The organism is Peribacillus sp. YIM B13472 (genome assembly GCF_042788005.1).
GTDB classification, from domain to species: Bacteria; Bacillota; Bacilli; order Bacillales; family DSM-1321; genus Peribacillus; species Peribacillus simplex_E.
This window is the reverse complement of record NZ_JBHZPG010000005.1, coordinates 1-57671: the sequence shown is the minus strand read 5'-3', so window position 1 is coordinate 57671 and position 57671 is coordinate 1. Positions and strand designations below refer to the sequence as shown.

50 protein-coding genes, 4 tRNA genes and 1 rRNA gene (1 of these 55 running past the window's edge) are annotated in these 57671 nt (G+C 41.0%); 16 read left to right on the top strand and 39 right to left on the bottom strand.

Annotated features, from left to right (window positions below):
• Positions 1 to 1297 carry the 5' portion of an aspartate aminotransferase family protein gene (locus tag ACFX4I_RS05680; RefSeq protein ID WP_230300226.1) on the bottom strand. It extends 56 nt beyond the left edge of the window, so only the first 1297 of its 1353 coding nucleotides appear in the window; it begins with the start codon at positions 1295 to 1297; its stop codon lies off the left edge, out of view.
• A gap of 258 nt (positions 1298 to 1555) precedes the next feature.
• On the opposite strand from ACFX4I_RS05680, the gene ACFX4I_RS05675 reads away from it, so the two are divergent.
• The 5 genes from ACFX4I_RS05675 (at position 1556) to pepT (ending at position 8208) form a co-directional block, all read left to right on the top strand.
• On the top strand, positions 1556 to 2239 hold the full coding sequence (locus ACFX4I_RS05675) for a polyphosphate polymerase domain-containing protein (protein ID WP_377419584.1): 684 nt from the start codon (positions 1556 to 1558) through the stop codon (positions 2237 to 2239).
• A gap of 34 nt (positions 2240 to 2273) precedes the next feature.
• On the top strand, positions 2274 to 2969 hold the full coding sequence (locus tag ACFX4I_RS05670) for a DUF4956 domain-containing protein (protein WP_309519584.1): 696 nt from the start codon (positions 2274 to 2276) through the stop codon (positions 2967 to 2969).
• A gap of 69 nt (positions 2970 to 3038) precedes the next feature.
• The gene (locus ACFX4I_RS05665; protein ID WP_377419582.1) at positions 3039 to 4778 is read left to right on the top strand and encodes a CotH kinase family protein; all 1740 of its coding nucleotides are present in this window, start codon (positions 3039 to 3041) and stop codon (positions 4776 to 4778) included.
• Positions 4779 to 5348: 570 nt separating this feature from the next.
• Positions 5349 to 6812, top strand: a complete 1464-nt coding sequence (locus tag ACFX4I_RS05660; protein ID WP_230300222.1) for an alpha-amylase — start codon at positions 5349 to 5351, stop codon at positions 6810 to 6812.
• 160 nt (positions 6813 to 6972) lie between these two features.
• On the top strand, positions 6973 to 8208 hold the full coding sequence (gene pepT, locus ACFX4I_RS05655; RefSeq protein WP_377419709.1) for a peptidase T: 1236 nt from the start codon (positions 6973 to 6975) through the stop codon (positions 8206 to 8208).
• 65 nt (positions 8209 to 8273) lie between these two features.
• Here the strand turns inward: pepT and ACFX4I_RS05650 are convergent, their stop codons facing one another.
• Together ACFX4I_RS05650 and ACFX4I_RS05645 are read right to left on the bottom strand one after the other, a co-directional pair.
• Complete coding sequence (locus ACFX4I_RS05650; RefSeq protein ID WP_377419580.1) at positions 8274 to 10343, bottom strand: catalase; 2070 nt, start codon at positions 10341 to 10343, stop codon at positions 8274 to 8276.
• Positions 10344 to 10615: 272 nt separating this feature from the next.
• Entirely contained in the window at positions 10616 to 12064 is a 1449-nt protein-coding gene (locus tag ACFX4I_RS05645) for a DEAD/DEAH box helicase (RefSeq protein WP_377419578.1), read from the bottom strand.
• Positions 12065 to 12360: 296 nt separating this feature from the next.
• Between ACFX4I_RS05645 and ACFX4I_RS05640 the strand changes: the two genes are divergently transcribed.
• The gene (locus ACFX4I_RS05640; RefSeq protein ID WP_063234288.1) at positions 12361 to 12693 is read left to right on the top strand and encodes a heme oxygenase; all 333 of its coding nucleotides are present in this window, start codon (positions 12361 to 12363) and stop codon (positions 12691 to 12693) included.
• Between the two features lie 62 nt (positions 12694 to 12755).
• Here ACFX4I_RS05640 and rlmN read toward each other — a convergent pair whose 3' ends face one another.
• The 25 genes from rlmN to ACFX4I_RS05515 all read right to left on the bottom strand — a co-directional run bounded on the left by rlmN (position 12756) and on the right by ACFX4I_RS05515 (position 35135).
• Positions 12756 to 13823 (bottom strand): dual-specificity RNA methyltransferase RlmN, encoded by a 1068-nt coding sequence (gene rlmN, locus ACFX4I_RS05635; RefSeq protein ID WP_230300219.1) that lies wholly within the window; start codon positions 13821 to 13823, stop codon positions 12756 to 12758.
• Positions 13824 to 13904: 81 nt separating this feature from the next.
• Entirely contained in the window at positions 13905 to 14384 is a 480-nt protein-coding gene (gene rlmH / locus ACFX4I_RS05630; RefSeq protein ID WP_098370309.1) for a 23S rRNA (pseudouridine(1915)-N(3))-methyltransferase RlmH, read from the bottom strand.
• A 388-nt stretch (positions 14385 to 14772) separates the two neighbouring features.
• On the bottom strand, positions 14773 to 14934 hold the full coding sequence (locus ACFX4I_RS05625) for a CxxH/CxxC protein (RefSeq protein ID WP_065310847.1): 162 nt from the start codon (positions 14932 to 14934) through the stop codon (positions 14773 to 14775).
• Positions 14935 to 15111: 177 nt separating this feature from the next.
• Entirely contained in the window at positions 15112 to 16323 is a 1212-nt protein-coding gene (locus ACFX4I_RS05620; RefSeq protein ID WP_377419576.1) for a S1C family serine protease, read from the bottom strand.
• A gap of 273 nt (positions 16324 to 16596) precedes the next feature.
• The gene (locus ACFX4I_RS05615) at positions 16597 to 17391 is read right to left on the bottom strand and encodes an MBL fold metallo-hydrolase (RefSeq protein WP_230300217.1); all 795 of its coding nucleotides are present in this window, start codon (positions 17389 to 17391) and stop codon (positions 16597 to 16599) included.
• Between the two features lie 6 nt (positions 17392 to 17397).
• Positions 17398 to 18195, bottom strand: a complete 798-nt coding sequence (locus ACFX4I_RS05610; RefSeq protein WP_230300216.1) for a two-component system regulatory protein YycI — start codon at positions 18193 to 18195, stop codon at positions 17398 to 17400.
• Positions 18182 to 19513 (bottom strand): YycH family regulatory protein, encoded by a 1332-nt coding sequence (locus ACFX4I_RS05605; RefSeq protein WP_377419574.1) that lies wholly within the window; start codon positions 19511 to 19513, stop codon positions 18182 to 18184. The genes ACFX4I_RS05610 and ACFX4I_RS05605 overlap by 14 nt, the downstream gene beginning before the upstream one ends.
• Positions 19510 to 21342 carry a cell wall metabolism sensor histidine kinase WalK gene (gene walK, locus ACFX4I_RS05600; RefSeq protein WP_377419572.1) on the bottom strand — a complete coding sequence of 611 codons (1833 nt, stop codon included), beginning with the start codon at positions 21340 to 21342 and terminating at the stop codon, positions 19510 to 19512. Before walK ends, ACFX4I_RS05605 begins: the two co-directional genes overlap by 4 nt.
• 5 nt (positions 21343 to 21347) lie before the next feature.
• Complete coding sequence (gene yycF, locus ACFX4I_RS05595) at positions 21348 to 22055, bottom strand: response regulator YycF (protein ID WP_230300213.1); 708 nt, start codon at positions 22053 to 22055, stop codon at positions 21348 to 21350.
• Between the two features lie 280 nt (positions 22056 to 22335).
• Complete coding sequence (locus tag ACFX4I_RS05590; protein WP_377419570.1) at positions 22336 to 23754, bottom strand: peptidoglycan DD-metalloendopeptidase family protein; 1419 nt, start codon at positions 23752 to 23754, stop codon at positions 22336 to 22338.
• A 411-nt stretch (positions 23755 to 24165) separates the two neighbouring features.
• Positions 24166 to 24238: transfer RNA gene (locus ACFX4I_RS05585), tRNA-Phe, on the bottom strand.
• Positions 24239 to 24266: 28 nt separating this feature from the next.
• Positions 24267 to 24342 (bottom strand) — tRNA-Asp (locus ACFX4I_RS05580).
• 23 nt (positions 24343 to 24365) lie between these two features.
• Positions 24366 to 24437, bottom strand: a tRNA-Glu gene (locus tag ACFX4I_RS05575).
• A gap of 8 nt (positions 24438 to 24445) precedes the next feature.
• Positions 24446 to 24521 (bottom strand) — tRNA-Lys (locus tag ACFX4I_RS05570).
• 212 nt (positions 24522 to 24733) lie between these two features.
• Complete coding sequence (locus ACFX4I_RS05565; protein WP_076368493.1) at positions 24734 to 26026, bottom strand: adenylosuccinate synthase; 1293 nt, start codon at positions 26024 to 26026, stop codon at positions 24734 to 24736.
• A 279-nt stretch (positions 26027 to 26305) separates the two neighbouring features.
• Entirely contained in the window at positions 26306 to 27670 is a 1365-nt protein-coding gene (gene dnaB, locus ACFX4I_RS05560; RefSeq protein ID WP_063234298.1) for a replicative DNA helicase, read from the bottom strand.
• 140 nt (positions 27671 to 27810) lie between these two features.
• Positions 27811 to 28260 carry a 50S ribosomal protein L9 gene (rplI, locus tag ACFX4I_RS05555; protein ID WP_230300211.1) on the bottom strand — a complete coding sequence of 150 codons (450 nt, stop codon included), beginning with the start codon at positions 28258 to 28260 and terminating at the stop codon, positions 27811 to 27813.
• Positions 28257 to 30227, bottom strand: coding sequence for a DHH family phosphoesterase (locus tag ACFX4I_RS05550; protein WP_230300210.1), 1971 nt, complete (start codon positions 30225 to 30227; stop codon positions 28257 to 28259). Before ACFX4I_RS05550 ends, rplI begins: the two co-directional genes overlap by 4 nt.
• A 40-nt stretch (positions 30228 to 30267) precedes the next feature.
• Complete coding sequence (locus ACFX4I_RS05545; RefSeq protein ID WP_377419568.1) at positions 30268 to 31215, bottom strand: YybS family protein; 948 nt, start codon at positions 31213 to 31215, stop codon at positions 30268 to 30270.
• A 233-nt stretch (positions 31216 to 31448) separates the two neighbouring features.
• The gene (gene rpsR / locus ACFX4I_RS05540) at positions 31449 to 31688 is read right to left on the bottom strand and encodes a 30S ribosomal protein S18 (protein ID WP_034316147.1); all 240 of its coding nucleotides are present in this window, start codon (positions 31686 to 31688) and stop codon (positions 31449 to 31451) included.
• Positions 31689 to 31735: 47 nt separating this feature from the next.
• The gene (gene ssb, locus ACFX4I_RS05535) at positions 31736 to 32263 is read right to left on the bottom strand and encodes a single-stranded DNA-binding protein (protein WP_377419566.1); all 528 of its coding nucleotides are present in this window, start codon (positions 32261 to 32263) and stop codon (positions 31736 to 31738) included.
• A 68-nt stretch (positions 32264 to 32331) separates the two neighbouring features.
• Positions 32332 to 32616, bottom strand: a complete 285-nt coding sequence (gene rpsF, locus ACFX4I_RS05530) for a 30S ribosomal protein S6 (protein WP_034316153.1) — start codon at positions 32614 to 32616, stop codon at positions 32332 to 32334.
• A gap of 195 nt (positions 32617 to 32811) precedes the next feature.
• Positions 32812 to 33912 (bottom strand): redox-regulated ATPase YchF, encoded by a 1101-nt coding sequence (ychF, locus tag ACFX4I_RS05525; RefSeq protein WP_034316156.1) that lies wholly within the window; start codon positions 33910 to 33912, stop codon positions 32812 to 32814.
• A 168-nt stretch (positions 33913 to 34080) separates the two neighbouring features.
• Positions 34081 to 34278, bottom strand: a complete 198-nt coding sequence (locus tag ACFX4I_RS05520) for a DUF951 domain-containing protein (protein WP_034316158.1) — start codon at positions 34276 to 34278, stop codon at positions 34081 to 34083.
• Between the two features lie 20 nt (positions 34279 to 34298).
• On the bottom strand, positions 34299 to 35135 hold the full coding sequence (locus ACFX4I_RS05515; protein WP_230300208.1) for a mechanosensitive ion channel family protein: 837 nt from the start codon (positions 35133 to 35135) through the stop codon (positions 34299 to 34301).
• Between the two features lie 390 nt (positions 35136 to 35525).
• Between ACFX4I_RS05515 and yyaC the strand changes: the two genes are divergently transcribed.
• The gene (yyaC, locus tag ACFX4I_RS05510; RefSeq protein ID WP_230300207.1) at positions 35526 to 36161 is read left to right on the top strand and encodes a spore protease YyaC; all 636 of its coding nucleotides are present in this window, start codon (positions 35526 to 35528) and stop codon (positions 36159 to 36161) included.
• A gap of 56 nt (positions 36162 to 36217) precedes the next feature.
• Here the strand turns inward: yyaC and ACFX4I_RS05505 are convergent, their stop codons facing one another.
• The 11 genes from ACFX4I_RS05505 to rpmH form a co-directional block, all read right to left on the bottom strand.
• Positions 36218 to 36919: a DUF554 domain-containing protein gene (locus ACFX4I_RS05505; RefSeq protein WP_377419564.1), complete on the bottom strand. Its 702-nt coding sequence runs from the start codon at positions 36917 to 36919 to the stop codon at positions 36218 to 36220.
• Between the two features lie 53 nt (positions 36920 to 36972).
• Positions 36973 to 37833, bottom strand: a complete 861-nt coding sequence (locus ACFX4I_RS05500) for a ParB/RepB/Spo0J family partition protein (RefSeq protein ID WP_230300206.1) — start codon at positions 37831 to 37833, stop codon at positions 36973 to 36975.
• A complete protein-coding gene (locus ACFX4I_RS05495) occupies positions 37826 to 38587 on the bottom strand; it encodes a ParA family protein (protein ID WP_230300205.1) in 762 nt (253 codons plus the stop codon). Before ACFX4I_RS05495 ends, ACFX4I_RS05500 begins: the two co-directional genes overlap by 8 nt.
• Before the next feature lie 259 nt (positions 38588 to 38846).
• Positions 38847 to 39707, bottom strand: coding sequence for a nucleoid occlusion protein (gene noc / locus ACFX4I_RS05490; protein WP_076368506.1), 861 nt, complete (start codon positions 39705 to 39707; stop codon positions 38847 to 38849).
• Between the two features lie 381 nt (positions 39708 to 40088).
• Complete coding sequence (rsmG, locus tag ACFX4I_RS05485) at positions 40089 to 40805, bottom strand: 16S rRNA (guanine(527)-N(7))-methyltransferase RsmG (protein WP_309519577.1); 717 nt, start codon at positions 40803 to 40805, stop codon at positions 40089 to 40091.
• Between the two features lie 29 nt (positions 40806 to 40834).
• Complete coding sequence (gene mnmG / locus ACFX4I_RS05480; protein WP_377419561.1) at positions 40835 to 42721, bottom strand: tRNA uridine-5-carboxymethylaminomethyl(34) synthesis enzyme MnmG; 1887 nt, start codon at positions 42719 to 42721, stop codon at positions 40835 to 40837.
• Between the two features lie 21 nt (positions 42722 to 42742).
• Complete coding sequence (mnmE, locus tag ACFX4I_RS05475) at positions 42743 to 44128, bottom strand: tRNA uridine-5-carboxymethylaminomethyl(34) synthesis GTPase MnmE (protein ID WP_098370326.1); 1386 nt, start codon at positions 44126 to 44128, stop codon at positions 42743 to 42745.
• 345 nt (positions 44129 to 44473) lie between these two features.
• Positions 44474 to 45094 (bottom strand): RNA-binding cell elongation regulator Jag/EloR, encoded by a 621-nt coding sequence (jag, locus tag ACFX4I_RS05470; protein ID WP_230300202.1) that lies wholly within the window; start codon positions 45092 to 45094, stop codon positions 44474 to 44476.
• Complete coding sequence (gene spoIIIJ, locus ACFX4I_RS05465) at positions 45091 to 45879, bottom strand: YidC family membrane integrase SpoIIIJ (RefSeq protein ID WP_230300201.1); 789 nt, start codon at positions 45877 to 45879, stop codon at positions 45091 to 45093. Before spoIIIJ ends, jag begins: the two co-directional genes overlap by 4 nt.
• A 175-nt stretch (positions 45880 to 46054) precedes the next feature.
• Entirely contained in the window at positions 46055 to 46411 is a 357-nt protein-coding gene (rnpA, locus tag ACFX4I_RS05460; RefSeq protein ID WP_076368512.1) for a ribonuclease P protein component, read from the bottom strand.
• 80 nt (positions 46412 to 46491) lie between these two features.
• On the bottom strand, positions 46492 to 46626 hold the full coding sequence (gene rpmH, locus ACFX4I_RS05455) for a 50S ribosomal protein L34 (RefSeq protein WP_034316183.1): 135 nt from the start codon (positions 46624 to 46626) through the stop codon (positions 46492 to 46494).
• Between the two features lie 932 nt (positions 46627 to 47558).
• Here rpmH and dnaA point away from each other — a divergent pair.
• The 9 genes from dnaA to ACFX4I_RS05410 form a co-directional block, all read left to right on the top strand.
• Positions 47559 to 48908 carry a chromosomal replication initiator protein DnaA gene (gene dnaA, locus ACFX4I_RS05450; RefSeq protein ID WP_057914144.1) on the top strand — a complete coding sequence of 450 codons (1350 nt, stop codon included), beginning with the start codon at positions 47559 to 47561 and terminating at the stop codon, positions 48906 to 48908.
• A gap of 192 nt (positions 48909 to 49100) precedes the next feature.
• Positions 49101 to 50237, top strand: a complete 1137-nt coding sequence (gene dnaN / locus ACFX4I_RS05445) for a DNA polymerase III subunit beta (protein ID WP_101223982.1) — start codon at positions 49101 to 49103, stop codon at positions 50235 to 50237.
• Between the two features lie 220 nt (positions 50238 to 50457).
• Positions 50458 to 50670: a S4 domain-containing protein YaaA gene (gene yaaA, locus ACFX4I_RS05440; protein ID WP_034316192.1), complete on the top strand. Its 213-nt coding sequence runs from the start codon at positions 50458 to 50460 to the stop codon at positions 50668 to 50670.
• Between the two features lie 21 nt (positions 50671 to 50691).
• Positions 50692 to 51810: a DNA replication/repair protein RecF gene (recF, locus tag ACFX4I_RS05435; protein ID WP_048687943.1), complete on the top strand. Its 1119-nt coding sequence runs from the start codon at positions 50692 to 50694 to the stop codon at positions 51808 to 51810.
• 12 nt (positions 51811 to 51822) lie between these two features.
• Entirely contained in the window at positions 51823 to 52086 is a 264-nt protein-coding gene (gene remB, locus ACFX4I_RS05430) for an extracellular matrix regulator RemB (protein WP_377419559.1), read from the top strand.
• A 75-nt stretch (positions 52087 to 52161) separates the two neighbouring features.
• Positions 52162 to 54087: a DNA topoisomerase (ATP-hydrolyzing) subunit B gene (gyrB, locus tag ACFX4I_RS05425; protein ID WP_230300324.1), complete on the top strand. Its 1926-nt coding sequence runs from the start codon at positions 52162 to 52164 to the stop codon at positions 54085 to 54087.
• Between the two features lie 96 nt (positions 54088 to 54183).
• Positions 54184 to 56736, top strand: coding sequence for a DNA gyrase subunit A (gene gyrA, locus ACFX4I_RS05420; RefSeq protein WP_283932449.1), 2553 nt, complete (start codon positions 54184 to 54186; stop codon positions 56734 to 56736).
• 128 nt (positions 56737 to 56864) lie between these two features.
• Positions 56865 to 57194 carry a hypothetical protein gene (locus tag ACFX4I_RS05415; RefSeq protein ID WP_283932450.1) on the top strand — a complete coding sequence of 110 codons (330 nt, stop codon included), beginning with the start codon at positions 56865 to 56867 and terminating at the stop codon, positions 57192 to 57194.
• 325 nt (positions 57195 to 57519) lie between these two features.
• Positions 57520 to 57671: ribosomal RNA gene (locus ACFX4I_RS05410) — 16S ribosomal RNA — on the top strand; the annotation flags it as partial.

The following is a 57671-nucleotide window of genomic DNA, read 5'->3' as shown; positions in this document are numbered from 1 at the left end:
GAAGCTGGGATTCCGTTACAATCAATGGAGGCAAGAACCTCACTACACTACCATGTCTGCCGCCAACTTCCAGTATCAACCCTCTTTGAAAGCATTCCTGTTGAATGGCACTGGCAAGTTGCGAATTAGCAGGATGGCTTCCATTCGCATTTTGCGGTTCTTCATGATTGATCATTTCCACACCGACCATTAATCCCCGGCCCCTGACATCACCGATCTGCTTCATATCTTTTTGCAAATCTTTAAGAATATCCTTTAAGATTTCTCCCATTTTAGCGGCATGCTCCACAAGATTCGTCTCTTTCATGTATTTTAAAGTAGCTGTTCCTGCTGCCATTGCCATTTGATTTCCGCGGAACGTACCGATATGTGCACCTGGTGACCATAGGTCAAGCTCTTTGTTATAAATCACCACCGATAATGGAAGACTTCCGCCTATTGCTTTGGATAGTACAAGAACATCAGGAACGATTCCTGCATGTTCAAAGGCAAACATTTTCCCTGTACGGCCAATACCTGATTGAACTTCGTCGATAATTAGCGGAATGCCCTTCTCTTTTGTTATTCTCCTGATTTCCTTAAGCCATGGAATTGGAGCTGGAATGGAGCCTCCCTCACCTTGTACTGCCTCTAAAATCATTCCTGCAGGTGGCAATACTCCGGATTCGGGATCATTCAATAGATTTTCGATATACTGGCTGCTGATTTTATGGCTTTCTTCTCCGCCTATTCCAAAGGGACAGCGATATTGATAGGGATACGGCAGGAACTGTACATCTGGGATTAACCCTTGTATTTTTTCCTTTGGTTTTGTATTGCCGCTGATTGACATGGTTGCATGGGTTGCCCCGTGGTAAGCTCCTTGGAAGGATAAAATGCTTCTATTGCCTGTCGCTGTTTTTACCAGTTTAAGTGCTGCCTCAATGGCGTCTCCGCCAGTAGGACCACAGAATTGAATTTTTGCATTCTTCCTGAATTCCTCAGGCAGGCATTCAAAAATTTCATCGATGAACTGCTCTTTGATCGGCGTCGTAAAGTCCAATGTATGCAAAGGACGCTTGTCCTTAAGAATTTTTTCCATTGCTTCTAGCACTGCCGGATGATTGTGTCCAAGCGCTAATGTTCCAGCCCCCGCAAGAAAATCAATATATCGTTTTCCATCCATGTCTGTTAAGTAAATTCCCTCCGCTTGATCGATCGCCATGGGTAATCTTCTAGGATATGATCGGGCATTTGATTCCCTTGTATTTTGTTGTTCCAATAGTTGATCATTTTTTGTAAGCGTGTCCGTTACCATAGTGAACCTCCATGTATTGAATTAATTGAGAATAATTATCATTATCATGGAATTCATTTTACTGATAATGATAATTATTCTCAATGAGTAAATCCACTCATTTTTCTTCAATTAAATTCCAATAAAATTAAGAAAAGGTTAAAACTGGGGCCTATTCTCTATTTATCTATTGAATATAAAAAATGTTCTTAAGGTTTTATTAAGATTCCGTTTATAAGCTAAAACGCAGTCAGAAATCATGGAAAAGGAGGAACGACAATGAACGGTTTAAAGGGAAGGCGGGAACTCAAACATGCAATCACCAAAGCGGATTGTCATTTATTAAGAAAAAGTTTGCAAAACTTCATGAGGCTTGATCCCCATGGGCTTGATGGGAAATATTTAATTCGAAGTGTATATTTCGACAACTTTGACAATAAAATCCTGCGGCAAAAAACAGAGGGGTTCTATCACAGGGATAAGTTCAGGGCTAGACTTTATGATCATAACGCCAATTTCATCAATCTAGAAAAAAAGAGTAAGCGGAATAACCTTACCTATAAACAGAAGTGCAGGCTTTCTGCTAGAGAATACGAACGGATTCGTTCAGGGGATATAGATTGGATGTCCGAGGATTCAAGGGATATCCTCAGGGACTTATACATTCAAATGACCCTTTTCCAAATCAAGCCGACAACCGTCGTTGACTATGAAAGGGAGGTATTCATCTATGAGTACGGAAATGTGCGGGTCACCTTTGACAGTAATGTGAAAACGAGCTATCGGGATACGGACTTCCTGAATCCCGAATTAATCGTGGTCGATGCTTTAGACCCAGATTGTGTCATCCTGGAAATAAAGTTTGACGAATTTCTTCCGGATATCATCAAACATTTGTTATCCATCATCGATACTAGAAAAACAGCTTTTTCAAAATACCAATTAAGCAGAAGATACGGCTGATTGCACAAACACATAAAATTTGGAGGAATAGAAAATGGATACGACGACAACCAGCACCACTTTTAATGATATTTTCAAATCAAGCTTTTTGGACAAGACCGAGAGTTTTTCAATCATTGACTCCCTAATTGGATTACTGTTGGCATTTGCCATCGGATTGTTCATTTACGTCATATATAAGAAGACCTTTTCCGGTGTGATGTACTCACACAATTTCAATATATCCCTCATCGTCATGACAATGGCCACGGCTTTGATCATCATGGGCATATCAACTAATATCGTTATCTCCCTTGGTATGGTCGGTGCCCTCTCCATCGTACGATTCAGAACGCCCATCAAAGATCCCATGGACTTGGTCTTCCTATTCTGGGCAGCGGCATCCGGGATTTTATGCGGGGCAGGACTAATTCCGCTGGTTATCATAGGTGCCATTTTAATAGGCATTGTGATGCTCATATTTGCCAATCGGATCACTGTTGAAAATCCATTTTTATTAATCGTTAAATATTCAGATGCATCAATTGAAAAAACGTTAGAAGAAATGATATCCAAACAGGTGAAAAAGCATTCCGTCAAATCGAAATCCGTCATGGCGGATAATAACCTCGAAGTGACATATGAAATTCGATTAAAAGATAATAATGCGGAATTCATAAATCAAGTCAAGGACATGAACAGCGTTCACTCTGCCATCATGTTAAGTTATGATGGCAACTTCACTGCTTAAGATAGATGGCGGACATAAAAATCCATGCCCACCCCTCTATATAAGACAAAAGGAGGAAGGAGCCTTGGCATGTTAAAAACAAGATATGTTGTTGCGACCAGTGGATTATTGATAATAATTTTTATAGCAGTGATGTTTTTTCTTCCCAATCTTCAAGTTGAAAAAGCCACTAAAGGAAATACTTATACAGAATCTGTATTTGACCAAAGTAAGGTGACAACCGTGGATATAACATTGTCTGATGAGGATTTGGATTCCATCCTGGATAACCCCTCTGAAAAGGAAGTTGTTGCATCCGATGTGACCATTAATGGGGAAAAAGTTAAAAATGTAGGGTTTCGAACCAAAGGAAACCTTTCCTTAAACTCTGTTGTCCAAATGGAAGATTCGGAACGCTACAGCTGGAATATAGATTTTAATTACTATCAGACAGATCAAAATTTACACGGCCTGAAAGAATTCGATTTAAATAATAATTATAGTGATCCCACGTATATGAGGGAGTACCTTTCATATGAGCTAATGGAAAAGATGGGCATAGCAACTCCTGGACATTCCTATATGTACGTGACCATCAACGGAAAAGAATGGGGCTTGTATGTAGGCGTTGAATCTATTAATGAAACATTTTTGAATAATAACTTTCCATCTGGCAACGGTGACCTTTATTATCCTGATGGCACCGGAAGTGATTTAAAGTGGATTAGTGATGATATTGATGATTATACAGGGTTGAACTTAAAAACAAATGAAAATTCTGATCAAGATGCCATGATCAAGATGCTTGATGCTATCAATAATGGCGGGGATTTGGAAGAAGTCTTGGATGTGGATGAAACATTACGCTACTTTGCAGCAAATACGGCACTCGTCAACCTCGATCATTATCAAGGCACATTAAAGCATAACTACTATCTATATGAAGAAAATGGAGTCTTTTCCATGCTTCCCTGGGACTATAATATGTCATTTGGAGGCTTTTCCGGAGGCGGAGGGCGACAGGCGGGCGTATCCGATCAAGAAAATAAAAATGAAGTGGCCGCTGACCAAAAAGATGGAGCGACGGCTGAGAGTAACGACGATGCTGATAAGCAGGATGACACGGAACTCCTTGGAGAAGCACCGAATATGAACGGTGGCGGAATGATGGATATGAGTTCGAATTTCATGAATGAAAATAATATCAACTTCAGCATTACCGAACCTGTTTCAGGTACGGCCCTTGAAGATCGCCCTTTATTGAATGCCCTGCTTTCCAACGACGGGTATCGTGAAAAATATTATGATTATCTGGACGACATTGCCACAGATTTTTTCTCTGAAGAAAATATGACAGCAATGACCACTGAAATTTCCACATTAATCACACCATATGTGAAAAAGGATCCGACCAAGTTTTATACAATGGACGAGTATACGGAAGCAACGTCAGGCGAGGAAACCCTGGTTGACTTCGCTGTCCAACGTGCTGAATCCATCTTGGCGCAGCTTTCTGGAGACCTGGTTGTGGACGCCGAGACAGAAAGCGGTATGGGCAGCGGAGCTCCTAATATGGGCGATGACGCAAATGCAGGCCAGCAACCACCAAACATGGGCGGCGGCGAGAATGGGGCTGCCATGCGGCCCCCTGACATGGACCGCGGCGGGAATGGGGCACCTCCTGGTATAAACGGGAACATGGGCCAAAAGGGGGCAGGTAACAGTAGCTCCTCCAAAGATATGATCATTCTATCTTCCGTGCTCCTAATCTTATTATTAGGTGCACTGGCTTTCGCCCACTTCTTTAAACGAAGAGGTAAAAAAGGATAAAGACTTTCCCCCTCCCATTTAAAAAAAGGTGCAAAAAGGGGGTTTGGAATGGTTCCATCCCAAAACATGATTAAGTCTAGGGTATACTAATGTTTTTTTACTGTTGTTTGAAACCCTACTAGATTGAAAAAATTTGCGGCACTCCTGCAAAATAACTGGCCAGCAAAGACCCAACAGGCGCTTGCGGTGAGGAGGCTTGGCAGACAGTCGGTGGAACGGAAGCGGATTTCTGAAAACACCTTGAACGTTTTTTAAAGGAAACTGTAGGCAAACACTTTTCTTCGAATTATCTATAGTCTGAGGTATCCCAAAATATTCGGGATACCTTTTATTGGCGTAAAGCCTTTTCCGGGCTATTCCTCCACATTTATTAATTTTTATCTGCTAATCTATATAAAATACCCTCATTTGGTATAAAATAGTAAAATAGAGAGGGGAATGAACCTCAATCAAGAGGGTTGTTCACTTGTTTATCATTTGAATTTAGGGGGTAAAGATTTCCATTATTACTTTATCCGATCGTACAGTTTCACTTTTGTTAAAAACGGGTCGGTGTCAGGGGGGGAACGGATGAAAAGAAATCATACGATGATGCAATTTTTTGAGTGGCATCTAGAGGCAGATGGTTCTCATTGGGAGAGATTGAAATTTGCAGCCTCCAAGTTGAAGGATATAGGAATTGACTGCGTTTGGCTTCCGCCAGTTACCAAAGGGCAATCCGTTGGGGATAATGGATATGGAATATACGACGGATACGATTTGGGGGAATTTGACCAAAAAGGAACAGTTCGTACCAAATACGGGACCAAAGATGAATTACTGCAAGCAATAGCCACCTGTCATAACTACGGACTTTGCGTTTATATCGATTTAGTCATGAACCATAAAGCAGGAGCCGATGGAACCGAAAAATTTGAAGTGATTGAAGTCAATCCAGAAAACCGGATGGAAGATATCTCAGAACCATTTGAAATGGAAGGCTGGACAAAATTCGATTTTCCAGGCCGTAAAAATAAATACTCTGATTTTAAGTGGAACCATACTCATTTTAATGGTACAGACTATGATGCCGAAAACGACAAAATGGGTGTATATCGAATCACAGGCGAAAACAAGCATTGGAATCAGCATGTCATCGATGAATTCGGAAACTATGATTATTTAATGTTTGCCAACATCGATTACAGCCTGCCGGAAGTTCGTCAGGAAATGATTAGCTGGGGAAAATGGATGGTTGATACGTTAAAGTGTGATGGTTTTCGTTTGGACGCCGTTAAACATATCGATTATGAATTCATCAATGAATTTCTCCAAGAACTCATTCCTTATACAAAGGAACATTTCTTCATGGTCGGAGAATTTTGGAAGGCGGATGTTAAAGCTTGTCAAACTTACTTAGAGCAAACCAATCATGACCTCAACTTGTTCGATGTTTCCCTGCATTATAAATTTCATGAGGCCTCAAACGCAGGAACTGACTTCGACCTCTCAACCATTTTTGATGATACCCTCGTCCAAACCAATCCGGCACAGGCTGTCACTTTTGTCGACAACCATGACTCCCAGCCTCATGAGTCACTGGAATCTTGGGTAAAGGACTGGTTCAAACCATCGGCATATGCACTTACCTTGCTTAGACTTTGCGGTTATCCATGTGTCTTTTACGGGGACTATTATGGAATTGGCGGGCCTTCTCCGGTGCCTGGGAAAAAGGACATTCTAGATCGCCTCTTATATGCTAGGTATGAAAAAGCCTACGGGGAACAGACTGACTACTTTGATGATCCAAATACGATAGGCTGGGTCCGGCACGGAGTTGAAGAGCTAGAAGGCTCGGGGTGCGCCGTCATAATTTCGAATGGAGATCACAACAGTGAAAAAAGGATGTTCGTCGGTGAGCATCGTGCCGGTGAAATCTGGAGTGATTTAACTTGTCATAGAGACGACCACATCACCATTGAAGAAGATGGTTTCGCGACCTTTCCCGTTCATGGGAAAAGTGTATCGGTATGGGCCTTGAATAATCCGCTCTAAAAAGGGATAAGCAAAGAACGGCATGTCATTTGCGGATATGCTGTTCTTTGCTGACGGCACCACCCTTGAAGATTTGAAGTCTGTATGTCACATGAAGAAAGATAATTTTTCCATTTCAGTCAATCATGGTAAGATAAGGGAAAAAGGAGTTGAAGGAAAAGTGAAAAATGAAATCATTGAAAGATTCACTTCTTATGTGAAAGTGGATACCCAATCGAATGAGGAAAATCCATCATGCCCTTCTACACCCGGACAGTTGACCTTGGCAAATGCATTGGTCAAGGAACTTCAATCCATTGGGATGAAGGAAGTGACAATTGATCAGAACGGATATGTCATGGCAGCATTGCCAGCCAATTCAAATAAGGATGTCCCGACAATCGGTTTCTTGGCCCATGTCGATACAGCAACGGATTTCACTGGAAAAGATGTAAAGCCGCAAATCATTGACAACTATGATGGCAAAGATCTTACTTTACATGAAAAATTGGATGTCATTCTTTCACCTGATGATTTTCCTTCGCTTAAGAACTATAAAGGGCATACCTTGATTACAACGGATGGGACAACCCTGTTGGGAGCAGATAATAAGGCTGGAATTGCCGAAATCATGACTGCCATGGATTATTTGATCCAGCATCCGGAAATCAAGCATGGAAAAATCCGTGTTGCTTTTACTCCCGATGAGGAAATCGGCAGGGGACCCCATAAGTTTGATGTAGATGCTTTTGATGCCCAATTTGCCTACACCGTGGACGGTGGACCACTTGGAGAACTTGAATATGAGAGTTTCAATGCAGCATCGGCCAAAATCCTGATCAAAGGGACGAATATTCACCCTGGTACGGCTAAAGGAAAAATGGTCAACTCGGCCAAAATCGCCATGGAATTCCATAATAAACTCCCAGTGGCAGAAGCACCGGAATATACGGAGGATTACGAAGGATTTTATCATCTGATTTCATTTCACGGTGATGTGGAAGAGACCAAGCTTTCTTATATCATCAGGGATTTCGATCGTCAAAAATTTAATGATCGCAAAGAATATATAACAAAAGTAATCGAAGATTTAAAAGAAAAATATGGGCAAAACCGTATCCAGCTTGAATTACACGACCAATACTTCAACATGAAGGAAAAAATTGAGCCCGTGAAGGAAATCGTGGATATTGCCCACGAAGCAATGGAGAAACTCGATATAAAACCGAAAATTTCGCCAATACGCGGTGGTACGGACGGTTCTCAATTATCGTATATGGGCCTGCCAACACCCAACATCTTTACGGGCGGGGAGAACTTTCATGGCAAATATGAATTTATTTCCGTCGATAATATGATCCTGGCCACTAAGGTGATCGTTGGCATTGCATCGCTTTTTGAAGAAAAAGCAAAGTAACTTGATACGAAATGTCTTTATTGAAAAACCCCCCGACTCCAGGTCTGGGGGTTTTTCATCCAATATTAAGCGCGATTCCAGTGACGGTGCTTGGCAATCGCTTCGATAAAGGCGGTACCACTATTTTTATCCGTAACAGCTACAATGCCTGAGGCTGGATCATTGGAAACGATGCCTGCCTTCGATAAGATCTCGGCCCCCTCTTTTCCCGTACCAATCGCTTTGAAATGATTGTAGGCTTCATCAACAAAGTAAATTGGTTCCTTTGATGCCTTTAAAGCATCGATGCTCTCCTGGCCTCCTGCCACATATACTGCATCGAAAAGTACCGAATCGGCTGTCAGGAATGTCTGATTCACCTCGGCCTGCTGTCCTTCAGAACTTGTAATCACTCCACGATTATGACTGATGATTTCAGCCGTTATCCCTGCCGATTTAAATGCTTCCAAGACCTGATTAACCTCTGACCCGTTGAAACCATCTGCAGCCAATATTGCCACTTTCCTTGTTGCGGCCGTGTTCACTTTCATTTGCTCCTGGCTTAAAGCCGGAGAAGCCAAATCCATTTTGACCTCACTTTTGTTGGCCGGAGGATTCGCGCCCACCCCAATAGCGATCGTTTTTGCCAGTTCGACATCCACATTGCTGAACATCTCGACGATTTGCTGCTGAACTTCCTTACTTTTCACTTTTCCCACTTCAAAGTGGAAAGCCTGAATAATATGCTCTTTCTCCACTTCCGTCATGCTATTCCAAAATAATTTAGCCTGGCTGTAATGATCCTTGAAGCTTTCACTTCGTTGTCGGACCTTCCTGCCATCGACTTTTTCCTGGTAATGTGCATAGCCGCCCTCCTCTTCCGAAGCAGGTTCGGGAGAGTTGCCTGCAAGGGAATTTTTGTGGTAGCTGACCTGCCCTGGATTTATTGACATTCGGTGCATGCCATCGCGTTGATTATTATGAACGGGGGCAACCGTCCTATTAATCGGAAGCTCATGGAAATTCGGTCCTCCCAATCGGGATAGCTGGGTATCTGTGTAGGAGAATAAACGTCCCTGGAGCAGCGGATCATTTGAAAAATCAATACCCGGTACGACATGCCCCGGATGGAATGCTATTTGTTCCGTCTCTGCAAAAAAGTTATCCGTATTTTGATTCAAAACCATTTTTCCGATTATTTTCACTGGGATCTGTTCTTCCGGCCATAGTTTAGTAGGATCAAGGATATCAAAGTCGAATTTGAATTCATCTTCCTCTTTAATCATTTGCACGCCAAATTCAAATTCAGGATAATTTCCGGTATCTATCGCTTCCCACAGATCTTGGCGGTGAAAGTCAGGATTCTTCCCTGCAATTTTCTGTGCCTCATCCCAGACAAGGGATTTAACTCCAAGTACAGGCTTCCAATGGAATTTAACGAAATGGGCCATGCCTTGTTCATTTACAAAACGGAATGTGTGGACACCAAACCCTTCCATCATCCGGAAACTCCTCGGTATGGCCCTATCAGAAAGATGCCACATGACCATATGAGCGGTTTCTTCATTGTTGGCGACGAAGTCCCAAAAAGTATCATGGGCAGACGCAGCCTGAGGTATTTCGTTATGAGGCTCCGGTTTAACCGCATGAATTAAATCCGGGAACTTTATGGCATCCTGGATAAAAAATACCGGAATATTATTTCCGACCAAATCATAGTTTCCTTCCTCGGTATAAAACTTTGTAGAAAATCCCCTTACATCACGGACCGAGTCTGCCGACCCGCGGGAACCTGCCACAGTGGAGTAACGAACGAATACTGGTGTCTTGACTGAAGGGTCTTGAAGAAACTTGGCTTTTGTATATTCGGCCATCGGTTCATATACCTGGAAATATCCATGAGCACCAGATCCACGGGCATGGACAATCCGCTCAGGAATACGCTCATGGTCAAAATGAGTCATTTTTTCCCGGAAATGAAAGTCCTCCATCAAAGTTGGACCACGTGTTCCCGCTTTCAAAGAATGCTCATCCTCAGAAATACGCAAACCTTGGTTAGTCGTCATCTTTTTCCCATTATCGTCCACTCGATATTGATCCAACTGTCGCTGCTTACTTTGCTCATCGATTCTTCCGTTTTCATTTGCTTTTGTCATCCCACTCATTCCCCTCCATATCTAAGTATTCAGATTAAATCGTGTTGTATGTATTTATTTGATTCGAAATAATTGCGTTATCCTTCCTCATATACCACTCTATTTTGACGGATAAACAGGATTCAGAAAAAGAAACTTCACGGTAGGTAGGATTATTTTGGGGTAGGTGGAATTCTTCGTCCCCAGTTTTGAAACACTGGGGACGGAAAACATATAAAAAAGAAGCGGGAAGACCGATATTTCGGTCTTCCCGCTTCTTTCATTCAACACCTTTAGTTCTTAAAAGCCTCTGAAACCTTCAAAAGTTTGCCTTTTACTTGCGTATTTTTCATCACTTTCAAGACAAGCGGTCCCTTTTCATTCAATATTTCCACATAAGAAACATTGTCCTGGATCGTAATGATCCCGATGTCCTCTGCATTCACTCCATCAATTTTTGCGATGGTTCCGACAAAATCCACAGCCCTGATTTTCTTTTTCTTGCCGCCATTAAAATACAGCTTCATGATTTGTTTATTCAATTGTTCACTTTTATCTTTTTTGATTTTTGGACGAGCTTCCAGTTTCGCTTCGAATTCCATTTTTTTATTGGAGACTTCCTCTTTTGAAGGAACAGTCACCTTAGGGATTTCAAAACCGATATATCCTTGAATCTCAGCAAGGAATTTGTCTTCGTACGGCGTCACAAAAGTAATGGCTTTTCCTTTTTTGCCGGCACGGCCCGTTCTTCCAGTTCGATGTACGTAACTTTCCTTTTCCAATGGAAGGTCATAGTTAATCACATGGGTTATATTGTCGATGTCAATTCCACGTGCAGCAACATCTGTCGCAACCAAATAGCGGAATTCGCCTCTTCTGAATTCATTCATCACTGCAAGGCGATCTTCCTGAAGCATGCCGCCGTGTATCATATCACACGGATATTCCAGTTCCAGCAGCTGTTCACATACTTGGTCTACCCTATCTTTCGTCCGACAGAAAATGATGCAGCTATCGGGGTTTTCCGTGATGGTGACGTCTCTAAGCAGGGAAAACTTATCGTCTTCCTTCACTTCAATGAGAGCATGTTCAATTTTCTCCGTCGTTAAACCCTTTGCTTTTATTTCAATATCCAAAGGATCCATCATATATTGCTTGCATAGCTTTTTTATACTCTCAGGTAACGTAGCAGAGAACAGCATGGTTACTCTATCTTTCGGAAGCTCTTTAATAATGGCTTCCACTTGTTCAATGAAGCCCATATTCAGCATTTCATCGGCTTCATCAATAACCAAATGAGTTAGGCGTTCCAAGGCGAAGGTCCCTTTCTCGATATGATCCAGAACACGCCCCGGGGTTCCAACGACTACATGGCTTTTTTGTTTCAATTCCGCTTTTTGCAGTGCGAATGGATGTTTTCCATAAACCGCAGTAGCCTTTATCCTTTTAAATCTGCCTATATTCGTAATATCTTCTTTTACCTGTACAGCAAGCTCACGTGTCGGTGTTAAAATAAGCGCCTGTGGCTTATTCTCCTCCCAATCGACCATTTCGCAGATCGGTATGCCGAATGAAGCGGTCTTGCCACTTCCCGTTTGGGATTTAACGACAAGATCCCTCTTTTTTAGCGCCACTGGAATCACTTCACGCTGTACTTCGGTCGGACGTTGATATCCCAAGCTTTCTAATGCCCTTACAATTTCATCGCTTAATGTATAATCAGTAAAACTTAATTCATTCATATAACAGCCTCTTTTGTTGTTTAGTATGTTGCTTTATTGTTTCCATAATCGTAATTTCCTTATACAAGGTTCTATTATACGCGATATGCATCGATAAACCTTGTAATAACCAAATTCAATTGCCTTATTTCAATATAATGAAACATCCGTCTTCATTAAAACAATGGTCATCAGTATATCATGATCTGAGTTAATCAAAATGGACCCTGCTTCTTTCAATATGCTAAAATATGTATGATATAAAAGCCTAAATAGGATGTAGTTTCTAAACCGATGTCCAAAGGGAGTGCTGATTTATGATAATCGTAACGAATAGAATCAGAGTCAAAAAAGGGATGGGTGCAGTCATGGCCCCAGGATTTACTGCACCAGGTCCACTTGATACTACGGAAGGCTTCGTAAAAGTTGAAGTATTATTAACGCAGAATTTGTCGGATCACGATGAACTGAGCGTTAATATGTACTGGGAAAACCTTGATAACTTTACTGCTTGGAGAAATAGCGATGCATTCAAAGCTGCACATAAACGGCCTGAACCAGGTTCCGGTGAAGCAAAAAAAGAATCTCCAATTCTAGGCAGCGAGCTTACAACGTATGAAGTAGCCTCGGTAAAGGAAATAGCTAAATAATAAAATCACGCCAAAAGAGGCCGCGAAATATGCGACCTCTTTTTGTTGTTTTCTCTTAGTGATTACTGTGCTTCAGCTTTCTTGATTTGTTTGCTTCTAAGCTGGCCGCAAGCTGCATCAATATCCGTTCCATGTTCTTGGCGGATTTTACAATTTACGCCTCTCTTTTTCAGCGTATCATAAAACGAGAGAACGGACTCTTTTTCACTTCTTTGGTATTGACTATGCTCATCTACAGGATTATATGGAATCAGGTTGACATAGAGCCGGTGTTTTTTGTCCTCAAGAAGGTTGGCGAGTTGCTCGGCTTCTTCTTGATGGTCATTGACATCTTTCAATAGGATATATTCAATCGTTATTCTCCTATTCGTTTTCTCTAAATAATAATCAAGAGATTTCATCAATTTTTCTATCGGAATACCTCGGTTTATTTTCATGATTCGTGTCCTGAGCTCATTATTCGGCGCATGTAATGAGATGGCCAGATTCACCTGTAATTGGGTATCGGTGAATTCATAAATCTTATTGGCAAGACCGCTCGTCGAAACAGTAATCCGCCTAGCAGCGATAGCAAGACCCTTATGATCCATGAGTACCTTCAAAAAGTCTATCATATTTTCAAAGTTATCGAACGGCTCACCAATACCCATTACAACAACATGGCTTACAACATCCTCTTGTTCCAATTTATCCAAATGCAGTTGAACGTTCATGATTTGTTCCACTATTTCGCCGCTGGATAAATCACGGCTTTTGGCCAATAAACCACTGGCACAGAAACTGCAGCCAATATTGCAGCCCACTTGGGTGGTGACACAAACCGAAATTCCGTATTTATGTCTCATCATGACCGTTTCTATAAGGTTTCCATCCTGTAATTTAAACAAGAACTTGATCGTGCCATCCGCTGATTCCTGCTTAACGTGCTCAGTCAACGTCTGGATGACAAAGTGCTCTTCAAGTAATTTTATGCATTCTTTATTAACATCCGTCATTTCAGAGAAATTCGTCACACGTGTTCTATAAAGCCACTCCCAGACTTGGGAAGCTCTGAATTTTTTATGGCCATGGTCCGAAAGCCATAATGTCAATTGTTCGAATGTTAAACCATAAATGGACTCTTTATTCATTCGTTACCCTCTTTTCCTTACATTAAGATTTAATATTTTAACCCATTAACCTTACGGGGAATTCCCCCGGAATTAGTTCCATCATTTATGATATGGTTCATTTCTATTTATCCGGAAAGCCCGATATATTTGCTCCACTAGAACCAGTTTCATTAATTGATGCGGAAAGGTCATTTTCGAGAAGGAAAGGGCATAATCACTTCTTGATAACACCTCAGTGCCAAGCCCAAGCGACCCGCCAATAATAAAGGCAATTTTGCTCTTTCCATAGGTGGCGAGCTGATCCAAATGAGTGGCCAGCTGCTCTGAAGTAAGCTGTTTTCCATTGATCTCAAGCGTTATTACGTAGGTGTCCGGGCTGACTTTCGCCAGGATTCGTTCACCCTCCTTTTGCTTTACAATGTCCATGTCCGCTGCACTCAGGTTCTCCGGAGCTTTTTCATCCGGTACTTCGACAAGTTCTATATTAGCATAGGCGCTTAACCTTTTTGTATATTCAGCAATTCCTTGCTTTAAGTATTTTTCCTTTAGCTTGCCAACAGTAATAATCGTTATTTTCATATATATCCTCTAGCTTTCATTATGTTTTTACTATCAATTGTTGGATTTGCCTACCTATTATCATACCTTACAGTGACCTATAAGCAAAACAAGCATATCCTTTCCAATTTTTAATGCATTTAAAATAAAAACCGCTGCCCCTGAAAGCGGCAACGGTAACTTTCATTATTTTTTAATGTGTATTGAAGAAATTGGGCTGGACTTAGTTCAGATCCGATAAGAATTATGTTGATTATTCGTACAACCAAAAGCTTGAATCCAAACCATTCCACCCGCCGCTTCATTCTTCGGAAAATGTTAAGAACAGGTTAAGAACAGGTTACGAACATGTTATCCACAAAAGTTATCCACATATCCACAAAATCTATCCACATGTTGTATGGGAATATTAGTTCCCTACTAGATATATTGCCACGTTTCGACAATATTCACAGGTTGTTGATAACTGATTTTCTTCGGGAACCAGCGTTAAAACCGGATAGGTTTCACATTCGTATACCACTTCATCCAGCGCCATGTCCACGTGTTCCTGACAGCAATATAATTTCATCTTTCATATCTCCTTTCCCACTCATTATTCCCAGTACTTCTATTCCCAATTATCCACAAGTTACTTGAGATTTTTAATTTAAGTATATATCCACAGGTAATCGTAACAAAAAATAAGAAAATCGCAAGGAAATAGAAAGGACAGGAAGCATTTTCTGCCCCCTGTCCTTTTTTGCTTTTAAATTTCGCTGCTTGAAAGTTTGACTTCCGTAGTTTCTTTCTTTCCGTCACGGTAATAAATGATTTTAACTTTATCACCGATTTTCTTTTCGTTGTAAAGGTATTTTCGTAATTCCACAACGTCATGAATTTTTTCATTATCCATTCCGACAATGACGTCAAATTCCTTCAATCCTGCTTTGGATGCTGGAGAGTTGCTTTGAACGCCTGTTATTGCAACGCCAGATGTAACTTTCCTTGGTAACTTTAATGTATTTTGTTGATGGTATTGGGAAATCTCTTCTACAGATGCCAAATTCACACCCAAGAAGGCACGTTTCACTTCACCAAATTCCTCTATATCATTAATAATCGGTATAACTGAATCGATCGGAATGGATAGACCGATTCCTTCCACTGCATTTTCCGCAATCTTCATCGAATTTATTCCGATGACCTGCCCTGACATATTAACGAGTGCCCCCCCGCTGTTACCTGGGTTAATCGCCGCATCGGTCTGGATGACCTCCGCATTCCAATCCACTTGTCCGTCCTCATTGATATCCACCTCTATCGTACGCTCCAAACCGGAGATGATCCCTTGTGTGATCGATCCAGAGAATTGGAGGCCTAATGGATTGCCAATGGCAATTACGGGCTCACCAGGTTTCAATTTGCCGGATTTTCCGAATTCAGCAATGGTTTTGATTTTATCACCATCCACGACAATGACGGCTAAATCCGTCCATGGGTCACTACCTTGCAGTTCAGCTGGCAATTTAGTGCCATCACTTAATGTCACTTCCAGTTCATTAGCGCCTTCAATGACGTGATTATTCGTGACGATATAGGCCTTGCCGCCATCTTTTTTGTAGACGACTCCAGAACCAGTGCCGGCTTCTGCCGAACTGTCCTCTGCATTGTTCCCTTGACCCCAGAAGTTCGTTTCCTGAATGTTAGTGATCCCGACCACTGCGTCGCTGGCCTTATCAACGGCATTGGTGACGGCACTTGTTACATCAACTGTAAGGTTTTGCTGGGCCTGCTCCGTGGACTCACTCCCCGTTGATTTTTCCGTTGTAATTTCGTTATCATCGTTATTTAACAGCCCGCTTCCCGGTAACATAAGTAAGGCCCCGATGATGACGCCCCCCAAGCCTGCTAGAAAATAGCCCAAATGGCCTTTTTTCCGTTTATTTTGGTTCTCATCATTCTGATCATAATAACCCAAGACCGCCCCATCCTCTCATTTTAGGTATGAATTATAGCAATTCTATTGTTTGGTATCCTCCTTCAATTATACTCAATTACCGAATTTTTTCTAAAAAAATGAATGCTTTTATTTAAGGGGAAACGTAAAATTGACCAGTATACAGCCCTTTTCCTTTTACCTATACAGTTCTAACCAAACGATTCCCCTTTTAATCCGATTCGTAACTTACGAATCGAAATTTTTAAAAATAAAAAAGGAATGAACAAGGCATCCCTCATCCATTCCTTTTATTTATAACGTAACAAGTTCCGTTGGTCTTTTCGGGTCAGTATCATATAAGGAAAATTGTTCGCCAACGATGATCCCCTTTGTCTTTAACGTCTGTTCCACCGACATTCTTGCTAGATCCTTCATATTGTTATCAAGGCTTAAGTGGGCCAAGTAAATCCGCTTGGTCTTATCACCTGCCACTTCACTCATTGCAAGGGCAGCGTCTTCATTACAAACATGTCCGACATCACTTAAAATCCGGCGCTTGATGCTCCATGGATATTTTCCCATCCTCAGCATGGACACATCATGGTTACTTTCAAATACGTAAGCATCGGCATTCGAGATGATTCCTTTCATCCGATCACTTACGTACCCTGTATCGGTAATGACCACAAGTTTCTTATCCTCATGATGAAAGACGTAAAACATCGGCTCTGCCGCATCATGTGAAACGCCAAAAGATTCTATATCAAGACTGCCGAACGTTTTGACCTGTTCCATGTCGAATGTGAATTTTTGTTCGGTTGCAATTTCACCGATTGATCGATCCATGGCATTCCATGTTTTTGCATTCGCATATATCGGGAGTTTATGTTTTCTGGCAACCACGCCAAGACCTTTAATATGGTCGCTGTGTTCATGGGTAACAAGGATACCGGATAACTTCGACATATCACGGCCTATATCCTGAAACAATGCTTCCAGGGCTTTACCGCTTAAGCCGGCATCGACAAGGAATGATTGATCCTCCGTTTCCACGAAAAAGGCATTTCCTGTACTCCCGCTTGCGAGAACACTAAAATGCATTGTCATCTTTACTCACTCCAGTATTTTTTCTTCTGTATTCAATTCAATGACCTCTCCATCAAAAGCATTCACGAAGAGATCCGTTTCGTCATCAATGACCACCCACCATGTTGGCACAAGTAAATGTGACACAGATGTCGTCTGCAGCGAATTATAAAAGCCCAGTTTCACATTCGTGACTTTGCTTTTGGGATCAATATCACCATTCTGATACAATGCTCCAATAGCATTTAAAGCAGATACCAATTCTTTAGGTTTATTGAATTTTTTGATTCCCTCTAAATACATCTGTTCATAGGAAACGATTTCACCCTTCTTGTTCAGATATAAAGTGACCTTCCCCTTACTATTATTATAAAACATCTTTTTATCTGCCACTTGATAGCAGATGATGGTCTGGTTGATTTCATCATAGCTCCAAAAATGATACTCACTTCCATTTAAAATATACTCCTTCAGGAATATATCAAGGTCTGCAGCATTAATTTCCGCTTTCATGCCAACCGGTATCTTAAATGTACCTACAAGCTTATTATCATCGATAATTTTTGCTTTTTGATTCTTTAGGTGCTGTATATCTTTCTTCTCGAAATTCTTGCTTTGGGCAATCAGGAATTGATCCTTCAACTTTTGTTTCGGAAGTGGGGTTTCTATTGAAATCTCATCTTCTTTCAAAAGTTCATCCGTAAGGGGCTCCGTAAAGCTTTCTAATTGGGAGTCATTAATCTTTTCCAGGAATTGATAAAGAAGAAAAATATTCAAAATGAAGAAAACCATGATGAATATCGACTTTGTATTATTCCAATCCACTTTGATCGCCTCCTTCTTCAAAAGGCACAATAAACCATTTATCGCCTACACGATAATACCAAGTGGGATCGAGTGTAACTAGAGTTACAAGTTTGGAATCGAGGGATTTATTCAATCTATAACCAATCGAGATGTCCTCCACGCTTTTGAAATCGATATTATCTTTCGATTTCAACTGATTCAAGACTTCTCTGCCACTTTTTAAAGTCATTTCCGACCCTTCAGACGGAAGGACTGAGGCAAGTGAAAAGTACGGGCGGTCATAGCTATAAATTTCTTCTTTTCCCCAAATTTGCTCGATTTCTGTCATTCCGGATTCATTGAAGGCCGGATAACCATTTACGAATAAGCGGAATACCACTCGTTGTTCATTCTCTGACATATAGGCAAAGCGGTAATTGTTATCTTCCCAACCGTCATGATCATTGATGAAATTAATGCTTTTTTGCAAAAGGTCACTGGAATTGCCAAATAACTTGATCTTTTGTGCCGGATTGATATAAGAAATTAAGTAATTCTCTTTATTGACCGTCATAAGTCTTGTTCCATCCGTGTATTCCTCACCGACCGAAACGGGTTCCTGGCGTACGAACTTCGGATAAGTAAATAACGCATTTTTCAAGTTTCCAATATCCAAATAGTCAATATAATATTCAAGTCTGTTGATTTCCACTGGGTTTTCCGGGACGAACAGCGTCCTTTTGCTGTTTATCGTTTCGGCCGTGTATTCAGGGTGCTTATCGTATGAACCCCTATAAAATGAATCCATGAAATTCCTTAGTTTTTTAGAGTCGACCATCCCTTGATAAATCTTCTCTTGATCGTAGGAAACAAAATAAACGGCAGATTCATTACCACTGATATCCTTTTGTTTAATGATGATTCGATCGAATGAAAATCCAGGCACTTCCGTATCCGTTATTTTCAATACCGTTTTATAAAGAGCGATGGGTATATCATCGGCAAATTCTATTTCAATCGACCCATCTTCATGGACAAAATCGTCAAATTTCCTTTGCAGCCTTTTTACGGATACCTCTTTTATGCCGCTGAAACGCCATTGCAAAAATTCTTTTTCCATTTCATTTATTTCTACCGGATTGGAAGTCTGGAAATGCTGCCCATTGCCATGGAAAAGGATACTGACTGGTTTAATGACATCACTGACAATCTGGACATCGCTTTTAATCTTTATAAATTCCGACGATTGTTCAAATAGATCATATTCAGGCTCGTACGTCCAAATGCTCCATGTCAAAAAAATGCTTGTCCCAACCAAAATAATCAGTATGATACTTTTTGCACGTTCAAAATTCATGACCAATCATCCTCTTCTTCCTGTTCGTAAGGAAGTGTAAAGAACACAGTAGTTCCTTTTCCATCCACACTTTCCGCCCATATTTTCCCGCCATGCGCCACGACCATCTCTTTTGCGATCGCTAAACCAAGCCCTGTCCCGCCTAAGTTACGGGCCCTTGCTTTATCCACACGGTAGAAGCGGTCGAATATTTTATCAATGACGTTTTTCGGGATACCCACTCCTTGATCTGTAATGCTCACAATGATAAAGCCATCAGATGCCCTGACGCGGAAAGTCACTTGACCCCCTTCAGGTGAGTACTTTAATGAGTTGGAGATTACATTATAGAGAACCTGGGTGATTTTATCTTCATCAATATCCACAAAATAAGCTTCCTTCGGCAAATCACGTTTAAACGTGATGTCATCATTTTTCGTCATTTCAAAACGATCGATGATGTGGTCATAGAATTTATTGAAATTCACCCAGCCCGTTTTAAGCCTGTAATCTTTACTGTCCATTTTCGAAAGCTGTAACAGATCATTAACAAGCCTGATCATTCGCTCCGTTTCATTTTGGGTCACGCTTAAAAAGGATGGAGCGATTTCCTCGTCCTTCCATGCACCTTCAGCCAATGCCTCCAGGTAACTTCTCATCGTCGTTAACGGAGTTCGCAGTTCATGTGATACATTGGCAACAAACTCCCTGCGCTCGCTCTCGATTTTTTCCTGCTCTGTTATATCATGCAAAACAGTAATCAAACCATTGACGAATCCCGTTTCCTTTTGAATGACCGAAAAGTTCCCCCTCAAAACGAAAGGCCGATTTTTTTTGCTGTAATCAAGGATAATGGACTCTCGCTCTTCCAGTAAATCCTCGAATTTATATTCTTCTTCAAGACCCAAAACCTCAATGATCGGTTGGTTCATGACGGTTTCACTCGAGACATTCAATAATTGTGCCGCCGGTTCATTAATCAAGTTCACCCGACCGCGCCTGTCCGTTGAAATTACGCCATCGGTCATATTGGCAAGGACAGATGATAGCTTACGCCGCTCTCCTTCTGTGCTTGATTGCGACTCTTGAAGCTTTTTGGTCAAATTATTGAAAGTGACGGCAAGCTGGCCTATTTCATCATCGCCATATACCCTAACTTTTCTGGAGAAATTCCCTTTCGCCATCACCAGGGCCTGTTTTCTCATATCGGACATTGGCCTTGTGATCGTCCGTGCGAGCAGGATTCCCAAGATGGCCGTAATGGCCAAGGCTATGGCAGTACCCGTCATGAAGATACTATTGATTTCATCCATCTGCTCAAAGACATTTTCCATCTCTGCTATTACATAGACGGCGCCAATGACCTCCCCATTTGCTTCAATGGGTGTTGAAAGGACCCAGAGCCGCCTGCCTGTTTTCTGATCGCGAAATACATCACTATCTTCTTTTCCAAAAGTGAGCGTATTCTTAATAAGGACCTCTGTTGTCTTCTTCCCTACAATATCCTGGTTGCTTGGGGCTGAAGTCCCGATCACGCGTCTGCTGCGGGTGTCGATGACACGTACTTCCGAAATATCATTCGATGAATTATCCCGGTCTTTCAGTATCGTATCGATCGCTTCTTCGAGGGTCGGATCTTCCTCTCCCCTCTCTTTTTCCATTTCTTCACCAATGCTGTAGGTAAGCAGGTTAACGTGACCTTTTATTGATTTCGTAAAGTTCCCGACAAGATTTTCTTCCAATTCCCCAACAAAATACACCCCGATTATTTGCATTGCTACGAAAATGAGCAATACATAAATCAGAACAAATTTAAAATGGATTGAGCGAAAAAAACCAACCTTTTTCATAGAAACTACTCCTGTTCAGGGTTACGCAGGTAATAACCGACCCCTCTTCTAGTTACAATCCAGCCAGGATGACTTGGATTGTCTTCAATCTTCTCACGAAGACGTCTGACCGTTACATCGACCGTCCGTACATCACCAAAATAATCATAGCCCCACACGGTTTGTAATAAGTGCTCCCTTGTCATGACCTGACCGATGTGCTTCGCCAAGTAATGAAGCAACTCAAATTCTCGATGCGTTAATTCAATCGTTTCGCCCCGCTTGGATACCACATAGGCATCCGGATGGATAGTGAGCGTTCCTATCGTAATTTCCTTCGGTTCATTTTCTTGATCGGGAACCGGAACAGCTTGCTGACGTCTTAGGTTCGCCTTAACGCGGGCAATTATTTCCCGGGTACTAAATGGCTTTGTCACATAGTCGTCTGCACCAAGCTCCAACCCTAAGACCTTATCAATCTCTGAATCTTTTGCCGTTAACATGATGATCGGCGTTTCATACTTCTTCCTTACTTCCCTGCAAACTTCCATGCCATCACGCTGCGGTAGCATGATATCAAGTAAAATCAAATCGGGTTGCCGTTCTTCTACCATTTTGAGGGCTTCATTGCCATCGTAAGCACAAAAAACTTCATATCCTTCTTTTTTCAGATTGAATTGTAATATATCAGCAATTGGCTTTTCGTCATCCACTACCAGAATCTTTTTATCCATGTACTTATCTCCTTTTTTAATAACTGAACTGAATCTATTAAAAAACGTGTCCTTATCCGGGACCTTATTCACTTTTCCTTCTGCTTGCACAACGCCGGCAACCGAGTTTTAGCAAAGTTACATATATATACCCATTAAAAGGGGCTGAACACCGGAATGAAAGCAAATTGTCTCTATTCTACTTTATCATTTTATAGGCATTAAATCACCTTTTTCCTATTATTCTCATCTATGTATGAAGCAAAGAAGTCTTCGAATAATTTTCGAAGACTTCCATCGATTACTGGCTTATATAGTTTAGCGGATTAACGAGAGACCCGTTTTTATATATTTCAAAGTGGAGGTGGACACCCGTCGAGTTACCTGTTGAACCCATCATGCCAATTTTCATGCCTTTTTCAATCTTTTGTCCTGCTTGTACATCTATTGAATCCAAATGGGCATATACTGTCTTATACCCGTTATTATGATTGATCGTTATCTTATTTCCATATCCTCCGGAGTTTCCGGCAGTTTCGATTATCCCATGATCTGCTGCCGTTATCGTCCTGGTGGCTGGCCGGGCAATATCTATACCTTTATGCAGTTTCCCCCAGCGCTGACCCTGCTTACTGGAAATATAGCCCCCATCTGCAGGCCAGGAATATGTACCGCTGCCCTGTGAAGGAATGACCTTGGTGCCTTTTCTGGTGATTTCTGTTTTGGCTTTTTCCGTGACTTCTTTTTTTGCGATCTTTTCACTGATTTTCTTTCCGTTTGTTTCGGATACATTATAGGTGGACGCAAGAATCCCCTCATTCCCTATTTGTTCAGTAATTAGCTCGCCCTTAGGAAGTTCGTCATCCTCCTTCACTTTCTTTTCAAAAGGAATCCTCTCTTCCTTAAATACTTCTCTTTCTACCATTACGTTCACATAGGGGGTACGCTGGGTCACATAGAGACGCTCGCCCTCTTTAACACCTTTGTTCTCATCCTGTCCCGGATTTAGCTCCAGCAGTTGATCCAGGTCCATATCATGGCTAGTGGCAATGGCTTCAAGATCATCATCTTCCTTAGCTTCATAGATCGTCGTTTCTTCCTTTCCTTTTTCTATCATGGAAAGGGTTTTATCGACGCTCTTGATTTCGTCTGGATATACCATTGTCTCTTTAAACGTAACGGGAAGTGAAAATTCGATGTCCAGAATTCTACTTCCTGGCTCTTTTAACGGATCCGCATCTTTTTCACTTTCCTTTTTACCTGATTCATATTCAGCGTATTCCTTATCATTCACATATAATAAAGTGATTTTCTCCAAAACGTCCTCGGCATCTTCCTTTGACGCAACATAAGCGACCGCCTGATTATCTATGTCGATTTCATAAGCCTCTGCCTTCACATTCAACTGATCTTGAATTCCCTTAACAGCCTGATCCTCTTTTACCTCTTCATCGAATACCTTCTCAGGTACAAACGTCAGCTGTGTCTCCTTATCGAATGTAAAGTCTGGATAATCTTCCTGTGCTTCTTCTACCTTATCGGCTACGATCTTTTCGATTTCCGTTTCATCCGTCACACTTCCGACGAACTCATCGTTAAAATAAACATGCTGAATAGTTGTAGTTTCCGATATCCCAGCAGCAGTTACCCGATTTCCTGCAAGCATTAAAATGACGGAAACCATCAACAGGATGATCCCCTTGCCTTTTGAGCTAAACATATATTGTCCTCCTTAACGGCTCAGTCACCAATTAAGAAACTAATCAATTTTATTTTGAGATTTATTAGTCCAATTTAAATATCCACATGCTTATGACTGATTTCTATAATGATTTTTATCACTCATAACTCTACCATATTGAGAAAAAAAACAAGAAACAGACTTCATAATGTAATGGAACTGTATAAATCGTGACAACATGTACCAATAAATATAGTAATGGGGAAAGTTCAATAAACTGCAGAAAAAGGAGTGGGCCTAGGCCCAGTAAGGTTAAAAGCGAGTAATTAGCCAAATTGGTCTAAATTGGTATGTTACAAATCGTTAACAATCTATTAACAAGATTTCATTCAAAATACATTTGGACGCAAAACAAAAAAACGCCCTAAAGGAAAGGCGTTTATAAAAGGATGGCTCAGGACGGAATCGAACCGCCGACACAAGGATTTTCAGTCCTTTGCTCTACCGACTGAGCTACTGAGCCAAATATTCTATTTTAGAAAAAAATAAAATGGCGGTCCCGACGGGAATCGAACCCGCGATCTCCTGCGTGACAGGCAGGCATGTTAACCGCTACACCACGGGACCAGTAAAGCATTTATATAAAGAAGTGACCCATACGGGATTCGAACCCGTGTTACCGCCGTGAAAGGGCGGTGTCTTAACCGCTTGACCAATGGGCCGGAAAAAATGGTGAGCCATGAAGGATTCGAACCTTCGACCCTCTGATTAAAAGTCAGATGCTCTACCAACTGAGCTAATGGCTCGTTCTAATGAAATGTTCGTTTTCAGGATGTTAACTTAACATCCGTATCTTGTTAACGGCTTGTTCTATTGTGACGACGCTTTTTATAATATCATGGATAATATAGTTTAGGCAATAGTTTTTTTGAAATAAAATTATTTTTTCATTTTCCAACAGTTTGGATCTTAATAACGAAAGAAGAGCCGGCAAAAAAGCCAGCTCCTTTTTCATGAATTACGCTAGACGCCAAGGGCTTCTCACGACATTAGTTTGGTTACGGTCAGGACCGACAGAGAAAGTGGTCAAAGGAATGCCTACCAATTGAGATACGCGCTCTACATAGTGGCGAGCGTTCTCTGGAAGCTCATCCAATGATTTGCAGCCTGTGATGTCTTCTGACCAGCCTGGAAGCTCTTCATAGACTGGTTTACATTCGCCGATCGCTTTCAAAGTCGCTGGAACCTCATGAATGATCTCGCCTTTGTAATCATAAGCCACACAAATTTTGACTGTATCAAGACCTGATAATACGTCAATTGAGTTCAATGATAAATCGGTAATCCCGCTGACACGGCGAGCATGGCGAACGACAACGGCGTCAAACCAGCCTACACGGCGCGGTCTGCCTGTAGTTGTACCATATTCACGGCCAATTTCCCGGATTTGGTTGCCGACTTCATCATGTAATTCTGTTGGGAATGGACCATCGCCCACACGGCTTGTATATGCTTTACATACTCCAACCACATGGTTGATTTTCGTAGGACCTACACCAGAACCGATTGTAACTCCACCTGCAACTGGGTTAGATGAAGTGACAAATGGGTATGTTCCTTGATCGATATCAAGCATAACACCTTGTGCCCCTTCGAATAATACCCGTTTTCCTTCATCAAGTGCGTCATTCAATACAACGGATGTATCACAAACATATTTCTGCACTTGTTGTCCGTACTCATAGTATTCTTCCAGGATATCTTCGATTTTGAAACCTTCCGTTTCATAGAAACGTTCAAACATACGGTTTTTTTCGACAAGATTTTGAGACAATTTTTCCTCGAAAATTTCACGGTCCAAAAGGTCTGCCATGCGGATTCCGTTACGAGCAGCTTTGTCCATATATGCAGGGCCGATTCCCTTTTTAGTCGTTCCAATTTTGTTGGCGCCTTTACGGTCTTCTTCAACTTCATCCAATTTGATATGGTAAGGAAGAATGACATGTGCACGGTTTGAGATACGAAGATTATCCGTACTCACCCCATGGCTATGTAAATAAGCAAGCTCCTCTACAAGAGCTTTTGGATCAACCACCATACCATTTCCAATGACACAAATCTTATCACTATAAAAAATCCCTGACGGAATTAAATGCAGTTTATAGGTAACGCCGTTAAATTTTATTGTATGCCCTGCATTATTCCCACCTTGATAACGAGCGATGGCTTCCGCATTCTGGGATAGAAAATCTGTTATTTTACCTTTACCTTCGTCTCCCCATTGTGTACCGACTACTACAACTGATGACATCTGAATAAAGCACCTCCAAAGGTTCACGTAATACCGATCATTAACCGGTTCTTATCAAACAAACCTATTTTATCAATAATCCAAACTGGAAGTCAATACAAAATCCGAACAATACACTTTTTAAAAAATTCTTTGTTCGTAAATATGAGAATTTCTTTCCGTTTTTTTTGGATTGTCAAACATTATTGTACCCTCTGATTTCTTTTTCTATTATCATATGGGCCTTTCTTTTTCCCGAAACAGAGAAAGCCCGCCATTGCAAGAATGGCAGGCAGTTTTCTATGCGCCGGGAGACATCGAATCATCATCGAAGCGGCGTTCAAGGTTAACGAATTTATTATATTCTTTCACGAATGCAAGCGAAACCGTGCCTACAGGACCATTACGCTGTTTCGCTATAATGATTTCGATGATATTTTTATTCTCGGATTCTTTATCATAATAATCATCACGGTATAAGAATGCGACGATATCGGCATCTTGCTCGATACTCCCGGATTCCCTGATATCAGACATCATCGGACGCTTATCCTGACGCTGCTCCACTCCCCGCGATAGCTGGGAAAGGGCGATGACGGGCACTTTAAGTTCACGAGCGAGCGCTTTAAGTGAACGTGAAATCTCGGATACCTCTTGCTGACGGTTGTCGCCTGAACGACCATCGCCTTGAATTAACTGCAGGTAATCGATTAATATCATGCCAAGGCCATGTTCCTGCTTCAAACGACGGCATTTTGAACGGATTTCACCAATCCTCACACCTGGCGTATCATCGATATAAATGCCGGCATTCGACAAGCTTCCCATCGCCATCGTCAGTTTACGCCAATCCTCATCAGTTAAGGAACCTGTCCGTAAATTCTGAGCGTTGATATTTCCCTCAGCACAGAGCATACGCATAACGAGCTGCTCTGCACCCATTTCAAGACTGAAAATCGCTACATTCTCCTCCGTTTTGGTCGCAACGTTTTGAGCGATATTCAATGCAAAAGCGGTTTTACCAACCGAAGGACGGGCACCCACTATGATGAGGTCATTACGTTGGAACCCTGCTGTCATTCGATCCAGTTCAGCAAACCCTGTCGGTATTCCCGTGACATCCCCTTTACGGGTAGTCAAAACTTCTATGTTATCGTACGTCGCAACCAATACATCTTTAATATTTTGAAAAGACCCGGAATTTTTACGCTGGGCCACTTCCATGATCGTTTTTTCTGCTTCCCCGAGCAGCTCCTCGACCTCGTCCTCGCGACTGTAGCCTTCCTGAGCGATGTTGGTAGCTGTCCTGATCAAACGACGCAGCAATGACTTCTCCTCGACGATGCGGGCATAATATTCAATATTGGCCGCGGTAGGCACCGATCCGGCCAATTCACTTAAATAAGAAACACCGCCAACTTCTTCAAGGTTTTTTGTCGCAGCCAGTTCCTCTGTCACCGTAATCAAATCGACAGCTTTTCCTTCGTCATTCAATTTAAGCATCACATTAAAAATCTTTTGATGAGAGCTTCTGTAAAAATCCTCCGGAATCAAAACTTCCGATGTAACGGTCAATGAAGAGGGCTCTAGAAAAATGGCTCCCAGTACAGCCTGTTCGGCTTCTATATTTTGAGGGGGAATCCTATCCTGAAATTGTTCTATCATATCTTAAAACCTCCCATTCTAAGAGGATACCTTTTATATGTTTCTAGTAAAAAAGAAAAAAGTGAAAGGACAACTTGCCCAATCACAATTTTCGTCTATCTCTATTTTATCAATTTTTCACAGATATGAAACAGCTAAAATTAGTTAATTTCTTTCACATGCACAGTCAGTGTCGCAGTGACTTCAGGATGAAGCTTGACTGGAAGCTTTGTATGCCCTAAAGTGCGGATGCCGTCAGCAAGCTCCATTTTACGTTTATCAACCTTGATACCGTGTTTTTTCTGAAGCTCTGATGCAATTTGTTTAGTCGTGATGGAACCGAATAAACGCCCGCCCTCACCGGCTTTGGCAGATAGTTCAACCGTTAATTTCTCCAGCTGCACTTTCAATTCTTCAGCATGCTGCAGCTCTTCTGCTGCAAGTGATTCTTCTTTATTTTTCTGGGCTTCCAATGTTTTTACATTTGTATTATTTGCTTCAACGGCCAATCCTTGTTTTAGCAGGAAATTATGTGCATAACCATCTGCAACGTTTTTAACTTCCCCTTTTTTCCCTTTACCTTTAACGTCTTTAAGAAATATTACTTTCATTCTTTTTGTCCCCCTTCTAAATATTCATCAATAGCTACCTTTAATCGACTTTCGGCTTCATCAATGGAGCATACCTGTTGAGTGGCTGCATTTGTTAAATGTCCGCCTCCATTCAACATTTCCATGATCACCTGTACATTGATATCACCAAGAGAACGCGCGCTTATGCCAACTGTATCATCAGATCGCTTAGCCATTACGAAAGAAGCCGCAACGCCATCCATGGTCAATAGGGTGTCCGCAGCTTGAGCGATGAGCACCTGATTATGAACTTGATCGGTTTTTGCAGAGGCAATGGCAATTCCCTTTTTATAAAAGATGACTTCCTCAATGAGCTTCGAACGTTTGATATAGGTGTCCACATCTTCTTTTAAGAATTTCTGGACAAGTACCGTGTCAGCTCCATGCGCCCTTAGATAAGAGGCTGCATCGAAAGTGCGTGAACCCGTTCTTAAGGTGAAGCTTTTCGTATCGACGATGATACCCGCAAGAAGCGCCGTTGACTCCAACATATCAATCTTTGAGCGTTTCGGCTGATATTCAAGCAGTTCGGTTACAAGCTCTGCTGTTGAAGATGCATATGGCTCCATATAGACGAGCAATGAGTTCTTGATGAACTCCTCACCCCGGCGATGATGGTCGATGACTACAACCTTATCGATCCTATTCAATAACCGCTCTTCAATCACCATGGAAGGTTTATGTGTATCGACCACAACCAGCAAGGTCTCATCCGTAATCATTTCAAATGCATCATCAGGTGTTATGAACCGGGAATACAGCTCTTCTTTATTTTTGATCTCTTCCATTAAACGAAGGACACTGCTATCGAGCTGCTGGGTGTTAATGACAATATAGCCTTCACGTTCATTCATTTGGGCAACTTTCAAGATGCCGATCGCTGAACCAATTGCGTCCATATCCGGGTTTTTATGGCCCATGACAATGACTTTATCGCTATCAAGGACTATATCCTTCAATGCATGGGAAATCACACGGGCACGGACCCTCGTGCGTTTTTCCATCGGATTCGTTTTGCCGCCATAGAATTTCACTTTTCCATTCGCTTGCTTTATCGCTACCTGGTCACCGCCACGTCCTAAAGCGAGATCCAAGCTGGACTGTGCAAGCGTACCTAGTTCCGGCAAGGATGACACGGCCGTGCCGACCCCGATGCTCAGGGTCAATGGTACATTTTGCTTGGCCGTCGTTTCCCTGATTTCATCCAAAATCGAGAATTTGCCCTTCTCAAGCTGATGAAGGATATGCTCATTGAAGACAGCGATAAATCGTTCCGAGGAAACCCGTTTAAAGAAAACACCATTATCCCTTGCCCATTTATCAAGAAGTGAGGTAACCAAGCTATTAATGCTGCTTTTACGCTGATCATCCATCCCCTGTGTCAAATCATCATAATTATCAAGAAGAATGATCGCAATTGCCGTCCGCTCATCTTCATATAATTTCTCAATTTCCACTTGCTCCGTCACATCAAAAAAGTAAAGAAGCCTTTCTTCACGCTTATGGACCACCTTGAATTTCCGATCATGGAGCGTAAGCGTCTCAGTCTCGATCTCTTGCTTGATTAACGGTACTATCGAGTCCGCAACATCGTATAGCGATCTTCCTGCCAAGGAGTCTTCACTAAAACAAGAAGCCAGGAATGGATTGGTCCATTCAATGTAATAATCCTCATTAAAGAGCATGATCCCAATCGGCATTTCCAATAACGCTTCCTCGCCCACCTTCTTTAAACGATAGGATAAAGTCGTTATATACTCTTCTGTCTTTCGTTGCTTTTTTTCTACCATTCTTAATGTTAAATAAAATAAACCAGCAAGAATCAATAGTCCAACAAGTGCAATAACCCAATTATAATAAGCCAGTACGCCCAAAAGTAAAACGACTGCGGCCAGCACCCCATACAATGGGGACTTAATCGAGTATTCTTTCAAATAAGATGGCATAGTTTCAGCTCCTAAAAGCATCTGTTTTACAAAAAGTCTTCTATTCCTTTTTCTTGATTGTCTCCCTAAAAGGAAAGCCTAAATCTATTATACCTAAAAATCGAACGGCCGTCGTAATAATCGGAATCGGCAGCAGCAAAGAAAAAACCACGATTAAAACGGGTATGGCCTTAGCCCATGACTTAACATGAGCGATGTAGAATATCAGGGAATATCCTTGTAATAAAATGAAGAACTGCAGGATGAAAAATAGGTTCGTTATGGCCATATATACAAAACTGTTCTTGTCCGTATTCACAAAAAGAGCAAGAAGCATCGTAATTAAATAATACCATAAAAGGCTTTTCGGGAGTCGCAGATCTCGAAAATGAGGCCATTTTAACGCCTTATCACTGAATCTCTTCACAATGGGATGCGCAGCAAAGAAAATCAATAAAACCATGATGACGGACATCAAGACAAATAAACTTGGTATCAGCGTGTTCAGCATATCGATTGATTCATACATCCGCTTTTTGACTTGTTCCGTCGGTGCCTGTCCAAACGAATCCATGATGCCGATTGTATTTTCGAGGGAACCCTCAGCCATGTTCATCGATTCTTCTATGTAATTAACATCCGTTATCAATACTGAAGCTGCATATATTAATAAAATGCCTCCCAGGAAGACAAGGACTGCGCTAATGAACATAGGTGCCATCGGTTTGTCCTTTTTCAAAAAATAGCCGATCGCAATTCCCGTTGCCCCCATGAGCAAAGTCAGCGGAACAGACAATATCGTCCCGATGAGGATCGACAATAATGAAGCTACAAATAAGTAACCAAGGCTCCACGATAACTTTTGTTTGATTGTGACCAGTATGAATGGAATGGGTAAAAAGAAAGTAGTGAAAATGCCCAATAGTGGGACTTGGATGGTGATGAACAATAAAATGCAATATAGTGCCAGTAGGGCTCCTCCCTCGGCAATTCGTCTCCCGCTATTCATCCTTTTTCACCCCCTGTTATTATTGATGTCTTTTCTCCATCTTTATATTGTATCCGTTACGGCCAGGATATTTCAAACATCACATTCTTTTTTAGGATATGATTATTTTTTCTAAGGAAAACGTCCGGATAACTTCCTTTTGAAATAAAAAAACCGCAATTCGCGGTTTTTAGGCATATGTGACAACTTATAAAAAAGGCACATTAAGGATAACTCCTCAATGTGCCAATTTATTATTCACCAGATACATATGGTAGTAATGCCATAGTACGTGAGCGTTTAATAGCAATCGTTAATTTACGTTGATATTTAGCGCTTGTGCCAGTTACACGACGTGGTAAAATTTTACCGCGTTCTGAGACGAATTTTTTAAGAAGATCTACATCTTTGTAATCAATTTTAGTGATTCCGTTAGATGTGAAATAACAAACCTTTTTACGCTTACCGCGTCCTTTACGTCCACCCATTGCCATGATAAATTTCCCTCCCTGCATTTTAAATTTTCATTTTAAACGGCTGTTTAAAATGGAAGATCGTCATCTGAAATGTCGATTGTTTTACCGTCATTTGCAAATGGATCATCATCTACACGAGTGTAGTTGTTATTGCTCCGTTGATTCTGATTAGGATTTTGTCCATACGAACTGTTGTCATTTCCGTTATTATTGCCATAACTTTTTTGACCCCCACCGTAAGAACCGCCTTCATTTCTTTCACCCGCTGAACTGCTTCGTGGTTCAAGGAATTGAACGCTCTCAGCCAGAATCTCCGTCACATATACGCGTTTGCCGTCTTGTCCTTCATAATTACGTGTTTGGACACGTCCATCCACGCCAGCTAAACTGCCCTTTTTCAAGAAGTTAGCTACATTTTCTGCCGGTTTACGCCAAACTACACAGTTAATGAAATCCGCTTCACGTTCACCCTGCTGATTCGTAAAACTACGGTTCACAGCTAAAGTAAAGGTAGCTACGGGAACTCCATTAGGTGTATATCGTAATTCAGGATCTTTAGTTAAGCGTCCTACCAAAACTACGCGATTCATCATCAGAATCAACCCCTAGGTTTCAAGCTTGTTTCTATGAAACAAGATTAGAATTTATATTAAATATCGAATTAAACTTCTTCTCTAGTAGCCATGTGGCGAATAATGTCTTCACTGATTTTAGCAAGACGATCGAATTCTTGAATCGCAGCACTTTCAGCGTTAACTTTAAGAAGCATGTAGTAACCATCACGGAAATCATTGATTTCGTATGCAAGACGGCGTTTACCCCATTCTTTTGCTTCTACTTCCGCACCATTATCAGAAAGGATTGTGTTGAAACGTTCAACTAAAGCTTTTTTAGCTTCTTCCTCAATGTTTGGACGGATGATATACATAATTTCGTATTTTCTCATCACTGTCACCTCCTTTTGGTCTAAGCGGCCCAATTGGGCAAGGAGCAATTATTTATAATTACTCACAAGATAAAATTATAGCATAGTTAAAGAGGCTTTGCAACGGACTGATCGACTTATTACAATTAATTGTAATCTAATGATTTAAGTCTCAAAAAAAAGACCCTACATGGAGAATGGTAGGGTCTTTGAATCTTAAACGTTAAAACGGAAATGGATAACATCGCCATCGTTAACGATGTATTCTTTTCCTTCCAAACGGACTTTACCCGCTTCTTTTGCAGCACCATGGCTGCCCGCTTCAAGTAAATCGGTATAAGAAACCGTTTCGGCACGGATGAAACCACGTTCGAAATCCGTGTGAATGACGCCGGCACATTGAGGGGCTTTCATTCCTTTACGGAATGTCCAAGCACGCACTTCCTGTACACCAGCTGTAAAGTATGTTGCCAATCCAAGCAGATTATAAGAAGCACGGATCAACTGATCAAGACCTGACTCCTCGATTCCAAGTTCAGATAGGAACATTTCCTTTTCTTCACCTTCAAGCTCTGCAATTTCTTCTTCGATTTTGGCACAAATCACGATTACTTCGGCATTTTCCTTAGCAGCATATTCACGAACTTGCTGTACATATTCATTATCATCAGCATTCGCCACTTCATCTTCGCTCACGTTCGCCACGTAAAGCGTCGGCTTCGCTGTAAGTAAATGCATGCCCTTCACGATTTTTTGCTGCTCTTCGGTAAACTCGACGGAACGTGCAGGCTTTTCATCTTCCAATGCTTCTTTTAAAGCTACAAGGATTTCATGTTCTGCCACAGCGGCTTTATCCTTTTGCTTGGCCATTTTTCCGACACGGTCGATGCGTTTGACAACAGATTCCAAATCGGCAAGGATCAATTCAAGGTTGATGACTTCGATATCATCGATTGGATTCACTTTTCCGGAAACATGCGTGATGTTATCGTCTGCAAAACAACGGACGACTTGACAAATTGCATCCACTTGACGGATATGGGAAAGGAATTTATTACCCAATCCTTCTCCTTTACTTGCTCCTTTTACAATCCCGGCGATATCCGTGAATTCAAATGCTGTCGGAACCGTCTTTTTCGGTTTTACCAATTCAGTCAATTTTTGCAGACGGTGATCTGGCACTTCCACGATCCCGACATTTGGATCGATCGTGCAGAAAGGATAGTTGGCAGATTCCGCACCTGCCTGAGTAATTGCATTAAATAAAGTGGATTTACCTACGTTAGGCAAACCGACTATACCAGCTGTTAAAGCCATTTATATTTCACTCCTTCAAGATGATTCGTACATATGGGAAAAGAACTGATCTTCTATAAAGACCCTCCAATTACCTAAACCTTTCCCAATTATAGATTTCGCTTCCTAAAAAGACAAGTAAATCATGATAAACGCAGGACTACTTTCACTCCAAAAAAAAAAGCATGATCACTCCTCATGCTTTTGCAGAACTTTTTTCATTTTCTTCGCGAATTCACGTCGAGGCAGCATCACGCTATGGCCGCACCCTTCACATTTTATCCGGATATCCATACCGAGCCGTATAATTCTCCACTTATTCACTCCACAGGGATGCGGTTTCTTCATTTCCACAATATCCTTAAGTGCAAATTCCTTTTCTTCCATAACCATGAGCCCCCTAATTCCTATGACTCGCTGCCATTGTACGTAGATTTAATCCCACTTGAATCAAGCGCAGCACTCATTTCATTTCTTAATATCCTACTGATTTCAATGTGATGCATCGGCTTTGTTTCCGCTTTAATCCGAAAGACGATTTCTTCAGGACTAATTTTTTCAATTCCCAAAAATTCAGGTGTTTTGATCAATGCATCGTATTTGCCTTCCATACTGTTTAAAAGGTCCACCAGCACCTTCTCAGCACGCTCGACCGATCCATCGTTAGGTATGGTCACATCAACAACAGCCATACTATTTAAAATGGAATAATTCGTGACCTGGATGATGCTGCCGTTGGGTATGAAGTGCAATTCACCTGCACCGCTTTTAATTTTCGTTGTACGAAGCCCGATTTCAATGACTTCCCCTTCAAAATTATTGATTTTAATATAATCCCCAACCGAGAAATGATCTTCAAAAATAACGAAAAATCCTGTAATTATATCCTTGACCAAACTTTGAGCACCAAACCCAATGGCCAAACCGAGAACACCGGCACCAGCGAGTAATGGCATTACTTCAAGTCCGAAAATTTCCAGAATCATCATTAAGGCAATGAAATTGATGACATAGGTAATGATATTTTCGAGCAATTTAATGAGTGTCGCTTCCCTGCGCTCCGATACCCGAATGGGACTCCTTAAACGTGCTTTGAAAAATTTATTCAGAATAGTCTTTCCTATTGTAATAATAATACGCGATAACAACAGAACAAGGAAGATTTTAATAATCCCCTCGCCCATCAGCAGCCATATCTTTTCATCCAATATCTCTTTTGTAACGTTATCATAAATGCGTTCCATATTTTCCTCCTGCCTAATGCAATTAACTGCAAATCTTTTATATCGTCTATATGATTTTTTCCCATATAGACGATTCCTCTACCCTTCATGCATCGAGATAACCATGAAGTAGAGCGATTTTCTCTATTTTATCAATAAATAATGGTTTCTGTACAAAAAAAATTTGGGTATATAGATAAAAGAATTAGAAGTTTTTTCCCAAATATTAAAGTAATTATTTACTAGAAAGTATAAATGAAAACAATTGGTAGAGGATAACGTCGATTCATATCCCCTTCACCTGTTTGCATGTTCTACAAAAAATTCCCTCATCCATAATGTTAAATACCGTATATTTTCCTATTTTTATCCGTATACTGTAATACCAAATAAAGTAAAGGAGTTGAGCCGATGAATCTGAATTCTAGTCTATTTAATAATAATAAAAATAGATTAAGTCGCATCCTGCATGAAGATACGGATGCAGCCAAACAAATTTCCCAGGAATTAATCAACCTCCTACCAACCGGAAAGCTCCAACCAATCGTCATCGTCTGCATAGGCACGGACCGTTCCACAGGCGATTCACTCGGACCACTTGTCGGCACTCTGCTTAGTGAAAAAGCTGAAAACGTTTCTTCTTCATTCCATGTTTATGGTACTCTGGATGACCCTATACATGCGATGAATTTACAGGAAAAATTAAATGAAATCAAAAAGATGCATGCCAATCCCTTTATCGTCGGAATCGATGCTTGCTTAGGGAAAATGAAAAGCGTCGGCATCGTTCAAATCGGCCAGGGCCCAGTGAAGCCAGGGGCTGGGGTCAATAAAGATCTTCCATCCGTCGGAAATGCCCATATTACAGGAATCGTGAATGTAAGTGGATTCATGGAGTTCATGGTCTTGCAGAACACGCGTCTTAATCTTGTGCTAAAAATGGCCAAAACCATTGCCGAGGGGATTTATGAAGCACAAAATCATTATCCAATAAAACCTTCCATCACTCCTTTCACATGGTCATTCAAGCAAGAAAAAACCCTTTGATCGTTTTTTGCTTATCATAAAAAAAGAAGGAAGAGGCCAACCCCTTCCTTCTTTTTTTATACATAATACATGAAAGTAACCAGAATGGCGGTGATCATTATGCCCGGAAGCAGATTTGCCACCCTTATTTTTGTCAGACCGATAATATTCAAACCAATCGCCAAAATCATGACTCCCCCAGTTGCCGTCATTTCCAGTATGAAGGAATCCATTAAAGCAGTTGGGATCATCGTATTGATCTGCCTTGAAAAAATCGCTATGAACCCCTCATAAAGAATGACCGGAAATGCTGAAAAAAGCACACCTATGCCAAGCGTACTGGCAAGGACCAATGCCGTAAAGCCATCGATGATCGCTTTTGTTATCAAAACGTCATGATCATTCCGGATACCGCTATCCAGGGCACCGATGATGGCCATCGCTCCAATGCCAAATATGAGAGTAGCCGTTACAAACCCCTGAGATATCGAAATTCCTTCCTTCGCTTTCATCCTGCGTTCAAGCCAATTGCCTAAAGAATTTAGCCTGACCTCAAGATTCATCCATTCACCGAGGACAGCCCCTCCTACAATACTTAAAATGACAACAAGGAAATTATCGCTTTTAAAGCCCATCTGCAAACCTAAGACCATGACGGCCAAACCAATACCGCTCATGACCGTTTCTTTTATCTTTTCAGGTATATGTTGTAAAAACCTTCCTAAAATCGAACCGATTAAAATGCAGGCACCATTCACCAAAGCCCCTAATAATACCATCTCATCCACCTAATTTTCTGCATATGTCGTCACGATCTTTTCATAAAGGGGATCTAAGAGGATAGGTTCTCTTGATCGATCAAGTTCAAAATTCTCTCTAAATCTTCTTTTGAAAAGAATTCTATTTCTATTTTTCCTTTTTTCTTGCTTTGTTTTATCGTTACGCTCGTTCCTAGTCTTTCACGCAGACTTGTCTCCCGTTGCTTTATGAAGATATCCTTTTTTTCCTGTTTCTTAGGTTTAGTTTCACGTGAAACGGTATCATTCAATTGATGTATATATTGCTCTAGCTGTCTGACATTCATTCCTTCTTTGAGGATTTTATCCGCTACCGGCTTAAGCATCTCTTTTTTCTTTAAACCTAGCAATGCCCGGCCATGCCCCATGGAAATTTCCCCGTCCGAGATATATCTCCTAATCCCTTCAGGCAAAGATAGCAATCTAACATGGTTTGCTATATGGGGTCGGCTTTTCCCCAGCCGATTGGCCAACTGCTCCTGGGTGAATTCCAATTTTTCAAGAAGCGTTTGATAAGCGACAGCCTCCTCGATCGGATTCAAATCTTCCCGTTGCAGGTTTTCCAAAATCGCCAGTTCCATCATCTGCTGTTCGCTCAATTTCCTCACAACGACCGGAACTGTCTTTAAACCAGCTTCCTTGGCAGCACGATAACGCCTTTCCCCAGCCACGATTTCATATCCCTTAATGCTTTCCCGGGCAATAATCGGCTGTAATATCCCGTGTTCCATGATGGATTGCTTTAATTCCTCTATAGCTTCAAGCCGAAAGCTCTTTCGGGGCTGATAAGGATTTGGCCTTAATTCCCTTAATTTGATTTCTCGCACGATTTCATCTTTACTGATCTCCCCACTGTTGAAAAGTGCGTTAAGTCCTTTGCCAAGTCCTTTAGCCATTTGATACCACTTCCTTTGCCAGTTCTAGATAGACCTCCGCCCCTCGTGACTTTGGATCATATATAATTATCGGTTCTCCATGGCTCGGTGCTTCACTCAAACGGACATTGCGGGGAATGATGGTTTGATAGACTTTATCCTGAAAGTATTTTTTGACTTCTTCTATGACCTGGAGACCTAGATTCGTTCTTGCATCCAACATCGTCAATAGCACACCCTCGATTTTCAAATCATGGTTCAAATGCTTTTGGACGAGGCGGACCGTATTCAATAGTTGACTCAAACCCTCCAATGCATAATATTCACATTGTACCGGAATCAAAACTGCATCGGCGGCCGTTAAAGCATTAAGCGTAAGCAAACCCAATGATGGAGGGCAGTCAATCACAATGTAATCGTATTGTCCCTGCACCTCTTCTAACGCCCTTTTTAATCGGACTTCCCTTGAGATGGTTGGAACAAGTTCAATTTCCGCACCTGCAAGTTGAATTGTCGCAGGTATGGCATATAGGTTTTCTACCTTTGTTTCCATGATGACAGTACTGGCCTCGATATCATCAACCAATACATCATAAATACATTGTTCCACATCTGCTTTATCAATACCTGCACCGCTTGTCGCATTTCCCTGCGGGTCAATATCGACCATTAAGACTTTCTGTCCTATGTATGCAAGACAAGCACTTAGACTGACAGAAGTTGTCGTTTTTCCAACACCGCCCTTTTGATTGGCAATGGCGAGAATCTTACCCACGAATTCACCCGCTTTCAACTATCTTCATCACGCTTTTATCTATTGACTTTTACCGTAAATCCATTTATTTCTTTCTATTTTATCATGAATGTTACTGGAAGAAATCGTTTTCTGAAATTCCTCTTAAAATTTGAAATATATCTAAAAGCATTAAAAATCCAGGAAAAGTTGAATGTTTTTAAGGTGGAAATACCAGTTTTGGCGCGAAAATAAAAAAAGCTTGGTAATCGGAGACTACCAAGCGGGTAAGGATAGGGAATCAAGTTTTTTTCTTGGGTATTTTAATCGTGAACTGATAATACTCCTCGAATTCTTCTTCCTCTGCATCCAAGTTTATTCCATTGTCTGTAACCATATTGAGTGATTGGCGTATGGTATTCACGGCAATCCTCATGTCTTTACTAAACGCTTTTCGCTTAGGTTTCGGCTTCTGCACAGTACCCGTCAAGAGCTTGACGACCTGCTCTTCGGTCTGTTTGACGTTTAACCCTTTTTCGATGATTTCCAAAAGCAGTTTAAGCTGCTTTTCAGGACTCTTCAACGGTATCAACGAGCGGGCATGGCGTTCCGTAATTTGCTTTTGAAGAAGTGCATCCTGAACCTCCTGGGGCAGCTTAAGCAGCCGAAGCTTATTCGCCACGGTAGATTGACCTATTCCCAGTCTTTGTGCCAGAGCTTCTTGTGTTAAACTATGCAGCTCCAATAGTTTTCCATAAGCCAAAGCTTCTTCAATCGGTGTCAGTTCTTCACGCTGAAGGTTTTCTATCAGCGCAACGGAAGCCGTTTCTGTATCGGTGAAATCTTTGATTATAGCGGGTGCCAATTCCCAGCCAAGCTTTTGCATGGCTCGAAAACGACGCTCACCTGCAATGATTTCATACTTTCCCTGACCATAAGCCCTTACAACAATTGGTTGAATGATCCCATGTGTATGGATCGTTTGAGCCAATTCGGCAATTTTATCGTCATTAAAAACGGTCCTTGGTTGAAATCGATTAGGCACAATATCAGAAATGGAAATTTTTCTTATCTCTTCATTATTATTGCTAGGTGTCTCCATCTCTAGTTGCTCTTCTTCCTTTTCGCCAAACCCAAAGAACCGCGAAAAAGGATGCTTCATCTTCCTACACCACCTTTTAAAACTCCCAAATAACATATTCTCTATTTAAAGGACAAGTCCTGCATACATTTCCCGACATGGTTATACATATGGCCCTTCACTGTAAAAATCATGTCGACTGGCGCCATCAAGGCAATAATGAGGAATGGACGGCCAGTTATTATAAATATCGGCCGGCTTGCCCAAAATTATTTCCCTGAATCAGCAAGCTAAGGGCACAAGTTTTGACATGTACCGAAAATGCCTTCTTGTTGGCAAATGCAGTATTGAGTGAAAATAATAAGGTCATACATTTATAGTAAAAGAAAATAAGGGCAAGCACCAGCCATATATATCTGAATCATCTACGCTTACTATGAAAACTTACTCATCGTACAGAGATTATTCAATAGGCTGCTTATTCGGTGTCCCTGGTTTCCTCGGGTATTTTTTAGGAGTCTTCTTCACTTTTTTTACAGTAATGATGTTTCTTTCACTATTTTCCTCTGGCAATGTGAAAGGATGAATTTCTTCAATTTTTCCGCCTAACGTAAAAATGGCCTTCTTCCCTGTGTCCATTTCATCTTGTGCACTAGCCGCTTTCATGGCAATGAACGTCCCATCCAGTTTAACGAGCGGCAAACATAGTTCACTTAAAACGGACATCCTGGCTACTGCCCTTGCCATGACAATATCATAGGATTCGCGATGCTCCTGTTTTTGGGCGAAGGTTTCCGCCCGGTCATGATAGAAGGAAACTCCCTTTAATTGCAGGGAATCCGCAAGGTGATTCAAAAAAGAAATTCGCTTATTCAAGGAATCCACAATCGAGACGTGGATATCAGGGAAACAAATCTTCAATGGAATACTCGGAAATCCAGCTCCAGCCCCAACATCGCAAATTCGATATGATTTGTTAAAGTCAAAATAGAAGGCTGCACTGATTGAATCATAAAAATGCTTAAGATAAACTTCTTCTTTATCAGTGATGGCTGTTAAGTTCATCTTTTCGTTCCATTCCACCAATAATCGATAATAAGTGTCAAACTGATCAAGCTGTTGAGGAGAAAGCTCGATCCCTTTCCCCAACAGTGCTTGTTGGAACTGTTCAATATTCATGTCTTTTCAATCCTTTTCGGGTATTTCCATTACTGAGATACTCTGGCAATCTTTCCTTGTTCCAAATAAACAAGCAAAATGGAAACATCAGCGGGATTCACACCGGAAATTCTTGAAGCCTGAGCTACTGATAGCGGGTGGACCTGCTTTAATTTTTGACGTGCTTCCGTTGCAAGACCAGAAATTGCATCATAATCGATATTCTCTGGAATCTTTTTATTCTCCATTTTTTTCAGGCGATCGACTTGCTGCAAGGATTTTTCGATATATCCTTCATACTTGATCTGGATTTCGACCTGTTCCGTCACTTCATCGCTCAGTTCGGCATCACTTGGCGCCAACTTCTGAATATGGGAATAATCCATTTCAGGCCGTTTCAATAAATCGGAGGCCCGGATTCCATCCTTTAACTCACTGCCGCCACTTGCAGTAATGACTTCTTGTACCTCTTTGGTCGGTTTGATGAAGTTTGATTTCAGTCGTTCCTTTTCCATTTCAACCGCTTCTTTTTTCATAAGGAATCGATTGTAGCGTTCTTCTTTGATCATTCCGATATTGAATCCAATTTCGGTTAAGCGTAAATCAGCATTATCATGACGCAATAATAAACGATATTCTGCACGTGAAGTCAGCAATCGGTATGGCTCATTCGTGCCTTTCGTTACAAGGTCATCAATGAGAACTCCAATATAGGCATCCGAACGGCTTAAAATCAGTTCTTCTTTACCCAATGCATTCAATCCTGCATTAATACCGGCCATCAATCCTTGTCCTGCAGCTTCCTCGTAGCCGGATGTCCCGTTAATTTGGCCAGCAGTATAAAGATTTTTGATTTTCTTCGTTTCAAGTGTAGGCCATAGCTGTGTAGGAACGATAGCATCATATTCAATTGCATATCCAGCGCGCATCATTTCCGCCTTTTCAAGTCCAGGAATTGTTTGCAGGATTTTCACTTGTACATCTTCAGGCAAACTTGTAGATAAACCTTGCACATAAACTTCCTTTGTATTGCGACCTTCAGGTTCAAGGAATATTTGATGCCTTGGTTTATCATTAAAACGTACGACTTTATCTTCAATCGATGGACAGTAACGCGGCCCAGTTCCTTTAATCATTCCGGAATACATTGGTGAACGGTGTAGATTCTCATCAATGAGCTGATGTGTCCCCTCATTCGTGTACGTTAACCAGCATGGCAACTGATCCGTTATGAACTTTGTCGTTTCATAAGAAAATGCACGCGGCACTTCATCGCCAGGCTGAATTTCCGTTTTGCTGTAATCTATGGAAGAGCTATTCACGCGTGGCGGCGTTCCTGTTTTAAAACGGACCAAATCAAATCCTAACTGCTCTAAATGTTCAGAAAGCCTGATGGAAGGCTGCTGATTATTAGGGCCGCTTGAATATTTCAGTTCCCCTAAAATGATTTCACCGCGTAAATATGTTCCAGTAGTGATTACGATAGTTTTCGCACGGTACACTGCGCCTGTTTTAGTGATGACACCTGTGCATACGTCGTTTTCAACAATTAATTCCTCTACCATTCCTTGAATCAATGTTAAATTTTCTTGGTCTTCTATCGTCTTTTTCATTTCTTGTTGATAGAGAAATTTATCTGCCTGCGCCCGCAATGCACGAACAGCCGGACCTTTGGCCGTATTTAGCATCCTCATTTGAATATGGGTCTTGTCGATATTTTTTCCCATTTCTCCGCCTAAAGCGTCAATTTCCCTAACGACTATCCCTTTTGCCGGCCCACCAACGGATGGATTGCATGGCATGAAGGCGACCATATCCAAGTTAATGGTGATCATCAACGTTTTAGCTCCGACTCTTGCGGCTGCAAGGCCTGCCTCACTGCCAGCATGACCGGCACCAATAACAATGACATCATAGCTACCTGCTTCGTACTGCATATCCTTTTCCTCCTTTTACGCTTATTTTCCTAAACAAAATTGAGAGAACAATTGGTTGATCAAATTATCCTGAACGCTTTCGCCAATGATTTCTCCAAGTAGCTCCCATGCTTTCGTGAAATCGATTTGAACCAAATCAACCGGAGTACCCATTTCAATAGCATCGATTGCATCTTCGATAGACTGTAATGCCTGTCCCAGCAAAGCTATATGCCTGGCATTGGAAACATAGGTCAGGTCTCCCGTTTCTAAAGAACCCTCGAAAAATAAAGAAGCGATGGCTTCTTCCAATTCATCGACCCCTCGATCCTCCAGTAATGAAGTCGTAACAACTTTATGGGAAGCCGCCTTTTCCTTAACCTTTGCCATATCGATTTTTTGTGGAAGGTCGGTTTTATTGATGATAACGATGACATCCATACCCTCAACCGCTTGAAATAGTTTCTCATCTTCAGTAGTGAAATCATCGGAATAATTCAATACAAGCAATATTAAATCAGCCTCTTTTAATACTGCACGGGACCGTTCAACTCCAATTCGTTCAACGATATCCTCCGTTTCGCGAATTCCTGCCGTATCGACAAGTTTAAGCGGTACACCGCGAACATTGACATACTCTTCGATTACGTCCCGTGTTGTACCTGGAATATCAGTGACGATCGCTTTATTTTCATGAACTAAGCTGTTAAGCAAAGAAGATTTTCCGACATTAGGGCGCCCTATGATAACGGTCGCAAGCCCATCCCGAAGTATTTTCCCCTGTTGGGCCGTGTGAAGCAGTTTCTCTATTTCATTCTTCACATAACTGCCCTTTTCCAAAAATAAACGATGCGTCATTTCTTCGACATCATCATATTCCGGATAATCTATATTTACCTCAACTTGAGCGAGGGTCTGTAAAATTTCTTGACGCAGGTTTTGGATTAATTTTGAAAGCCGGCCTTCCATTTGACCTAATGCAACATTCATGGCTTTATCCGTTTTAGCCCGGATTAAATCCATAACGGCCTCAGCTTGAGAAAGATCGATCCTGCCATTCAAAAAAGCCCGTTTCGTAAATTCACCAGGTTCCGCTAAACGAGCACCTTGTGAGAGAATAAGCTGCAATACCCGATTGACCGAAACGATTCCACCGTGACAATTTATTTCAACTACATCTTCTCTTGTAAATGTCTTTGGACCCATCATGACCGAAACCATGACTTCCTCTATGATTTCACCTGTTTTAGGCTGGATAAGGTGGCCATAATGAATCGTATGTGATTTCACTTCAAGCAATCCTTTTCCACCTGGTCCTTTAAAGATCCTATCGGCTATTTCTATGGCCTCATCACCGCTGATTCTAACAATGGCGATTGCCCCTTCCCCTAAGGGAGTAGAGATAGCGGTGATTGTATCGAATTCCATGCTTTCACCTCTTATATATTGATGGTTCTATTTTTTCCTGTTAATAAAATCGTAGAATCCCTAAATTACTACAATACCACAGTATATTCATGAAAAAAAGTAGATACTCCTGCTCTCAAAGAGTTATCCACATGCAATTAATCCATATTCTGTAATATTCATTTTAGCTTATCCACATGTGAATAACAAATATCGCCCGCTTCCCTTTCTTCCATTCCCTTTACGAATCAAGAGAATATAAAAAGAAATTTGTCAGTTATTGTTGAATTGAGACTTTGAAAAAAAATATTCGACACACAACGATTTCATGGCCTAAAAAAAAACCCCTGCTTAAAAGCAGAAGGTTCATTTAAGTGGAGTAATGACCAAGTGGCGATATGGCTCAGTCCCACTTGAAGTTGTTTTTATTTTTGGATAATCCAAGAGGGCATTATGGATGACCTTACGTTCATAAGATGGCATCGGCTCGAGTGAAACAGCTTTACCTGTTTTCATGGCCTTATTTGCCATTCTTTCAGCCAATTGGATTAAAGTGTCATTGCGGCGATTTCGATAATCTTCTGCATCTACAGTAATGTTCAAAAACTGCTTCGAATATCGATTTGCTACCAGCTGCGCTAAATACTGAAGCGAATTTAGTGTTTGACCCCTTTTTCCAATCAATAATGCAATTTTATCACCTGATAAATGGAATGTTACGTTCTTCCCTTTACGGGTGACATCAATTTGTGCATCGACTCCCATTTCCACGCTGACATTCTTCAAAAACCCAAGTGTCTCTTCAATGGGATCTGCAGGCAATGTCACATGGACAATGGCCTTCCTTGCACCAAATAAACCAAAAAATCCTTTTTTGCCTTCATCTTCTATTTCAATCTCCACGCGATCTTTAGTGCTGTTCAGTTGAGCTAAAGCTAAATTTACTGCTTCTTCGACAGATTGTCCTGTAGCAGTTACCTTTTTCACTTTTTCTTTGCCCCTCCCGCGTTTTCCGCAGCTGCTTTTCTAAGATCCGGACCTTTGATGAAATATGTTTGAACGATACCAAAAAGGTTACCAACTACCCAGTAAAGAGAAAGAGCAGCGGGGAATTTAATAGCAAAAACAACAATCATGATTGGCATGATGTAAAGCATCATCGTCATTTGTGCCGCCATTTGTGGATTGGAGTTCATTCCAGCCATGGACATCTTTTGCTGAATAAAAGTCGTGATACCTGCAACGACCGGTAAAATATAATAAGGATCCGGGGAACCTAAATCAAACCAAAGAAAACTATGTAAAGAAATTTCTTCCGTACGGCTGATTGCATGGTAAAATCCGATCAAAATCGGCATTTGCACCAATATCGGCAAACATCCCGCCAATGGATTCACATTATATTTTGAAAATAGAGCCATTGTTTCTTGCTGTAGTTTTTGTTGTGTGGCAGCATCTTTTGAGCTGTATTTTGCTTGAAGTTCTTTCATTTCAGGCTGAATGGCCTGCATTGCTTTCGAGCTTTTCACCTGTTTGATCATTAATGGAAGTAATGCTAAGCGAATGATAAGTGTAACACCGATGATTCCCAAACCATAGTTCTCGCCAAATGCTTCAGAAAGCCAAATGATCAGGGCTGATAATGGATAGACAATGTATGAATTCCAAAAACCTTCACTCTCCGCAGTAATAGGTTCTTTAATTTCCGTACACCCTGCTAACAACATCATTATCGAGGCTAGTCCAATAATGAGTAATATTCGTTTTTTCAACCGTAATTTCCTCCTAACTGCAATCAATCTTTTTTGAAACAATTGTGAACTGTTCATTAGAAGATTTCAAGGGAAAGCAATCCAATTTTTCCACAGTTTACAATCGGAATTTTCTATATCATCTTTCTCAAGTAACTACATGATCCGAGGAGTGCTTATTCGATATAAGGGGACTTTATTGTTTTTTCTTTTTAAAGTTTAATGATTTAGAACGTTTCAGGACATGGATCAAGCTGCTTTTCACCTGGAAAAAGTCCATCTCTGCCGCTGGTTTTCGAGCAATCACAATATAATCCTTACCCTCTTCTATATCTTCTTTCAATTCCAAAAACGCTTGCCGTATGTATCTTTTGATTTGGTTCCTAACAACGGCGTTCCCGATTTTTTTACTGACTGAAAGGCCGATCCGAAAATAATCCTGACCCGGCTTTTCAAGGACATAGACAACGAATTGCCGATTAGCAGAAGATTCACCTTTTTTAAACACAAGCTGAAATTCGTCCTCTTTCTTAATCCTTAACTTTTTTTTCATTTTTACACCTTCATTACATGAATTGAGTCTCAGTAAATCCCTTATTTTGCGAAAAAAGACCACTGAGACTTTTCAGTGGTCTATGCAGATAATACTTTTCTGCCCTTACGGCGACGTGCAGCGATTACTCTACGTCCGTTTTTCGTGCTCATACGTGCACGGAAACCGTGAACTTTACTATGTTTGCGGTTATTCGGTTGATAAGTTCTTTTCATTATATGACACCTCCCTGAGGAATAACAGTTAAAGACAGTCTTTACAATTATATAGATGGAGGTTTCTACTTGTCAACCTCATCCATAAAAATATTTCATTTTTAATGCTCAATGTCCAGTAGGCCTTTTTTTACTACCTAGCCTATTGTAAATGATTTTGCTCCGAACTGATATAGAAATTTTTGGGGAAAGGGAAATTTCCATCATTTTATCGATAAGCACAAATATGAGATTCGCAATGAATCCTCTCTTGATCGACACAACATTCGACAAATAATGAGAATGAACCTGAATCACTTTCGATCTGTCACATGCGCGTCTTCCGACTTGAACAACTTGGTTCAAGTTAAATTAATTCGAGCCCATAATCACGGTCTGTGGATAAAATTCGACATGTTTTTTTCTATCCACAAACCATTTTATAGACTTTTGCACATAACAATGGCCTGTGGAAAAGTTTTTCCCACAAGCTCGGTAAGTTGTGGATAAAGTTTTCTAACCCATTGCAAGACGCCTGAATTTCTGATATTATATTTGTGTTTTCACTCTGAATAACTTTATCAACAGGGAACGTTTATCCACAGACTGTGTATAACTTGTGGATAGTTTATTCGACCTGTGTATATTAATCTGTCCACAGATGGTGGATATTGTCGAAAACCCTTTTTTCTTCTTTATTATATAATTCCTAAAATACCTGTTGATGAATAAACATTCAAATCTGCACTGGATCACCAGATGTAGTCTGTACAAAGGTTGTACAGCGCAAGATATAGTTTTTAGGCACTTCACATTACACAACACAAAATCCCTTATACAGCTCACCGAACCATTGCTGTCAAAATTAAAATAAAGACGGCAATCGATGAGTTTATTTGTGCCTATACATTTAGATACAATTATTAAAATTTTTTTGCAAAGGAGGGATAAGTTTGGATAACATCGATAGCCTCTGGAACCAGGCGCTCGGAAAAATTGAAAAAAAAATCAGTAAACCAAGCTTTGAAACTTGGCTTAAATCAACCAAGGCTTATTTACTGCAAGGTGATACCTTAACAGTCACCGCTCCCAATGAATTTGCCAGGGATTGGCTTGAAGAACGCTATTCCCATCTTATTTCCGATGTATTGTTTGAACTTACCGGTGAGGAATTGGAAGCAAAATTCATCATTCCCCCCAATCAAGAAGATGATGATTTTACCGTTCCTGTTCAGCCTAAAAAGATAAAAAAACAGGATAAAGAGCATGCTGCATTTCCACAGCATATGCTGAATGCGAAAAATACATTCGATACATTTGTCATCGGCTCCGGCAATCGTTTTGCCCATGCCGCGTCTCTCGCTGTCGCAGAAGCTCCGGCCAAAGCCTATAATCCCTTATTCATATACGGGGGCGTAGGTCTTGGAAAAACTCATTTAATGCATGCAATCGGGCATTATGTTCTTGAGCATAATCCGAATGCAAAGGTCGTTTATTTATCGTCTGAAAAGTTCACGAATGAATTCATCAACTCGATCCGGGACAATAAAGCTGGGGAATTCCGTGATAGATACCGAAGCGTGGATGTTTTATTAATTGATGATATTCAATTTCTTGCGGGAAAAGAACAAACTCAAGAAGAGTTTTTCCATACATTCAATGCGTTGCATGAAGAAAGCAAACAGATTGTCATCTCGAGTGACCGCCCGCCAAAAGAGATACCTACACTCGAGGATCGCCTCCGTTCAAGGTTTGAGTGGGGCTTGATCACGGATATCACACCTCCTGATCTAGAAACGCGGATTGCCATATTGCGTAAAAAGGCAAAAGCTGAGGGCCTTGATATCCCGAATGAAGTCATGCTCTATATTGCCAACCAAATCGATTCCAATATTCGTGAGCTGGAGGGTGCACTTATTCGTGTCGTCGCCTATTCTTCATTGATTAATAAAGATATAAATGCCGATTTGGCAGCTGAAGCATTAAAAGACATCATCCCTAGCTCCAAACCTAAAATAATCACCATCTTGGAAATCCAGAAGACGGTCGGTGAACATTATAGTGTCAAACTTGAGGATTTCAAGGCGAAAAAACGGACAAAATCCGTAGCCTTTCCAAGACAGATTGCCATGTATCTTTCCAGGGAGTTAACGGACTCATCCCTGCCTAAGATAGGTGATGAATTTGGAGGTCGCGATCATACGACCGTTATCCATGCGCATGAAAAAATCTCCAAACTCATGCAAACCGACACCCAGCTTCAACGTCAGGTTAAAGAAATCCAGGACCAGTTGAGGGTATAATAGATTCTGGATAATGTGAATAACTGATGACTACTTACACACAGTCTGTCCACATGTGGATAGACTGTTTTTCCTTAGGTTGAGTGGACTTATCCACATATCAACAGGCCCTACTACTATTACTACTATCTTTTTTAATAAAAATTATTAATAAATATGCCTATTCGGCAATAAAAAATTGGAGGATGAAACATGAGATTTATAATCCAAAGAGATCGATTAGTTCATAGTGTCCAAGAAGTAATGAAAGCAGTCACATCAAGGACGACGATTCCGATTCTAACGGGGATAAAAATAAGCGTTACTAGTGAGGGTGTCACCCTAACAGGAAGTGATTCAGATATCTCCATCCAATCATTCATCCCGGCTGAGGTTGACGGAGATGAGATTGTTGAAGTTAAAAGTAGCGGCGGTATTGTCCTGAATGCCCGTTTTTTCAGTGAAATTGTCAAAAAGCTGCCGATGGATACTGTAGAAATTGAAGTGGAGAATAACTTTCAAACGATTATTCGCTCAGGTAAAGCTGAATTTAATCTAAATGGACTGGATCCTGAGGAATATCCACATCTTCCGATCATTGAAGAAGAAAATATATTCAAACTACCAACCGACCTTTTAAAGACCCTTATCCGGCAAACTGGCTTTGCAGTGTCCACGTCAGAAACACGCCCCATCTTAACAGGTGTAAACTTGAAGGTTCAAGATGACGAATTGACCTGTATTGCAACAGATAGTCATAGGCTTGCAATGAGAACAGCCAAAATAGAAAATAAAATTAACGGGACCTATAGCGTTGTAATCCCAGGTAAAAGTCTGAATGAGTTAAGTAAAATTCTTGATGATACAAACGAACTCATTGAAATCGTCATTACCGAAAACCAAGTACTTTTCAAAGCTGAAAATTTATTATTCTTCTCAAGACTGCTTGAAGGGAATTATCCCGATACATCACGCTTGATTCCATCTGATAGCAAAACGGATGTGACTGTTCACACTAAAGATTTTCTTCAAGCGATCGACAGGGCTTCTTTATTGGCGAGAGAAGGAAGAAATAATGTCGTCAAATTGACAACCCTGGAAGGCCGTATAATCGAAGTCTCTTCCAACACTCCTGAAATTGGTAAAGTAATTGAAGAGGTTCAGGCAGAAGCCATTGAAGGTGAAGACCTGAAAATCTCATTCAGTGCCAAATTTGTAATGGATGCTCTAAAAGCATTGGAAGGTTCCGATATAAAAATTAATTTCACAGGTGCAATGCGTCCGTTTGTCATTCGCCCGCTACATGATGATTCCATGCTGCAATTAATTCTTCCGGTAAGGACTTATTAAGCTAAAATAATATTTCAAAAAAATTAAAGGCTTGTATAGCAGGTCTTTAATTTTTTTATATTTAAATATAGGTTTCCAAGGGGTTTTTAGCGTTTTTTCAATGCTGTACGGAACGCTGAATCGCTAAAAACAAGAACTGAAAAAGCTATACTTTGTCTTAATGGGATTAATTTAGTAAAATGAAATATTAAAGACTACTTAGAAATGAGTGAGGCATGAAATGGACTCCATAAAAATCAATACCGAATATATTACGCTTGGACAATTCCTGAAATTGGCCGATTTGATCCAAAGCGGGGGAATGGCGAAATGGTTCTTAAGTGAATATGAGGTTTACATTAATGGCGAATTAGACGTGAGAAGGGGCAGGAAATTAAGATCAGGTGATAAAATAGAGATTCCTGGATTTGGCACCTACACAATTACAAGCTAAAACATAAGGGAAGAGCGGAATATGTATATTGAAAATATAAGTTTGAAAAATTACCGCAACTATACCGAATTGAATCTGACTTTTGAGAATAAAGTCAATGTAATCCTCGGCGAAAATGCTCAAGGAAAAACAAATGTCATGGAATCCATTTTTGTTTTAGCAATGGCAAAATCCCATCGGACCTCAAATGATAAAGAACTTATTCGCTGGGATGAAGAGTATGCTAAAATAGAAGGAAGAGTTAGAAAGAGAAATACCTCAATACCACTTGAGCTGACCATTTCAAAAAAAGGGAAAAAGGCGAAGTGCAACCATATTGAACAAAGAAAGTTGAGTCAATATGTTGGAAATATGAATGTGGTCATGTTTGCGCCTGAGGATCTTAACCTTGTAAAGGGAAGTCCTCTAGTCAGACGCCGTTTTATAGATATGGAAATTGGCCAGGTTTCTCCCGTATACCTTCATGATATGAGCCAATATCATAAAATACTTCAACAAAGAAATCATTACTTAAAGCTTCTGCAGACCCGGAAACAAACGGATACGACGATGCTTGATGTGCTGACTGATCAATTTATTCAGTATGCAGCGAAAATTGTCGAAAGAAGATACGAGTTTCTTTTAAAGCTCCAGCAATGGGCAGAGCCGATTCATTCGGGGATCTCCAGAAATCTAGAAGTATTGAAAATCCAATATAAACCGTCGCTTGATGTATCAGAATCTATGGATTTGACGAAAATGATAGAAGTATACACAGAAAAATTTGATAAAATAAAAACAAGGGAAATTGAACGGGGTGTAACATTGGTAGGTCCTCATCGTGACGACCTGGTTTTTTTTGTGAATGACCGCGATGTCCAGACATATGGTTCACAAGGACAACAGCGTACGACTGCCCTGTCTTTGAAACTTGCCGAAATTGAGCTGATCCATGAAGAAATCGGCGAGTATCCCATTTTATTATTGGATGATGTGTTATCGGAACTTGACGATTTCCGTCAATCCCATTTACTGAATACGATACAAGGGAAAGTGCAAACATTCGTGACGACACCCTCCGTTGATGGAATCGATCATCAAACCCTAAGAGAAGCGTCCACCTTTTATGTTAGTCAAGGAAGTATAAAAAAGGTTAAATGATGAGGTGAATGAATGTATCTCCATATTGGTGAAGACATTCTTGTGAAAACGGATGATGTCATAGCCATTTTAGATAAGAAGCTGCTTCAGGCCTCTCCAATCATGAGTGAATTTTTGGAGAAAAAGTCTGATGTAACTTACCATTTAGCAAAAAACTCGGTTAAATCGATTGTAGTGACGGACAAACAGGTATATTATTCACCGCTTGCGTCGTCCACTTTGAAAAAGCGTTCACTGCAGTCATCGCTCTTAATCGATGATATAGATACTCTTTGAATTGTAGCTAAACGTTATAATCACTCCTGAAAATTGATAAATGCCAAAAGAAAAGTGTAGGTGATACGAATGACAATGGAACAAAAAGAAGTACAAGCTCAGGCATACGATGAGAATCAGATACAGGTTTTAGAAGGCTTAGAAGCAGTTCGTAAACGTCCGGGGATGTATATCGGCACTACCTCTGCAAAAGGACTTCACCATCTTGTTTGGGAAATTGTCGATAATAGTATTGATGAGGCACTAGCTGGTTTCTGTACGGAAATCAAAGTGACGATCGAAGAAGACAATAGCATAACCGTAGTCGATAATGGTCGGGGAATCCCAGTAGGCATCCATGAAAAAATGGGACGCCCAGCTGTAGAAGTAATCATGACGGTCCTTCATGCGGGCGGAAAATTTGGCGGCGGGGGTTACAAGGTCTCCGGTGGTCTGCATGGTGTTGGGGCTTCAGTGGTTAATGCCTTATCCACGGTTTTGGAAGTTTACGTTCATCGTGAAGGTAAAATCCATTATCAGCAATTTAACCGCGGTATCCCTAAAGAAGATTTGAAAATTATTGGGGAAACCGATCATACCGGAACGACTGTACACTTCATTCCTGATGGTGAAATCTTCACGGATACCTTGGAATATGATTTCGATACATTAGCCACACGAATCCGTGAGCTTGCATTCCTGAATAAAGGCTTGAAGCTAATCATTGAAGATAAACGTGAAGAAGAAGAGAAAATCAGGGATTTCCACTATGAGGGCGGTATCAAATCTTATGTTGAGCATTTGAACCGTTCTAAAGAGGTATTGCATGAGGAACCGATTTTCATGGAAGGCGAGAAAGATGGAATTTCTGTTGAATTGGCTCTCCAATATAACGACAGCTATATCAGTAATGTCTTTTCTTTTGCCAATAATATTCATACCTATGAAGGCGGTACACATGAATCAGGATTCAAGACTGCTTTGACCCGTGTCATCAATGATTATGCACGGAAAAATGGTCTTTTAAAAGAAGCGGATGCCAATTTCTCAGGTGAAGATGTCCGGGAAGGTTTAACGGCAATCATTTCGATTAAGCATCCTGATCCACAATTTGAAGGTCAGACGAAAACCAAACTTGGAAACTCCGAGGTAAGAACGGTTACTGATTCCATTCTTTCGGAACGGCTTGATGCCTTCTTATACGAAAATCCTGCCGTTGCCCGGAAAATTGTAGATAAAGGGCAAATGGCTGCGAGAGCCCGTATGGCAGCGAAGAAAGCACGTGAGTTGACCCGGAGGAAAAGTGCTTTGGAAGTATCCAATCTACCGGGGAAATTGGCGGATTGTTCTTCCAAGGACCCGGGTATCAGTGAATTGTACATCGTTGAAGGAAACTCGGCGGGAGGCTCGGCGAAGCAAGGACGGGACCGACATTTCCAAGCCATTTTGCCGCTAAGGGGTAAAATCCTGAACGTTGAAAAAGCGAGATTGGATAGAATCCTTCATAACGAAGAAATAGGTACGATCATCACGGCACTTGGAACAGGCATTGGTGATGAATTCAATATTGAAAAAGCTAGATACCATAAAATTGTCATCATGACCGATGCGGATGTGGATGGTGCCCATATCAGAACACTGATGTTGACATTCTTCTACCGGTATATGCGAAAAATTATTGAGTACGGATATATATATATTGCTCAGCCGCCGCTTTTCAAGATCCAGCAAGGGAAAAAAGTGGATTATGCTTATAATGACCGCGAGCTTGACGAAATCATTGCAAGTTTGCCAAGTACTCCAAAGCCTAACCTGCAGCGTTATAAAGGGCTGGGGGAAATGAATCCAGAGCAATTATGGGAAACGACCATGAATCCTGAAACGAGAACGCTGCTTCAAGTCAGTTTGAAAGATGCTGCCGAGGCAGATGAAACTTTCGAGATGTTGATGGGCGATAAGGTAGAACCACGACGTAACTTCATTGAAGAAAATGCAATTTATGTAAAAAATCTCGATATCTGATATTTCTACAGGATGCTTTTTACATCCTGTTCTTTACATAGTGAACGAACAGTTAAAACTAAATGAGATATAAGCTTTTTATAGGAGGTTGGCTCCATGTCAGAAAATGAAAGATCAGGTGTAAAAGAAATAAATATAAGTACCGAGATGCGGACATCGTTTTTGGATTATGCGATGAGTGTTATCGTGTCTCGGGCTTTGCCTGATGTAAGGGACGGTTTAAAACCGGTACACCGAAGAATTCTTTATGCAATGAATGATCTTGGAATGACTTCGGATAAACCATTTAAAAAATCTGCCCGTATTGTCGGGGAAGTAATCGGTAAATATCACCCGCATGGTGATTCAGCCGTATATGAAACGATGGTACGGATGGCGCAGCCTTTTAACTATCGCTATATGCTTGTCGATGGTCATGGGAATTTCGGTTCAGTCGATGGAGACCAAGCTGCCGCAATGAGGTACACAGAAGCAAGAATGTCAAAGATTTCGATGGAATTGCTTCGCGATTTAAATAAAGATACGGTTAATTTCCAAGATAACTATGATGGTTCAGAAAGAGAACCAGCCGTTATGCCAGCCCGTTTTCCGAACTTGTTAGTGAATGGATCGTCTGGTATAGCAGTAGGAATGGCAACCAATATTCCACCCCATCAATTAGGCGAAGTAATTGACGGCGTATTGGCTTTAAGCAAGAATCCTGAAATTACAATTCCTGAGTTGATGGAATATATCCCTGGTCCGGACTTTCCGACAGCCGGTTTGATTTTAGGGAGAAGTGGAATCAGAAAGGCCTATGAAACCGGAAAAGGGTCAATCATTCAACGTGCGAAAGTCGAGATTGAAGAGAAACCCAATGGTAAACAGGTAATCCTTGTTAAGGAAATCCCTTATCAAGTGAATAAAGCAAGATTGATTGAAAAAATTGCAGAACTTGCTCGAGATAAGAAAATCGAAGGCATTACCGACTTACGCGATGAATCGGATCGCAATGGCATGCGTATTGTCATGGAGCTTCGAAAGGATGTTAACGCAAATGTCCTTTTAAACAACCTGTATAAGCATACCGCGATGCAGACCACCTTCGGAATCAATCTGCTTGCTTTGGTGGACGGTCAGCCTAAAGTGCTGAATTTAAAACAATGCCTGCACTACTACTTGGAGCATCAGCAGGTAGTCATACGGCGCAGGACTGAATTTGAATTACGGAAAGCGGAAGCCCGCGCCCATATTTTAGAAGGTTTGCGCATTGCACTTGATAATTTGGACGCAGTCATTTCGTTAATCCGCAGTTCCCAAACGACAGAAATTGCCCGTGAAGGCTTAATGACACAATTCTCACTTTCCGAAAAACAGGCGCAAGCTATCCTGGATATGCGTTTACAGCGCTTGACAGGTCTGGAACGTGAAAAAATTGAAGATGAATATCAGGCATTAATGGCTATAATTGCAGAATATAAAGCGATTCTTGCTGATGAGGAAAAGGTTCTTGAAATTATTCGTGAAGAGCTTCTTGAAATTAAAGAACGTTTTGATGATAAACGGAGAACCGAAATCACATTAGCCGGCTTTGAAAGCCTGGAAGATGAGGATTTAATTCCAGAGGAAAATATAATCGTGACACTTACGCATAACGGTTATATTAAACGCTTGCCTGCAACCACATACCGCAGTCAAAAACGCGGGGGTCGAGGAATACAGGGTATGGGCACGAATACAGATGACTTTGTCGGTCACTTATTAACCACTTCGACTCATGACACTCTATTATTCTTCACTAACAAAGGTAAAGTCTATCGTTCCAAAGGATATGAAATACCTGAATATGGTAGAACGGCAAAGGGATTGCCGCTTATCAACTTGTTGGAAGTCGATAAAGGCGAGTGGGTCAATGCAATCATACCTGTGAAGGAATTTGCTGACGATTGGTATTTATTCTTCACGACCAGACATGGGATATCGAAGCGTACACCTTTGTCATCTTTTGCAAATATCCGTAATAACGGTTTAATTGCCCTAGGTTTACGTGAAGATGATGAATTGATTTCTGTCCGTCTTACGAATGGAGAGAAACAGATCATAATTGGAACGAAAGCCGGGATGATGATTCGTTTCCCTGAGACGGATGTACGGACAATGGGACGTACTGCAGCGGGAGTCAAAGGGATTTCCTTAGGGACGAATGATGAAGTGGTCGGAATGGAAATTCTTGAAGATGATGAAGAAGTCCTGATCGTTACGAAAAACGGCTATGGAAAACGGACCTCTGCGGAAGAATACCGTATTCAAAGCCGTGGAGGCAAAGGAATAAAAACATGTAACGTCACTGAGAAAAATGGTGAACTTATAGCCGTGAAAACAGTTACGGGTGTAGATGAAGATTTGATGCTTATTACAGCAGCTGGTGTATTGATCCGAATGGAAGTCGAAGGCATTTCTAAAACGGGCCGTAATACACAGGGTGTTAAGCTCATCCGACTCGAATCCGCTGATAATGAATATGTATCGACGGTAGCCATCGTAGGAAGAGAAGAAGAAGAAGAAGAAGAAAAAGACATGGATATAGAAACGGTCACGACTCCAGATTCTGATTCTGAACCTACTGTAATTGAAGAAAATGAAGAAACTGAAAAAGATACGGAAGAATAATCTTTCCACAATAAAAAGACCCAGGCAATTGAGCTGGGTCTTTTTATTGTGCTTAAGATGAATTTCAAACTGATTTCAAGAGTGTTCGAACTTGAGTGAAAAGACTTATCATTTTTAGGGGATTCAAAATGAAAATGCTAATCATTGCGGTTGCAGATGTATTTCACGCCATGACTTCCGAGAGGACTTATAGAAAGAAACAGTCGCCGTTTAAAGTATTAGAAATGATCTTACATGATGATTTTGGTAAATTCGATATTGGGGTAGTTAAAACCTTGTTATCAAGCTTCGCTAATTTATTCATAGGAAGCAGGGGCAAACTGAACAATGGATTCATTGCTGAAATCATTTTTATTGATGCCGGCTCGGAAACAAGACCGGTCATAAAGGTGATGGATAGTGAGCAAATTATTAATTTAGGGATTAATCGGGAATTATATATAGAAGAAATATTATAATGTTTAAAGAAAAAGTTTACTCTTAAAAGGTAAGCTTTTTCAGCTTAATCAGGAGTGTAAACATAGTATTTGAAATCTATGAATTCATGTATATTATTTATTTTAAAATAACTATTGCTTTTATTCCTGATACTAGATATAATAACTAAGTCGACAGCGAAAGAATAAAGTTGTTGACAAAATATAATATAGTTGATATATTATTAAAGTCGTTTACAAACGAACGACACAAATTGCTCTTTGAAAACTGAACAAAACAAAGCGCCAACGTTAAATTTTAAGTGAGCACACACTATCAAAAAAGCAAATGAGCAAGTCAAACATTTCTTCGGAGAGTTTGATCCTGGCTCAGGACGAACGCTGGCGGCGTGCCTAATACATGCAAGTCGAGCGAATCGACGGGAGCTTGCTCCCTGAGATTAGCGGCGGACGGGTGAGTAACACGTGGGCAACCTGCCTATAAGACTGGGATAACTT

Coding starts and splice junctions, on each gene's coding strand:
- ACFX4I_RS05615 (WP_230300217.1), bottom strand. CDS start 17,391: ATGACAATGCATTTTAGTGTTCTCGCAAGCGGGAGTACAGGAAATGCC.
- ACFX4I_RS05605 (WP_377419574.1), bottom strand. CDS start 19,513: ATGAATTTTGAACGTGCAAAAAGTATCATACTGATTATTTTGGTTGGG.
- gyrA (WP_283932449.1), top strand. CDS start 54,184: ATGTCAGAAAATGAAAGATCAGGTGTAAAAGAAATAAATATAAGTACC.
- rpmH (WP_034316183.1), bottom strand. CDS start 46,626: ATGAAAAGAACTTATCAACCGAATAACCGCAAACATAGTAAAGTTCAC.
- ACFX4I_RS05675 (WP_377419584.1), top strand. CDS start 1,556: ATGAACGGTTTAAAGGGAAGGCGGGAACTCAAACATGCAATCACCAAA.
- ACFX4I_RS05660 (WP_230300222.1), top strand. CDS start 5,349: ATGAAAAGAAATCATACGATGATGCAATTTTTTGAGTGGCATCTAGAG.
- ACFX4I_RS05545 (WP_377419568.1), bottom strand. CDS start 31,215: ATGAATAGCGGGAGACGAATTGCCGAGGGAGGAGCCCTACTGGCACTA.
- ACFX4I_RS05515 (WP_230300208.1), bottom strand. CDS start 35,135: ATGGAACGCATTTATGATAACGTTACAAAAGAGATATTGGATGAAAAG.
- ACFX4I_RS05650 (WP_377419580.1), bottom strand. CDS start 10,343: ATGACAAAAGCAAATGAAAACGGAAGAATCGATGAGCAAAGTAAGCAG.
- ychF (WP_034316156.1), bottom strand. CDS start 33,912: ATGGCTTTAACAGCTGGTATAGTCGGTTTGCCTAACGTAGGTAAATCC.
- rpsR (WP_034316147.1), bottom strand. CDS start 31,688: ATGGCAATGGGTGGACGTAAAGGACGCGGTAAGCGTAAAAAGGTTTGT.
- rnpA (WP_076368512.1), bottom strand. CDS start 46,411: ATGAAAAAAAAGTTAAGGATTAAGAAAGAGGACGAATTTCAGCTTGTG.
- mnmG (WP_377419561.1), bottom strand. CDS start 42,721: ATGCAGTACGAAGCAGGTAGCTATGATGTCATTGTTATTGGTGCCGGT.
- yaaA (WP_034316192.1), top strand. CDS start 50,458: ATGGACTCCATAAAAATCAATACCGAATATATTACGCTTGGACAATTC.
- ssb (WP_377419566.1), bottom strand. CDS start 32,263: ATGATGAATCGCGTAGTTTTGGTAGGACGCTTAACTAAAGATCCTGAA.
- rpsF (WP_034316153.1), bottom strand. CDS start 32,616: ATGAGAAAATACGAAATTATGTATATCATCCGTCCAAACATTGAGGAA.
- ACFX4I_RS05520 (WP_034316158.1), bottom strand. CDS start 34,278: ATGGAAGAAAAGGAATTTGCACTTAAGGATATTGTGGAAATGAAGAAA.
- gyrB (WP_230300324.1), top strand. CDS start 52,162: ATGGAACAAAAAGAAGTACAAGCTCAGGCATACGATGAGAATCAGATA.
- dnaN (WP_101223982.1), top strand. CDS start 49,101: ATGAGATTTATAATCCAAAGAGATCGATTAGTTCATAGTGTCCAAGAA.
- ACFX4I_RS05665 (WP_377419582.1), top strand. CDS start 3,039: ATGTTAAAAACAAGATATGTTGTTGCGACCAGTGGATTATTGATAATA.
- ACFX4I_RS05415 (WP_283932450.1), top strand. CDS start 56,865: ATGAAAATGCTAATCATTGCGGTTGCAGATGTATTTCACGCCATGACT.
- rsmG (WP_309519577.1), bottom strand. CDS start 40,805: ATGAATATTGAACAGTTCCAACAAGCACTGTTGGGGAAAGGGATCGAG.
- noc (WP_076368506.1), bottom strand. CDS start 39,707: ATGAAGCATCCTTTTTCGCGGTTCTTTGGGTTTGGCGAAAAGGAAGAA.
- mnmE (WP_098370326.1), bottom strand. CDS start 44,128: ATGGAATTCGATACAATCACCGCTATCTCTACTCCCTTAGGGGAAGGG.
- ACFX4I_RS05505 (WP_377419564.1), bottom strand. CDS start 36,919: ATGGTATTATTAGGGGCTTTGGTGAATGGTGCCTGCATTTTAATCGGT.
- remB (WP_377419559.1), top strand. CDS start 51,823: ATGTATCTCCATATTGGTGAAGACATTCTTGTGAAAACGGATGATGTC.
- recF (WP_048687943.1), top strand. CDS start 50,692: ATGTATATTGAAAATATAAGTTTGAAAAATTACCGCAACTATACCGAA.
- yycF (WP_230300213.1), bottom strand. CDS start 22,055: ATGGATAAAAAGATTCTGGTAGTGGATGACGAAAAGCCAATTGCTGAT.
- walK (WP_377419572.1), bottom strand. CDS start 21,342: ATGAAAAAGGTTGGTTTTTTTCGCTCAATCCATTTTAAATTTGTTCTG.
- rlmH (WP_098370309.1), bottom strand. CDS start 14,384: ATGAAAATAACGATTATTACTGTTGGCAAGCTAAAGGAAAAATACTTA.
- ACFX4I_RS05550 (WP_230300210.1), bottom strand. CDS start 30,227: ATGCCATCTTATTTGAAAGAATACTCGATTAAGTCCCCATTGTATGGG.
- ACFX4I_RS05640 (WP_063234288.1), top strand. CDS start 12,361: ATGATAATCGTAACGAATAGAATCAGAGTCAAAAAAGGGATGGGTGCA.
- dnaB (WP_063234298.1), bottom strand. CDS start 27,670: ATGATAGAACAATTTCAGGATAGGATTCCCCCTCAAAATATAGAAGCC.
- ACFX4I_RS05500 (WP_230300206.1), bottom strand. CDS start 37,833: ATGGCTAAAGGACTTGGCAAAGGACTTAACGCACTTTTCAACAGTGGG.
- rplI (WP_230300211.1), bottom strand. CDS start 28,260: ATGAAAGTAATATTTCTTAAAGACGTTAAAGGTAAAGGGAAAAAAGGG.
- ACFX4I_RS05590 (WP_377419570.1), bottom strand. CDS start 23,754: ATGTTTAGCTCAAAAGGCAAGGGGATCATCCTGTTGATGGTTTCCGTC.
- ACFX4I_RS05625 (WP_065310847.1), bottom strand. CDS start 14,934: ATGAAATTATATTGCTGTCAGGAACACGTGGACATGGCGCTGGATGAA.
- ACFX4I_RS05645 (WP_377419578.1), bottom strand. CDS start 12,064: ATGAATGAATTAAGTTTTACTGATTATACATTAAGCGATGAAATTGTA.
- rlmN (WP_230300219.1), bottom strand. CDS start 13,823: ATGAATAAAGAGTCCATTTATGGTTTAACATTCGAACAATTGACATTA.
- ACFX4I_RS05565 (WP_076368493.1), bottom strand. CDS start 26,026: ATGTCATCAGTTGTAGTAGTCGGTACACAATGGGGAGACGAAGGTAAA.
- yyaC (WP_230300207.1), top strand. CDS start 35,526: ATGAATCTGAATTCTAGTCTATTTAATAATAATAAAAATAGATTAAGT.
- ACFX4I_RS05670 (WP_309519584.1), top strand. CDS start 2,274: ATGGATACGACGACAACCAGCACCACTTTTAATGATATTTTCAAATCA.